The sequence below is a fragment of the Pseudomonas putida W15Oct28 genome (genome assembly GCF_000708715.2).
GTDB classification, from domain to species: domain Bacteria; phylum Pseudomonadota; class Gammaproteobacteria; order Pseudomonadales; family Pseudomonadaceae; genus Aquipseudomonas; species Aquipseudomonas putida_R.
Genome location: NZ_JENB01000036.1, coordinates 1 through 50,723 on the forward strand (window position 1 = coordinate 1; position 50,723 = coordinate 50,723).

General features: G+C 63.1%; 43 protein-coding genes and 4 tRNA genes. 31 read left to right on the forward strand and 16 right to left on the reverse strand.

Going from position 1 to position 50,723, the window contains the following annotated elements:
- On the forward strand, window positions 1-993 hold a 993-nt coding region (locus AK81_RS21120), incomplete at its 5' end, for a YkvI family membrane protein (protein WP_043202166.1).
- A gap of 154 nt (window positions 994-1,147) precedes the next feature.
- On the opposite strand, the gene mcpA is transcribed toward AK81_RS21120, so the two are convergent.
- Window positions 1,148-3,034, reverse strand: coding sequence for a methyl-accepting chemotaxis protein McpA (mcpA, locus tag AK81_RS21125; protein ID WP_043202169.1), 1,887 nt, complete (start codon window positions 3,032-3,034; stop codon window positions 1,148-1,150).
- Window positions 3,035-3,175: 141 nt separating this feature from the next.
- Window positions 3,176-4,054, reverse strand: coding sequence for a LysR family transcriptional regulator (locus AK81_RS21130; RefSeq protein ID WP_043202172.1), 879 nt, complete (start codon window positions 4,052-4,054; stop codon window positions 3,176-3,178).
- A gap of 102 nt (window positions 4,055-4,156) precedes the next feature.
- Between AK81_RS21130 and AK81_RS21135 the strand changes: the two genes are divergently transcribed.
- Window positions 4,157-4,585, forward strand: a complete 429-nt coding sequence (locus tag AK81_RS21135) for a PACE efflux transporter (RefSeq protein WP_043202174.1) — start codon at window positions 4,157-4,159, stop codon at window positions 4,583-4,585.
- A 123-nt stretch (window positions 4,586-4,708) separates the two neighbouring features.
- On the opposite strand, the gene AK81_RS21140 is transcribed toward AK81_RS21135, so the two are convergent.
- The 4 genes from AK81_RS21140 to AK81_RS21155 form a co-directional block, all read right to left on the reverse strand.
- Window positions 4,709-5,770 (reverse strand): hypothetical protein, encoded by a 1,062-nt coding sequence (locus AK81_RS21140; protein WP_043202176.1) that lies wholly within the window; start codon window positions 5,768-5,770, stop codon window positions 4,709-4,711.
- Between the two features lie 244 nt (window positions 5,771-6,014).
- The gene (locus AK81_RS21145) at window positions 6,015-6,683 is read right to left on the reverse strand and encodes a GntR family transcriptional regulator (RefSeq protein ID WP_043202179.1); all 669 of its coding nucleotides are present in this window, start codon (window positions 6,681-6,683) and stop codon (window positions 6,015-6,017) included.
- Window positions 6,684-6,699: 16 nt separating this feature from the next.
- The gene (locus tag AK81_RS21150) at window positions 6,700-7,404 is read right to left on the reverse strand and encodes a FadR/GntR family transcriptional regulator (protein WP_043202181.1); all 705 of its coding nucleotides are present in this window, start codon (window positions 7,402-7,404) and stop codon (window positions 6,700-6,702) included.
- Window positions 7,405-7,448: 44 nt separating this feature from the next.
- Window positions 7,449-8,762, reverse strand: coding sequence for a C4-dicarboxylate transporter DctA (locus tag AK81_RS21155; protein WP_043202184.1), 1,314 nt, complete (start codon window positions 8,760-8,762; stop codon window positions 7,449-7,451).
- Window positions 8,763-9,219: 457 nt separating this feature from the next.
- On the opposite strand from AK81_RS21155, the gene AK81_RS21160 reads away from it, so the two are divergent.
- Window positions 9,220-10,785, forward strand: coding sequence for a methyl-accepting chemotaxis protein (locus AK81_RS21160; RefSeq protein WP_043202187.1), 1,566 nt, complete (start codon window positions 9,220-9,222; stop codon window positions 10,783-10,785).
- Between the two features lie 12 nt (window positions 10,786-10,797).
- On the opposite strand, the gene AK81_RS21165 is transcribed toward AK81_RS21160, so the two are convergent.
- Window positions 10,798-15,513, reverse strand: a complete 4,716-nt coding sequence (locus AK81_RS21165) for a dermonecrotic toxin domain-containing protein (RefSeq protein WP_043202190.1) — start codon at window positions 15,511-15,513, stop codon at window positions 10,798-10,800.
- Between the two features lie 69 nt (window positions 15,514-15,582).
- On the reverse strand, window positions 15,583-17,337 hold the full coding sequence (locus AK81_RS21170; RefSeq protein ID WP_043202193.1) for a sigma-54-dependent Fis family transcriptional regulator: 1,755 nt from the start codon (window positions 17,335-17,337) through the stop codon (window positions 15,583-15,585).
- A gap of 223 nt (window positions 17,338-17,560) precedes the next feature.
- On the opposite strand from AK81_RS21170, the gene AK81_RS21175 reads away from it, so the two are divergent.
- From AK81_RS21175 to AK81_RS21200, 6 genes are read left to right on the forward strand one after another with little or no spacing between them, the layout of a single operon-like run.
- Window positions 17,561-18,655, forward strand: coding sequence for an ABC transporter ATP-binding protein (locus AK81_RS21175; RefSeq protein WP_043202196.1), 1,095 nt, complete (start codon window positions 17,561-17,563; stop codon window positions 18,653-18,655).
- Window positions 18,655-19,752, forward strand: coding sequence for an ABC transporter ATP-binding protein (locus AK81_RS21180; protein ID WP_043202197.1), 1,098 nt, complete (start codon window positions 18,655-18,657; stop codon window positions 19,750-19,752). The genes AK81_RS21175 and AK81_RS21180 overlap by 1 nt, the downstream gene beginning before the upstream one ends.
- Window positions 19,749-20,615, forward strand: a complete 867-nt coding sequence (locus tag AK81_RS21185) for a carbohydrate ABC transporter permease (protein ID WP_043202198.1) — start codon at window positions 19,749-19,751, stop codon at window positions 20,613-20,615. The genes AK81_RS21180 and AK81_RS21185 overlap by 4 nt, the downstream gene beginning before the upstream one ends.
- A 3-nt stretch (window positions 20,616-20,618) precedes the next feature.
- Window positions 20,619-21,419, forward strand: coding sequence for a carbohydrate ABC transporter permease (locus tag AK81_RS21190; protein WP_043202199.1), 801 nt, complete (start codon window positions 20,619-20,621; stop codon window positions 21,417-21,419).
- 12 nt (window positions 21,420-21,431) lie between these two features.
- Window positions 21,432-21,704, forward strand: coding sequence for a DUF2160 domain-containing protein (locus AK81_RS21195; RefSeq protein WP_043202200.1), 273 nt, complete (start codon window positions 21,432-21,434; stop codon window positions 21,702-21,704).
- A 39-nt stretch (window positions 21,705-21,743) separates the two neighbouring features.
- Window positions 21,744-23,483 carry an ABC transporter substrate-binding protein gene (locus tag AK81_RS21200; protein WP_043202201.1) on the forward strand — a complete coding sequence of 580 codons (1,740 nt, stop codon included), beginning with the start codon at window positions 21,744-21,746 and terminating at the stop codon, window positions 23,481-23,483.
- Window positions 23,484-23,669: 186 nt separating this feature from the next.
- On the opposite strand, the gene folD is transcribed toward AK81_RS21200, so the two are convergent.
- The gene (folD, locus tag AK81_RS21205) at window positions 23,670-24,524 is read right to left on the reverse strand and encodes a bifunctional methylenetetrahydrofolate dehydrogenase/methenyltetrahydrofolate cyclohydrolase FolD (RefSeq protein ID WP_016500563.1); all 855 of its coding nucleotides are present in this window, start codon (window positions 24,522-24,524) and stop codon (window positions 23,670-23,672) included.
- A gap of 270 nt (window positions 24,525-24,794) precedes the next feature.
- On the opposite strand from folD, the gene AK81_RS21210 reads away from it, so the two are divergent.
- The 11 genes from AK81_RS21210 (at window position 24,795) to AK81_RS21260 (ending at window position 34,727) form a co-directional block, all read left to right on the forward strand.
- Window positions 24,795-24,871 (forward strand) — tRNA-Arg (locus AK81_RS21210).
- A gap of 42 nt (window positions 24,872-24,913) precedes the next feature.
- Window positions 24,914-24,989, forward strand: a tRNA-His gene (locus AK81_RS21215).
- A gap of 52 nt (window positions 24,990-25,041) precedes the next feature.
- Window positions 25,042-25,126, forward strand: a tRNA-Leu gene (locus AK81_RS21220).
- Window positions 25,127-25,170: 44 nt separating this feature from the next.
- A tRNA-His gene (locus AK81_RS21225) sits at window positions 25,171-25,246 on the forward strand.
- Between the two features lie 457 nt (window positions 25,247-25,703).
- Window positions 25,704-26,003, forward strand: coding sequence for a DUF6388 family protein (locus AK81_RS21230; protein ID WP_043202204.1), 300 nt, complete (start codon window positions 25,704-25,706; stop codon window positions 26,001-26,003).
- A 247-nt stretch (window positions 26,004-26,250) separates the two neighbouring features.
- Window positions 26,251-27,564 (forward strand): trigger factor, encoded by a 1,314-nt coding sequence (gene tig / locus AK81_RS21235; RefSeq protein ID WP_043202205.1) that lies wholly within the window; start codon window positions 26,251-26,253, stop codon window positions 27,562-27,564.
- Between the two features lie 91 nt (window positions 27,565-27,655).
- A complete protein-coding gene (gene clpP / locus AK81_RS21240) occupies window positions 27,656-28,297 on the forward strand; it encodes an ATP-dependent Clp endopeptidase proteolytic subunit ClpP (protein WP_012271562.1) in 642 nt (213 codons plus the stop codon).
- 108 nt (window positions 28,298-28,405) lie between these two features.
- Window positions 28,406-29,689, forward strand: coding sequence for an ATP-dependent Clp protease ATP-binding subunit ClpX (gene clpX, locus AK81_RS21245; protein ID WP_016485885.1), 1,284 nt, complete (start codon window positions 28,406-28,408; stop codon window positions 29,687-29,689).
- A 163-nt stretch (window positions 29,690-29,852) separates the two neighbouring features.
- A complete protein-coding gene (gene lon / locus AK81_RS21250; RefSeq protein ID WP_043202208.1) occupies window positions 29,853-32,249 on the forward strand; it encodes an endopeptidase La in 2,397 nt (798 codons plus the stop codon).
- Window positions 32,250-32,401: 152 nt separating this feature from the next.
- Window positions 32,402-32,674, forward strand: a complete 273-nt coding sequence (locus AK81_RS21255; protein ID WP_016485887.1) for an HU family DNA-binding protein — start codon at window positions 32,402-32,404, stop codon at window positions 32,672-32,674.
- A gap of 181 nt (window positions 32,675-32,855) precedes the next feature.
- Complete coding sequence (locus AK81_RS21260) at window positions 32,856-34,727, forward strand: SurA N-terminal domain-containing protein (protein WP_043202211.1); 1,872 nt, start codon at window positions 32,856-32,858, stop codon at window positions 34,725-34,727.
- A 57-nt stretch (window positions 34,728-34,784) separates the two neighbouring features.
- On the opposite strand, the gene AK81_RS21265 is transcribed toward AK81_RS21260, so the two are convergent.
- The gene (locus tag AK81_RS21265) at window positions 34,785-35,825 is read right to left on the reverse strand and encodes a patatin-like phospholipase family protein (RefSeq protein WP_043202215.1); all 1,041 of its coding nucleotides are present in this window, start codon (window positions 35,823-35,825) and stop codon (window positions 34,785-34,787) included.
- 178 nt (window positions 35,826-36,003) lie between these two features.
- On the opposite strand from AK81_RS21265, the gene AK81_RS21270 reads away from it, so the two are divergent.
- The 3 genes from AK81_RS21270 (at window position 36,004) to AK81_RS21280 (ending at window position 37,950) form a co-directional block, all read left to right on the forward strand.
- Window positions 36,004-36,282 (forward strand): lipoprotein, encoded by a 279-nt coding sequence (locus AK81_RS21270; RefSeq protein WP_003250254.1) that lies wholly within the window; start codon window positions 36,004-36,006, stop codon window positions 36,280-36,282.
- A 14-nt stretch (window positions 36,283-36,296) separates the two neighbouring features.
- Window positions 36,297-37,064, forward strand: a complete 768-nt coding sequence (locus AK81_RS21275) for a CHAD domain-containing protein (RefSeq protein WP_043202218.1) — start codon at window positions 36,297-36,299, stop codon at window positions 37,062-37,064.
- A gap of 88 nt (window positions 37,065-37,152) precedes the next feature.
- A complete protein-coding gene (locus AK81_RS21280) occupies window positions 37,153-37,950 on the forward strand; it encodes an acyl-CoA thioesterase (RefSeq protein ID WP_043202220.1) in 798 nt (265 codons plus the stop codon).
- A 136-nt stretch (window positions 37,951-38,086) separates the two neighbouring features.
- Here the strand turns inward: AK81_RS21280 and AK81_RS21285 are convergent, their stop codons facing one another.
- The 3 genes from AK81_RS21285 to AK81_RS21295 all read right to left on the reverse strand — a co-directional run bounded on the left by AK81_RS21285 (window position 38,087) and on the right by AK81_RS21295 (window position 40,915).
- The gene (locus AK81_RS21285) at window positions 38,087-38,455 is read right to left on the reverse strand and encodes an Mpo1-like protein (RefSeq protein ID WP_043202222.1); all 369 of its coding nucleotides are present in this window, start codon (window positions 38,453-38,455) and stop codon (window positions 38,087-38,089) included.
- A gap of 75 nt (window positions 38,456-38,530) precedes the next feature.
- Window positions 38,531-40,009, reverse strand: a complete 1,479-nt coding sequence (locus AK81_RS21290) for a methyl-accepting chemotaxis protein (protein WP_043202223.1) — start codon at window positions 40,007-40,009, stop codon at window positions 38,531-38,533.
- Between the two features lie 108 nt (window positions 40,010-40,117).
- Window positions 40,118-40,915 (reverse strand): TatD family hydrolase, encoded by a 798-nt coding sequence (locus tag AK81_RS21295; protein WP_043202226.1) that lies wholly within the window; start codon window positions 40,913-40,915, stop codon window positions 40,118-40,120.
- Window positions 40,916-41,072: 157 nt separating this feature from the next.
- Here AK81_RS21295 and AK81_RS21300 point away from each other — a divergent pair, with 157 nt between their 5' ends.
- The 4 genes from AK81_RS21300 (at window position 41,073) to greB (ending at window position 44,072) form a co-directional block, all read left to right on the forward strand.
- Window positions 41,073-42,479 (forward strand): transglycosylase SLT domain-containing protein, encoded by a 1,407-nt coding sequence (locus AK81_RS21300; RefSeq protein WP_043202229.1) that lies wholly within the window; start codon window positions 41,073-41,075, stop codon window positions 42,477-42,479.
- A gap of 113 nt (window positions 42,480-42,592) precedes the next feature.
- Window positions 42,593-43,030, forward strand: a complete 438-nt coding sequence (locus tag AK81_RS21305; protein WP_016500549.1) for a DoxX family protein — start codon at window positions 42,593-42,595, stop codon at window positions 43,028-43,030.
- 248 nt (window positions 43,031-43,278) lie between these two features.
- Window positions 43,279-43,587: a hypothetical protein gene (locus AK81_RS21310; protein ID WP_043202231.1), complete on the forward strand. Its 309-nt coding sequence runs from the start codon at window positions 43,279-43,281 to the stop codon at window positions 43,585-43,587.
- An 11-nt stretch (window positions 43,588-43,598) separates the two neighbouring features.
- Window positions 43,599-44,072 carry a transcription elongation factor GreB gene (greB, locus tag AK81_RS21315; protein WP_043202234.1) on the forward strand — a complete coding sequence of 158 codons (474 nt, stop codon included), beginning with the start codon at window positions 43,599-43,601 and terminating at the stop codon, window positions 44,070-44,072.
- Window positions 44,073-44,197: 125 nt separating this feature from the next.
- Here greB and AK81_RS21320 read toward each other — a convergent pair whose 3' ends face one another.
- Window positions 44,198-46,705 carry an ABC transporter permease gene (locus AK81_RS21320; RefSeq protein WP_043202236.1) on the reverse strand — a complete coding sequence of 836 codons (2,508 nt, stop codon included), beginning with the start codon at window positions 46,703-46,705 and terminating at the stop codon, window positions 44,198-44,200.
- A complete protein-coding gene (locus AK81_RS21325) occupies window positions 46,705-47,388 on the reverse strand; it encodes an ABC transporter ATP-binding protein (protein ID WP_043202239.1) in 684 nt (227 codons plus the stop codon). The genes AK81_RS21320 and AK81_RS21325 overlap by 1 nt, the downstream gene beginning before the upstream one ends.
- Before the next feature lie 10 nt (window positions 47,389-47,398).
- Here AK81_RS21325 and AK81_RS21330 point away from each other — a divergent pair, with 10 nt between their 5' ends.
- The 3 genes from AK81_RS21330 (at window position 47,399) to AK81_RS21340 (ending at window position 49,444) form a co-directional block, all read left to right on the forward strand.
- Window positions 47,399-48,004, forward strand: coding sequence for an arylesterase (locus AK81_RS21330; RefSeq protein WP_016500544.1), 606 nt, complete (start codon window positions 47,399-47,401; stop codon window positions 48,002-48,004).
- 58 nt (window positions 48,005-48,062) lie between these two features.
- Window positions 48,063-48,353, forward strand: a complete 291-nt coding sequence (locus tag AK81_RS21335) for a hypothetical protein (protein ID WP_016485900.1) — start codon at window positions 48,063-48,065, stop codon at window positions 48,351-48,353.
- Between the two features lie 113 nt (window positions 48,354-48,466).
- Window positions 48,467-49,444: a L,D-transpeptidase family protein gene (locus AK81_RS21340; RefSeq protein WP_016500543.1), complete on the forward strand. Its 978-nt coding sequence runs from the start codon at window positions 48,467-48,469 to the stop codon at window positions 49,442-49,444.
- Between the two features lie 132 nt (window positions 49,445-49,576).
- Here the strand turns inward: AK81_RS21340 and oprI are convergent, their stop codons facing one another.
- Window positions 49,577-49,828 carry an outer membrane lipoprotei OprI gene (gene oprI / locus AK81_RS21345; protein WP_003259780.1) on the reverse strand — a complete coding sequence of 84 codons (252 nt, stop codon included), beginning with the start codon at window positions 49,826-49,828 and terminating at the stop codon, window positions 49,577-49,579.
- Between the two features lie 508 nt (window positions 49,829-50,336).
- Here oprI and AK81_RS21350 point away from each other — a divergent pair.
- Window positions 50,337-50,618, forward strand: coding sequence for a GNAT family N-acetyltransferase (locus tag AK81_RS21350; protein WP_003250290.1), 282 nt, complete (start codon window positions 50,337-50,339; stop codon window positions 50,616-50,618).
- The last annotated feature ends 105 nt before the right edge of the window (window positions 50,619-50,723 follow it).

The following is a 50,723-nucleotide window of genomic DNA, read 5'->3' on the forward strand; positions in this document are numbered from 1 at the left end:
GAACTGTTGTTGTTCTTTGTCGATTTTGGCGTGTGGGGACTGGTCGGGGCGATGGTCAGCGCCGCCCTGTTCACCTTCCTTGGCATGGCCCTGGCGGCGTTGGGCAACCGCCAGCAGGCCACCTCGCACAAGGATGTGATCCAGGCCATCTGCGGCCGCCACCTGGGCCTGTTCGTCGACTGGTTGATCACCTTTTTCATGTTCGCCGTCACCGTGGTCATGCTGGCCGGCGGGGGCGCGCTGCTGGAGCAGCAGTTCGGCATTCCGGCACTGACCGGTAGCGTGCTGGTAACGCTGGTGGTGGTAGGCATCGTGTGCCTGGACGTGCGCAAGGTGATCCTGGCTATTGGCGCCATCACCCCGCTGTTGATCCTGGTGGCGTCGGCAATCGCGTTGTATGCCGTGTTCACCCGCGAGCAGAGCTTCGCTGCGCTCGATCACCTGGCCAGCCAGCAGCAGGCCGGCACCCGCCACTGGTTGCTGGGCGCGTTCCTGTATGTGTCTTACAACATCGTGGCCGGCGCGCCGATCCTGGCCATTCTGGGCGGTTCGGCCAAGGGCGAGAAAACGGCAATGTGGGGTGGCCTGCTCGGTGGCGCGGCGCTGGGCGGCCTGATGCTGGTGATGAGTGCCGGGCTGTTGTCGCGCCTGGACAGCGTGGCCGACTTGCCCATGCCGATGCTGTCGATTGCCAACGAGGTGTCGCCGTTGCTGGGGCTGGTGATGTGCCTGATCATCTTCGGCATGATCGTCAACACCGCGGTGGGTACGTTGTTCTCGTTCCTTTCGCGGCTGCTGCCGGCGGGCACGGCGAAGTTCCGCTGGGGCTCGGTGGTTACCGGGGTGGTGGCGTTTGGTTGCAGCCTGGTTGGGTTCATCAGCCTGGTGGGCGAGGTGTACCCGTTCTTTGGCTACCTGGGGTTCGTGCTGATGGCGGCCGTATTGCTGGCCTGGGTGCGCCGGGGCAGGGCCGCGAAAGCGGCAGTGGCATAAGGGGCCGCTGCGCAGCCCAATCGCCGGCAAGCCAGCTCCCACAGGTACTGCACAGGCCTTGCGGTCGGCGCGGTCAAGGTGGGAGCTGGCTTGCCGGCGATTGGGCCGGTACAGGCGACAACAAGCATTGGCCGTTGCCGCCTGAATCCAGCGGTTAGATCCTGAAGCTGCCCACCAGCTGCTTCAAGCGCCCGGCCTGCTGGGCCAACTGGTCGCAATGGCGCAGGGTGTCGTTGAGGTTCTCCACCCCCTGCTGGTTCAGGGCGTTGATCTGGGTGATGTCCAGGTTCAGGCTCTCGACCACGGCAGTCTGTTCTTCGGTAGCGGTAGCCACCGACTGGTTCATGCCATCGATTTCGCCAATGCGCTGGGTCACGCTGGCCAGGCGCACGCCGGCCTGGTTGGCCACCTGCACGGTCTGCTCGCTGGAAACCTGGCTGGTGTTCATGGTGTGCACCGCTTCGCGCGAGCCTACTTGCAGGCTGGTGATCATGCGGTGGATCTCTTCCGCCGATTCCTGGGTGCGGTGCGCCAGGTTGCGCACTTCGTCGGCCACCACGGCAAAGCCACGGCCGGCTTCACCGGCCCGGGCCGCCTCGATGGCGGCGTTCAGGGCCAGCAGGTTGGTCTGCTGCGAGATGCCCTTGATCACATCGAGGATCTTGCCGATCTCATCAGTGCTGGCATTGAGCGTTTCGATCTGCGCGCAGGATTCGCTGATGCGCTGCGACAGGGCGGTCATGGCGCTGATCGCTTCCTCCACCACTTCACGGCCACCGTGGGCCTGCTCGCTGGCGCCGCTGGCGTGCTGCGAGGCATCGGCGGCGTTGCGGGCGATTTCCTGGGTGGCGGCACCCAGTTCGTTGATTGCCGCGGCGACGCTGTTGGTGCGCATGCTCTGTTCTTCAGAACCGCTGATCGAGGCGTTGGACGCGCTGACCACTTTCTCCGACAGGTCATGCACCAGGCGGGTGGCCGAAGACACTTCGCTGATCGAGGCATGGATGCGCTCGACAAAGCGGTTGAACGAGGTGGCCAGCTCGCCGAACTCGTCCTTGTTCTGCACGGTCAGGCGGCGGGTAAGGTCGCCTTCACCCTCGGCGATGTCGCGCATGGCGCGGCCCATGGTGGTCAGCGGGCTCATCAGCACCGGGATCAGCAGGCCGAGCAGGCCGGCGATGGCAGCCACGGCAATCAGCATGGCGATGATCGCCGAGGTGCGGAACTGGCTCAGCGCGGCGTAAGCCTTGTCTTTATCGATCGACAGGCCGATGTACCACTGCGCCGAAGGCAGGCCGGCCACCGGGGCGAAGGAGATGATGCGGTCCTGGCCGTTGAGGGTGACATCCTGCATGCCGGCGGCAACCCGCAGGTTGCTGCCCGGGTAGATGTCCTTGAGGTTCTTCATCACCTGGTCTTTGTCGGGGCTGACAATTACCTGGCCATTGGCGTCGGCCAGGAAGGCGTGGCCGATGCCGCCGAAATCGACCGAGTTGATGATTTCGACCAGGGTGTCGAGGGTCACGTCACCACCGACCACACCCATCAGCTCGCCATTGTTCTTGCTCTTCACCGGGGTGGCGATGGTCACCATCAGGCCACCGACTGCGCCCTGGTACGGGGCTGTCAGCACGGTTTGCCCGGCGCTGGCGGCGGCGCCATACCACGGGCGCTGGCGGGGGTCGTAGCCGGCAGGCATCTGGGTGTCCGGGCGCTGTGTGAACACACCGTTGGCCTGGCCCAGGTAGGTGAACAGGAAATTGCGCGTGTAGGAAGGCTGCTCGATCAGCCCGGCCAGGGTCTCGCCGGCACCTTGCTGGCCGATATCCTGGGCCAGGTTTTCCAGCACCAGGATGCGCCCGCTCATCCAGTTTTGCACGCTGCTGGCGGTGAGTGCGCCGGACTGCTGCACCGAGGCTTCGATGTTCTGGCGGATAGTATTGCGTTGCAGGTAGTCGTTGTAGAGCGTGAACAGGGCAAATGCCAGGACCACGACGCCGCAGGCGCTGAGCAGGATCTTGTGGCGAAATTTCAGGTTCATGTTTCGAGACCTTGAGCCAATGAGGGGAGGGCGCAGGGCGCTCATGACGCACTGCGGGGCCTATCGACCGGGATATCGGCCCAAGGGGTAAAAGATTGAAGTGCTTACGGAAATTTCTTGAGGTCGTTTCGACGGGCGGTATCAGTGGCTACCCAGTTGCTCGATCAAAAGCCGCGCGGCTTGCTGCAGCGGCTGCTGCTTGCGCCACAGGATATGTACCGGCAGCTGCAACTCGTTGCGGGTATTGCGAAAATCCAGGCGCACCAAACGCCCGCTGGCCAGTAGCGGCGTGACCCGCGACAGAGGCAGGTCGCCCCAGCCCAGGCCGGCTTCGACCATCTGCAACGCCAGGTCGAAGCTGTCGGTGGACCAATGCGTTGCACCGATCAGCGGGCGCGGGTCGACCAGCGGCAGGTCGCGGCTGCGTACCAGAATCTGGCGCACCCGGGTCAGGTCTTCGAGGTAGTGAATGCGCCCATCGCGCAAGGCTGGGTGGGTGGGCGACAGGGTCGCCACCAGTGACTCCATGCCGATGTGCTGGAAGCCGCGCCGCGCATCGACCTGCAGGCCGGCAAAGGCCACACAGAGGTCGGCCCGCCCACTGTCCAGCAGATGCAGGGCTTCTTCCTGCGGGGCGCTGAGCAGGGCGATGTCCAGCAACGGGTGGCGCTCGCCGAGGCTGGCGATGGCGGCCAGCAACGGGCGGTGGTCGATGTCTGGCACAACGGCCACGCTCAGGCTGCTTTCCAGCCCTTGGGACAGCTCCAGGGCATGCACCTGCAGCAGCCCCAGTTGTTCGGCAATCAGCCTGGCGTGTGGCTCCAGGGCCAAGGCCTTTGCGGTAGGCCGAACCTCGCGTGAGCCGCGTTCGAACAGGCTGTAGCCCAGCTCGGCCTCAAGGTTGCCGATGGCCATGCTCACGGCCGAAGGCACCCGCTGCAGGGCGCGTGCGGCGGCGGAAAACGAGCCGCGGTCGAGCACGGCAAGAAACAGCTGGATGTTATCGCTGGAAAAGTTCATGGCAGCCTCCTGTCAGTAGATCTGACAGCTGCTGACTTTTGCTGTCAAGCACGATGAAGCATGATCGCGCCCCATCGCTTTTGTCATTGGAGGAAACCCCGGGTGCAGGGACTGAAACGCAAACTGGTCTACGTGACTTTCTATGAACTGATAGGGCTGTGCATGTCGACCCTCGGGCTGGCCTACCTGTCGGACACCCAGGCGTCGCATACCGGGCCGCTGGCGGTCATGATCACCACCATCGCCATGCTCTGGAACCTGGTCTACAACACCCTGTTCGAACGCTGGGAGAGCCGACAGGCCACGCGCGGGCGCAGCGTGGGGCGCCGAGTGGCGCATGCCATCGGTTTCCAGCTGACCCTGGTGGTGTACCTGATCCCGTTGATTGCCTGGTGGCTGGACATGACGCTGGTTGAAGCGCTGCTGGTGGACATGGCGTTCATCATTCTGGTGCCGTGCTACACCTTTGCCTACAACTGGGCGTTTGACCGGGTGTTTGGGCTGCCTAGCTCGGCCATGGCTACCGCTTGATGTAGCTTGTACCGGCCTCTTCGCAGCACAAGGCTGCTTCTACAGGCATCGCACAACCTTCAGGCGGGTGCGGCCCCTGTAGGAGCAGCCTTGTGCTGCGAAGAGGCCGGCACAGAAAAACGGCTAAGGCGGCAGGCGGATGATCAAAGGTTCTTGCTGCTGCTTCACCTGCTGCTCCACCGGTTGCTCGACCGGCCGTGGCATGCTGGCCAGCAAGCTGTCCTCAACTTGCCCCGACAGGTAATACACCCCCGCCATTGCCCCGCTCTGGCGGTTCTCCATCAACTCTTGCCATTCCTGGTTCAGCGCCACGTTGAGGATCACCCGCAACTGCTCGACCATCTGCGGCTGTTCACGGTCATGGGTCATCATGCCGTAGCCGGCCGCGGCGATCGAAATCATAGCCCCTGCCACTTTGCCGACTGCCGATGCCACGGCGCTGGCGATGCCGCGTGGGGCAAGGGTAGCGCCGAGCTTGTCGCTCGCCTGGGTGGCCACCGAATTCAGCCCGACATCGGTCCTTCCGGGGCCTTTGCTGGCCAGTTGGTGAAGGTGCTGGCGCATGGCTTGCCAGGCCGGCTGCTGGTCCAGCGGCTTCGCCCGTAGCAGTTGATACAGGCTGGCATTGCGGGCATCCGGTGGCCCCAGGGCGATGGCGGGAATACGGTTGAGGCGCTGGCTGATTTGCTCAGGCGGCGCGTTGTAGCGGCTGATGATGGCGGGTAGCTGTTGGCCGAACAGTTGCAGGTACAGCTCGCAGGCACGGTCGCGGATGCCCTCGGGGTTGATCTGTTCGGCCACCGGCTCGATCACCCGCTCGTGGTACTGCTCCTGCAGGTACAGGGCCAAGCGCTTTTCCGCCGGCTCCCGGCCTTTGCCACTGTCCAGTTTGTACCAGGCCACCTTGAGGGTCAGCCACTGCTGTGTCCAGTAGCCGGTGAACCAGGGGATGAAGTCACTTTCGGTGCGCTGTTGTACCTGCTCGCGCCACACCCGCATGGAGCGCCGGGCATAGTCGTTGGCAGAACCGGCTGCGCCGACCGAAGCGTCGATCAGTTCCTGGTCGATGCGTTGCCAGGCGGCCGGCGTAAGTACCGCTGGCGGTGGCGGGGCAGGTGGGCGCTTGCCCGCACAACCGGCGAGCGCCAGCAGAAGGCACAGCAACAGAAGGATTCGAGAGCTCACGCAACCGCCTCCCTGATAGAGGCTGGGGTGGTTCTCGCAGTATAGGGTTGGGGGCGAGGTGCTGCCGTGCAGCCCATCGCCCGGTCAGCACAGATGCAATTTTGTGGGAGCGGCCTTGTGTCGCGAAAGGGTCGCAAAGCGGCCCCAGGATTTCAGCTTCGCAGCAAAAATATCCGGGGCCGCTTTGCGGCCCTTTCGCGACACAAGGCCGCTCCCACAAAGGGACCGCGTCGGTTTGCCCGGGTTATTTCAGGTCGAGCTTTTCTTCCAGGCGGTCCAGGTGCTTGTGCATCAGCCCAAGCGCCGCCTCGGCATCGCCTTGCTCCACGGCATCGATGATCGCCGCATGTTCTTGCCAGGCGCAGTGGTCGCAGCACGGCGATTCGTAGCGGGCGATGATCAGCGAGGTCATGGGCACCAGGCCATTGAGAAACCGCGCCAGTGGCGCATTGGCTGCCACCTGCGCCAGTTTCAGGTGAAACTCGCCACCCAGGCGGATCGCCGCGCATCGTTCGCCGCTTTCATGGTGCTGGCGCTCGCGTTCCACCAGCTGCCGCAGCTGGCGCACCTGCGCCGGACGGGCGCGCTGGGCGGCCAGGGTGATCAGCGTGGTTTCGGCCAGGCGCCGGGCACTGAGCACCTGGCGCGCCTGGTCCGGGTCGGGCGCGGCCAGGTGCGCGGTGTGGCTGGGGCGCTGCACCACCACCTGCTGGTCGGACAGGCGCCCAAGCACACGGCGGATCACCGTGCGGCTGACACCAAAGGCATGGCCCAGCGCCTGCTCGGGCAACAGGGCACCCGGTGGCAGGCGCTGTTCGAGAATGGCGTCGAACAGCCGAGGGTAGATCTGCTCGGCCGACAGGCGGGTTTCGCCAGCAGCCAGCAGGGCTGGCAGGTGGGGGGCGGCGTTCATGGTCGCTCTCCTGGGGTCATGGGCGCGGGTGGTCGTCCGGGATGTTCAGCGGGATGCCCATGCGCTGGCCTTCGGCCAGAATGTGCTGGCGCATCTGGGCGCTGGCCTGGGCACTGTTGCGTTCGCGAATGGCGCGTACCACGGCTTCGTTTTCCTTGAGCCGTGCTGCCAGGTGTTCGGGCGAATTGCGCAGCATGTCGGCACTTTGCTTCAAGGCATTGCCGGTCTGCTGCACCACGCTCTGGAAGATCGGGTTGGTGGTGAGGGTGAACAACGCCTCATGGAAGGCGATGTAGGCTTTTACCCCGGCTTCGCTGTCATCGGCCTCCAGCGCTTCACGCATGTCCATCAGGGTGAGGCGCAACTGGCCGACGTCCTGGCTGTTGGCCGACTGCGCCACCAGCCCGACGATGAAAGGTTCGAGGGTGTAGCGCAGCTCCAGCACATCGGCCAGGCTGGCCGCGGCGCTGGTGTCCATGCCCGGTTCCTGGGTGACGGCGTCGGCATCCAGTACCAGTACGCCCTTGCCCGGCATTGAGCGCACCAGGCCCAGGGTTTCCAGTACGGTCACCGCTTCGCGCAGGCTTGGGCGGCTGATGCCCAGCTGTTCGGCCAGCTCGCGCTGGCCCGGCAGCATGTCGCCGGTGCGCCATTGGCCCCGGGCCAGGGCCTGGCGCAGTTTTTCCACCACTGAGGTGACGACGGTCGATGAGCTGATCACGGTTCGCTCCTGCAAGGGCCGGCGTCATCGCCGGCCACTTTCGGTCAAAATTCCTGTTGATGGTGTGTGTTGGGCTGTTTGCGCGGCGTAGGGGTAAAGCTGAGCTTGCCGTCGAGCACGTTCTGCGCGCGCTCCAGGTCAATGTCCTTTTCCCAGCGGGCGATGGCCACGGTGGCCACGCAGTTGCCAATCAGGTTGGTCAACGCCCGGCCGATGCCCATGAACCAGTCCACCGCCAGCACCAGCACCAGGCCCACCACCGGAATCGCCGGCACGGCAGTCAGGGTGGCGGCGAGGATCACCAGCGCCGAGCCTGGGATGCCGTGAGCCCCCTTGGAAGTCACCAGCGACACCAGCAGGATGGTCAGCAGGTCGGTCATTTCCAGCGGCGTGCCGGTGGCGTTGGCGATGAACACGATGGCCAGGGTCAGGTAGATGGAGAAGCCGTCGAGGTTGAACGAGTAGCCGGTGGGGATGACCAGGCCGACCGTGGAGCTGCCGATGCCCAGGTGTTCCAGCTTGCGCATGATCTGTGGCAGCACGGCGTCGGAAGACGCGGTGCCAAGGACGATGGTCAGCTCTTCACGCAGGTACTTGATCAGCGGCAACAGCTTCAGGCCCGACAGGCGCATCACCGTCCCCAGCACGATCAGCACGAAGCCGGCGCAGGTCAGGTAGAACAGTGCCACCAAACCGCCCAGGTGCTGCAGCGATTCCAGGCCGTACTTGCTGGTGGTGAAGGCGATGGCGCCGAACACGCCGATGGGCGCCAGGCGCACGATCATGCCCATGATGCGGAAGATCACGTGGCTCAGTTCGTTGATCAGCCGCGAGATACCGGCGGCCGAATCACCAACCAGGTTCAGTGCGCTACCGAACAGCACCGAGAACAGCAGTACCTGAAGAATGTTGTTGTCGGCAAAGGCACCCACCACTGAGGTGGGGATCAGGTCCATGAAGAACGCCGTGGCGCCATGGATATGCTGGCCGCGCTCGGCCAGGCCGTTGGCATCGGCGCTGGACAACTGGTCCAGATGGATGTTGGCACCGCTGCCGATGCCACTGCTGAAGGCGAACACCAGGCCGATCACCAGCGCCAGGGTGGTCAGCACTTCAAAGTAGATCACCGACTTCAGGCCGATGCGCCCGACCTTTTTCAGGTCGCCCGCGCCCGAGATACCGCTGACCACCACGCAGAACACGATCAGGCCGATGAGCATCTTGATCAGCTTGATGAAGCCGTCGCCTAGGGGTTTGAGTTGCAGGGAAACTTCGGGAAAACTGAGACCGCAGGCGATGCCGAGGGCAAGGCCAAGCACGACTTGCAGGAATATCGAACGCGAGCACCATTTGAGCATGGAGGGAGTCTCTGATCGGTGTCCTTGCTTCGGTAGCCGCACGGGGCGAAAGAGCGCAGGACTTAATTATTGTGGTCTTACCGGTTTGTTCAGCGCGAAGCCATAAAAGCGCGAAAAAACCTAGATTGCAAGGGTTTTTGGCCTTACCGGTCTGACCAGTTGTGGGGCATTTTGGCTTCCCAGGCTCTAATTCGGTGCGTGCCACGAATGGGGCTCGTACGAATTTGTGCAGGACTTGGCCGTTGCCTGAAACACATCTGCAATCAGCTTGCCAAGCGCTGTAGCGAGCTTTGAATCATGAATAACTCCATGATCCGTAAGGTTTATTTGCTTTATACGGCGGGACTCGTAGAATCCGCGCCTGACCAGGCAGTCACCTAGCGAGCGTTTGCGGGCTTATTCATCCCGAAAACGCTCCGCAGCGGACGCCTGGCACCCCCATGAATGGAGTCTCATCGTGCGTCTCAACCTGCCGGTAACCCCGGTCGAGCAACGTTTTCCCTCTGGCCAGCGGCTGATTTCCGCTACCGATACCACTAGCCTGATCACCTATTGCAACCCGGAATTCGCCGCCATCAGCGGCTATAGCCAGGCTGAATTGATCGGCAGCCCGCACAACCTGGTGCGCCACCCGGACATGCCGCCGGCGGTGTACGCGCTGATGTGGCGCTACCTGAAGGCTGGCAAGAGCTGGATGGGCATCGTCAAGAACCGCTGCCGTAACGGCGACTATTACTGGGTCAATGCCTACGTCACGCCTATCCTCGAAGGCGGGCGGGTGGTCGGCTATGAGTCGGTACGGGTGTGCCCTACGCGTGAGCAGGTGGCACGCGCCGAAGCTTTGTATGCGCGGATGCGTACCGGCCAGGCGGCACTGTCGGCGTCGCGCCGGCTGACCATGCTGGCGCAGGCCTTGGCCCTGCCCCTGGCCGGTGGGCTGCTGGCGCTGGGCGCCAACCAGCTGTGGCCTGGCCTGGTGGGGCAGGGGCTGACCGTGGGTTTGTTCATGGCCTATGGCCTATGGGTACGCAACGCCCTCGGGCGCCAGATGCAGCAGGTGGTCGAGGGTGCCGAAGGTACCTTCGCCGACCCGGTCGCGGCGTTGACCTACAGCGACCTGCCTGGCGCTGCCGGGCAACTGCAACTGATGCTGATCAGCGAAGAGGCACGGCTGAAAACCGCGTTGACGCGCTTGAGCGACCTGGCCGGGCAAATGGCCGTGGCGGCCCACGATGCCGGGCAGCTGTCACGCAGCACCGAGGCAGCGTTGTTGGAGCAGCGCGCAGAAACCGACCTGAGTGCTACGGCGATGAACCAGATGGCGGCCTCCATCGGTGAAGTGGCCAACCACGTGCAGTTGACTGCCGCCGAAGCCCACACGGCTCACCAGCTGGCCGAACAGGGTAGCCAGGTGGCCGATGCCAGTGGCGCGGCCATTCGCACCTTGGCCAGTACGGTGACTCAGATCAACCAGGCGGTCAGCCACCTGGCCGGTCAGACCGGTGCCATCGCCGAGGCGGCCGGGATGATCCGCGGTATTGCCGAGCAGACCAACCTGCTGGCCCTCAACGCAGCCATTGAAGCCGCGCGTGCGGGCGAGCAGGGCCGTGGTTTTGCCGTGGTCGCCGATGAGGTGCGCGCACTGGCTGACAAGACTCGCCAGTCGACCCTGCACATCCAGGCCATCATCGACACCCTGCGCAGTGGCGCCGAGGAAGCCGTGGCAATTGCCAGCCAGGGCATCACGGGCGCCGAGCAGGGCGTTGCCCAGGTACAGGAAGCCCGCCAGGCACTGCATGGCATTCGTGATGCGGTGCAGCGTATCAGTGACATGAGCCAGCAGATGGCCACCGCCTCGCAGCAGCAGTCGGCGGTGGCTGAAGACGTTTCGCGGCAGATCAATGGCGTGGCCGGCATTGCCCAGCACAGCGCCCACAGTGCCAACGCCGCCGCCTCGCGCGGCGCCGAGCTGGAACAGGTGTGCGCCGGGTTGCGCGCCCTGGTGGAGCGCTTCAACCGCTGAAGGGATGCAAATTTATCGGGCGGCGCCGAGCGTGCTGGCCATGGCCTCGGTCAGGCTGCGCAGCAACGCCTGTTCCGCCGCCCTGCGGGTGCTGAGCAGCAGGGCGCTGGCCCGTTGGTAAATGGCGCTTTCATCGGCGTGGCGCCCGGACACCAGGTCGACCCGCTGCACCGCGCCGTTGCGCCGCCAATGCAGGCCCTCGATGTGGCCCAGTTCCCGCTCCAGCGCATCGATGTAGGCTGCCGGTACGCTGGGCCCGGTGTAGTCCCCTGGGTTCTCCGTGGCTTCGGTCAGTTCGCTGTGGTACTCGCTCGCGGCGTCCCAGTCCCTGGCCAGCGCGTCGAATTCATCAGCACGAAGCCGGCGCAACCAACGCTGCCAGAACGGCTGGTCGCAGGCCCATTGGCTGAACAGGGCGGGGTTTACCTCGGCCCTCACGGCAGCACCCAGGCGGTTCACGGTCGCGGGGCTCAGGCGGGCGAGATAGTCGAACAGGATCTGCTGCGGTTGGGGTGGCAGCCCTAGCGCGTCGCGCAGTTGCATGCGCGCATGCAGGGCCATTTCGATTTCGTCTATGTGGTAGTTCGGTTCGATCAGTGCTGCATCGCCGAGGTCGTCGTCGGCATCCAGAGGCGGTGCGGCTTCTCGTGCTGCAGCGTCTGGTGCTTCTGCCAATGCCCGGCGCCTGGCCACGCGGGCGTTGTACAGGGCGCCCACACGCTCGTCGAGGCGCTGCTGGCGCAGCAGCCCGGCGGCACTGTGCAGCGCAACGTGTTCGCTCCGCGCATCGGGCGCTGCGTTATTGACCGCGTCCCACAGCATGACATCGGTTTCGATCTGCTGGAACAGCAGGCTGGCCTGGTCGACACAGCCCTCGGTGGCGTGGTGGATCGCCTCCATGACCTGCTCGTGCAGTTGCGCACGGCCCCATCCGCCGCTGTCCGCCTCGCCCGGGGTGGCGCTCAGCGTGCGCAGGACATGCTGCATGCGGGCCCGCATCTGGGTTGGCTGGCTCAGGTAGTCCGCTGTTCGGGTCAGCCGTTCGAACAGCAGGTACAGCGGCTGCCAGGACGGCTCGTTGGCGGTCAGTGCCTGGTGCTCCAGCAGTTCGTCAGGCCAGTCGATGTGCCAAGGCTCTTCGGCATCGCCGACGCTGATCGCGGGCAGTCCGGCATCGGCCAGCCGCAGTTGGGCCTGCTCGCTGAACGGATTATTGTCGAAGTCGAAAAGGGCTCGCGGTTCGCCTGCGCGCACTGCCTCGGCGAAGGCGCTGCCGTGCAGGTCGGGTACCTCGGTGAGCTGGTTTTCGCTGAGGTCCAGGCTCAGCAGTTGCAAGGGGCGCTGGTTCAGCAGTTCGGTGAGGCCCGCGGGCCAATGGCCGATGCCGGTTTGTTGCAGGTCCAGTGCCTGCAACTGGTGCCATCCGCTGACATCGGGTGCAAGGTCCAGCGGGTTTTCACTGATGAACAGGGTGTGCAGGTGGTTCAGCCGGGCGAGGGCGGCCCGGCTTTGCTCGGTCAGGGTGGTGTCGTTCCCGGCCATGCTCAGGTCGACCAGTGATGGCCAGCGCTCCAATGCCAGGAAGTGCTCTGCGGCCAGGTTCAGCCCATTGCTGTCGATAGCCAGGGACGCCAGTGACGGCAGGTTCGCCAGCCGGTCCAGCGCAGCGACTGGCAGTGCCGCAAGCGCATTGCCCAGATTCAGACGCACGAGGTTGCTGCGCCCTTCCAGCAGATCGAGGGTAGCGTTATCGGTCAGGTCCAGGCCGTTGCCCGACATATCCAGGCTTAGCAGTTCCTCCATCTGCCCGATCGAGGGCGGGATGTATTCAAGCATGTTGCCCTCCAGGTCCAGGGCCCGCAGGTTGGAGAACCTGCCGAGGAAGCTGTCCAGGCTGGCGTGCGATGATTCAGACAAGCCGGTAAGGCTCAACTGGCGTACATGAGCCATTGATGCAGGCAGGGTGGGCAACGCACCGAGGTTGCGGCCATCGAGGTCGAGAATCACGTATTCGATGCTGCTGGCGGGGTTGGTCGACTCCCTGCGCCAGGCCATGCGCAGGCGCCTGGCTGCCTCGATGCGCACTGCGCGTTGTGCGACGAGCGTGCCGCCGCTGCTGACATGAGGGCTGTGAATCCACAACTGCAGGCTGCTTTCCAGCTGCATGTATTCGCCTCTGAGGCGCTCAAGCAATGCGCCAAACGGTTGTACCCCGGCTTCCTGGAGCAGGCGTTGGCGCAGGATCAGGCGTGCTTGCGGCTCGGTGGAAGGGAACAAGCGGTTGAACAGTTCATCGTCGGTAAACCACCCTTGGCCGCGCCCGCTCAAGGGGTAGCCGATCTGGCCACCGGGCAGCCTTCGTGGCAAGCGGTACCAGGGGCGCACCGGTTGCATGCCCAAGTACCGCGCCGTGGTGGCGCGGTCGCTGACGAGCTTGTCGAACAGCGCATGGTTGAGCCTGTCGGGCTCATGGATCTGCAAGCCGAGGGAGGTTCGTTCGCTGTCAGGCAAGGCATTGAGGATCGCCTGGAAGATGTCGTCCCGGTTGGCCAGCGTTTCTCCCTGCTCACTGCGGGGCTCATACCCGTTTTCGGTACGTATGACGGTTTTTGCAGGCAGTGTTTCGTTGCCGCAGGCATGCAGCAGACGGCCGGGAGCTGAACCGTCCCTCAGTTCAATGCGTACCTCGCCCGTCCAGCCGGTCAGCTGTTCGAGTGCGCCGAATACCAAGGCGTCGCGATCTGCGACCGGGCCAACGGGCTGGTGCAAACGGGCAAGGGCACGGTTGATACGGGCCTCCCTCAGGTACAGGCGGGCGGTTTCGGCCAGGTGCATGGGCAGGCGCTGGGTACGTTGCATCTGTAGCAGGTCTGCGGGGCGTGCCTGGTCGAGTATCTCGGCTTGCGCCCTGGCACTGAGTGAAGGGAAATCCCGTGCCAGCAGGTCGCCGTTGGTTGCGCGCATCGGAGGCGCAGGCACCAGGCCACCTAGCATTTCCAGGCTGTCGAGGAGCAACGCAGGGGCGGGCTCGCGGTCGACCATTACCCGGCGCAGAATGGCTGCGTCGTACCCGCTGCATTGCAATGCGCGCTGCAGCGCAGCCTGCTCCATGCCCGTGGCGCGATGGGCCAGCCGCTCCAATAGCTGTGCGCGATCCCAGTGCAACGGTTGTTCATGGGCGAAAATCCATGGCCCAGGTTCCTGGCCCTGCAAAGCCGGCTTGAAGCGCTGCCTGGTGCCTGCGGCCAGGCGTTGACCGTGGAAGGGCGTGAGGTCGCCGTGCCACAACCGCGTGCCCACCTCGCTGTCGACCAAATGCCAACCCTGCAATGGCCCGGCGGGTGCGTTCAAGCCCTCTACGGCGCCCAGGGCTGCGAACTGCACCAGGCTTTCGATCACGCCGAACAGGTGGGCGATAGCCTCGTCGCTGTCTTGCTGGTTGGCAGCATGAACGCCTTCGAGGAACTCATCGACGATCTGGGCGCCACCCACCACCAGCATCAACTCGGCTAGGCCCGGTACAAAGAAACTGGCCATGTTCAGCACCGTCAGCCCGGTGCCCAGCCAACGTTCGAGGCGCTGCAGTTGCGCGCGTGCGTCGAGTTGATCGACCGGTACGGCGACACTGGCGGCATCGACGAACTTGCGCTCCACCAGGGTTCGCGCGCGCGACGCGAAGCAGTTGCCTGGCCATGGCGCCAAGGTCAACGGCAGCCTGACGTTCTTGTCGCGGGTTTCCTGCCAGATGTCGCGAGGCCCGGGAAAGGCACGCTTGAGCCAGCTGAACCGGTCACCTTTGTCCAGCACCGGTGTTGTCGCTAGCAGTTCGGCATAGGGGTAGTGTGGGTACAGGGTGTCTCGCAGGCGTTGCAGGAACCCGGCCTGCTCGGCCAGCGGTACGTGGCGGATGAAGAAAGTGCGGAAATCGTGATCGGCCAGCCGGTCGGTGAGGTCGGCTTTCAAAGCGCCCAGCGAGGCATGCTGGCGCAGTGCACCCTGCGGATCGCCCGGTAAATACAGCAGGCAGGGCTCGTCGGCTTCAGGGGCCTGCAACTGGATGACCATAGGGCCATTTAACGGGGTGCCGAACAGGCTGACGAACTGGCACAGTACGTTTCGGCTGCCCTTTTCAGTGGTGATTTGCGCACCGTTGTCCAGAGCGGCCTGTGCCAGCGCCGCGCCGTGGCTGTCAATGTGGCCACGCAGTCGGGCCATGGCCAGCTCGGCGCACAATGCGCTGTGGTCCTGGGTTTCGAGCAGGCTGCGAAATGCATCGTTATCGACGATGTCGCCCAGGTGGTAACGGTAGCGCTGGCCCAGGTCCAGGTTGCGAATGCCCTGTAACAGCGTCGCGGCATCCAGCTTCAGGGGGCTGAAGTCTGCGGCGAGCACCCTCACGGGGGTATCGGCTTCAGCATTCTGCAAGGCGGCTTCGAGCATCGACAGGCGCCTGGGGGGCGCTGCGCCGGTGAACACAACGTGTGCCTCAAGCAGTGTTGCCACTGGGGTGTCCGGGAACCAGCGTGCCAATGCTTGCGTCAGCAGGGGCTGGCAGAAGGCATCCACTGGCTGCAACGCTGCCAAGGCCTGTTTCAGGCGTTGTGTCTGGCGCTCGCTTTCGCGAATCAGCAGGGCCAGTTCGGCGCGCTGGGCCGGGCTGGCCTGGCGTAACCACTGCGGGATCTGACGCTGGACAAGGGCGAGATGGGAGTGGTGTGCATGTGTCATCGACGGCTCCTGCTGGAAGGGAGCCACGAGCCTAGCGATGAGCGGTGCAGGCGGGCGGGTAGATAGACACTACCTGTCGAAAGCACGCAGCCGCTTGTAAAGCGTGGTCCGGCTTATGCCCAGCCCACGCGCCACTGCCGAAAGGTTGCCATTGGCCTGCTGCACGAGTGCCTGCAGGTCTGCTTCCTCTGGCACAACCCATACCGGCACCTGCGACTCGGCAAGAAAACCCGCTGGCAGGTGCTCCACGCCAACCGGATCATCGCCCGCCAAGGCCAGCGCCACCTGCAGCACACTCACCAGCTCACGCAGGTTGCCTGGCCAAGGGTGCTGGTCTAGCAGGTCGATGATGGCGGCGGGCAGTCGCGCAGGTTGCCTGGCGTCACGGTAACGGGCATGCACCTGTTCGATCAGCCGGCGCCGGTCAGCGCGCTCGCGCAGCGGCGGCAATACCACGGCCAGGCCGGCGATGCGGTAATACAGGTCTTGGCGAAAGCGCCCGGCGCGCACTTCTTCGGCCAGGTCGCGGTTGCTCGCCGACACCACGCGGATATCCACTGCCACCGGCTCGCCACTGCCTAGCGGCTGAATGCTGCGTGACTGCAACACACGCAGCAGGCGTGCCTGGGTGGGCAGTGGCATGTCGCCGATTTCATCGAGAAACAAGATGCCGTGGTCGGCCTTGCGGATCAGCCCCGGGTTGCCCTTGTGGTGCGCGCCGGTGAAGGCGCCTTTGTCGTAGCCGAACAGCTCCGACTCCACCAGGTCGGCCGGGATCGCCGCACAGTTGACGGCAACCAGCGGCCGGTCGGCGCGGCTGCTGGCGCGGTGCAGGCTATCGACGAACACTTCCTTGCCGACGCCGGTTTCACCTTGCACCAACACCGGGATGTCTTTTTCCAGTAACAGGCCGGCCTGTTGCAACGCTTTGTCCAGGCGCGGCTCGCCACTGTCGGCCTCGGGGCGGCGAGCGGTTTCGCGTGGGGGGTGCCACTGGCAATGAAAGCGGTTGCGCCCGGTGGCTTGCAGGGCAAATGCCTGTTCTCGGGGATGACTGAGCAGCTGTTGCAGGGGCAACTGGAACAGCTGCTCGATGTTCTGCCGCAGCGGATTACCGCCGAGCAGGCTGTCGGCCCGGTGATTGGCGGCCAGCACCTGCCCGCGCTCATCGAACACCAGCAGGCCGGCCCAAGGGCTGTCGAGGTTGTCGGAGGCGCTGTTGAAGATCAGTTGCGCATGCCGGTCGGCATGCTCGGCCAGGATCAGGCGGTTTTCCAGGCTCTGGCCCATCATGCGCACCAGGCCAAGCGTCTGGCTGGCCGGCAGGTAGCCATCGCTGGCAACGTCGAGCACTCCGACCAGTTGCCGCGCGGCGTCGAACAGGGGGGCGGCGGCGCTGGACATGTAGCGGTTCTGGCGCAGGAAGTGTTCGTCCTGGCCCACGTGGATCGCCTGGGCGCAAATCAGTGTGGTGCCCAGGGCATTGGTGCCGACGCCATGCTCGAGCCAATGGGCACCGGCGCTGAAACCATGCTGCTGGTTCGGCTCGATGAAACGCCGCGAGCCCCAGCTATCGAGTATGCAGCCGCTGGCATCGGCCAGCATCACCAGGTAGCTGGCGTTGCCCAGCAGGTGTGTGTATTGCGGCAGTACTTCCTCGCGGGTCAGGCGCAGCAGGGCCTGGCGCTTTTCCAGCAGGGCGCTGAGCTCGGTGCGGGTCAGGCAGTCGAAGTCCGGCGCGTGCTGCGGCTGCAAGCCGTGATCGCGGCAGCGGGCCCAGGAAGCCTGGATCAGTTGGGCGTGGGTCGAAGCGGATGCGGCCATGGGCCTGTCCTGTGGGGTTGTTGTTATGGGCCGACCGCTGTTCAGTGTTGTCCACGGGTGTTCATTGTCAAACCGGCAAGTGTTCAGTTGTTCAGCGATTGTGTTCAGGTGTGAAGCCGCGATTTGCCAGCGCTGCCACCCAGGCCCCGGACCAGAGCACCGGGAAACGATTGGCACGGAACTGGCTGTACCTGGCAGACAACAATCACAAGAAGGCCACGCCATGTCCCTGGTGCTGGAGCAGGTCAGCCGCAGCGTCGATAACCAGTCCTGGATCGTCGATGCCTCGCTGCGTTTCGAGCCCGGTTCGTTCAACGTGCTGCTGGGCCGCACCCTCGCCGGCAAGACCAGCCTGATGCGCCTGATGGCGGGGCTCGACCGCCCGGATCGGGGCCGGGTGCTGATGGATGGCCAGGACGTCACCGGTGTGCCGGTGCGCCAGCGCAATGTGTCGATGGTGTATCAGCAGTTCATCAATTACCCGACCTTGAGCGTGTTCGAAAACATCGCCTCGCCGCTGCGCCAGGCGCGCATGGCTGAGGACCAGATCCGCCGGCGGGTTCAGGAAACCGCCGAGATGCTGCGCATCGAATCCTACCTGCAACGCCTGCCGCTGGAACTGTCCGGCGGCCAGCAGCAACGCACGGCGATGGCCAGGGCATTGGTCAAGGATGCCTCGTTGATCCTCTTCGATGAGCCGTTGGTGAACCTCGACTACAAGTTGCGCGAAGGTCTGCGCCAGGAGCTGCGCGAACTGTTCGCGGCGCGTCATTGCATTGCCGTGTACGCCACCACCGAGGCCAACGAGGCGCTGGCGCTGGGCGGCACCACCACCCTGGTACACGAAGGCCGGATCGTGCAGAGCGGGCCCACCGCCGAGGTGTATCAGCGCCCGGGCAGTGTGCTGGCTGCCGAGCTGTTTTCCGAGCCGCCGATAAACCTGGTGGCCGGCCGTATCAGTGGCAATGAGGTGAGCCTGGCCCAGGCCGTGCATTTTGCCCGCAATGCCGACTTGCAGCCGCTGGCCGAGGGCGACTACCGCTTTGGCGTGCGCCCCAGCCATATCACCCTGGTGCCGGCCCATGATGATGACCTGGAGCTGGCAGTGCTGGTGGAACTGGCAGAGATCAGCGGTTCAGAAACCTTCCTGCATGTGCGCAACGAATACTGGCGCATGGTCCTGCACCTGCCCGGGGTGCACGAATACCAGGTGGACACGCCGATTCGGGTGTTTATCCCCACGCACAAGCTGTTCGTCTTCGACAGCGCCGGGGCGTTGGTGCAGGCCCCGGGGCTGCGCCAGGCAAGGAGAGGGTGATGGCCGAAATCCGCCTGCGCCAACTGGCGCACAGTTACAGCCGCCAGCCCGTCAGCGAAGCCGACTATGCCCTGCACGCACTGGATCATGTGTGGGAACAGGGCGGTGCCTATGCCCTGCTCGGGCCCTCGGGCTGCGGCAAGTCGACCTTGCTCAATATCATTTCCGGGCTGCTGACGCCGTCCCATGGCGAAGTGCTGTTCGACGGCAAGCCGGTCAACCAGCTGTCACCCCAGGCGCGCAACATCGCCCAGGTGTTCCAGTTCCCGGTGGTGTACGACACCATGACGGTGTACGACAACCTGGCCTTCCCCTTGCGCAACCAGGGGCTGGATGAAGCCCGGGTGCGGGCCCGGGTGGAAGAAATTGCCGAGGTGCTCGACCTGGCTAACGTGCTGCGCAAGAAGGCGCGCAACCTCAGTGCCGACGAAAAACAGAAAGTCTCCATGGGCCGCGGCCTGGTGCGCGATGACGTGTCGGCGATTCTGTTCGACGAGCCGCTCACGGTGATCGACCCGCACCTGAAGTGGAAGCTGCGGCGCAAGCTGAAACAGATCCACGAGCAGTTCAACATCACCATGATCTACGTCACCCACGACCAGCTGGAGGCGTCCACCTTCGCCGACAAGATTGCGGTGATGCACGGCGGGCGCATCGTCCAGTTCGGCACCCCGCGCGAGCTGTTCGAGCGGCCACGGCATACGTTTGTCGGCTACTTCATCGGCAGCCCGGGGATGAACCTGATCGACGTGCGTACCGAAGTGGACGGGGTGGTCTTCGGCGATGTCCACCTGGCGCTGCCCGATGGTTTGCGCGAGCGCCTGGCGGCGACGGCGGGTGGGCGATTGCAGGTGGGCATTCGCCCGGAATTCGTGCAGCTGTGGGACAGCCCGTTCGAGGGTGCCCACCCGGCACGGGTGCTGGATGTCGAAGACCTGGGCACCTACCGCATCGTCACCCTCGAACTGGGCGGTGTCGCGCTCAAGGCGCGGCTAGGCGAAGACCGCCCGTTACCCGTGGACCAGGCCTGGGTCAGCCTGCCGGCGCAGTGGCTGATGCTGTACGTCGACGATGTGCTGCTGGAGGCCGGGCCATGAACAACAAGGTGCAGAACAACAAGGCCTGGTGGCTGGTGCTGCCGGTGTTTTTGCTGGTGGCGTTCAGCGCCGTGGTACCGATGATGACGGTGGTCAACTACTCGGTGCAGGACATCTTCGACCAGTCCAACCGCTACTTCGTCGGTGCCGACTGGTACCGCCAGGTGCTGCGTGACCCGGCGCTGCACGATGCGCTGCTACGCCAATTCATCTACTCCACCTGCGTGCTGCTGATCGAGATCCCGCTGGGTATCGGCATTGCCCTGACCATGCCGACCAAAGGCCGAATGGCCTCGGTGTGCCTGATCATCATGGCGATCCCGTTGCTGATCCCGTGGAACGTGGTCGGTACCATCTGGCAAATTTTCGGCCGTGCCGACATCGGCCTGCTCGGCGCCACCCTGGCCAAGCTCGGGGTCAGCTACAACTATGCCGGCGACCCATTCGACGCCTGGCTCACCGTGCTGGTGATGGATGTGTGGCACTGGACCTCGTTGGTGGCATTGCTGTGCTATTCGGGCCTGCGTGCGATCCCCGACGTGTACTACCAGGCCGCGCGCATCGACCGTGCCTCGGGCTGGGCGGTGTTTCGCCATATCCAGCTGCCCAAGCTGAAAAACGTGCTGCTGATCGCGGTGATGCTGCGCTTCATGGACAGTTTCATGATCTACACCGAGCCATTCGTGCTGACCGGTGGCGGGCCGGGCAACGCCACCACGTTCCTCAGCCAGACCCTCACGCGCATGGCCGTGGGGCAGTTCGACCTGGGCCCGGCGGCGGCGTTCTCGCTGGTGTACTTCCTGATCATCCTGCTGGTGTCGTGGCTGTTCTACACAGCCATGACCCATGCCGACAAGGACTAGGCCATGAGCACGCGCAAATCGCTGGCCCTGCTGCTGTACTTCTTGTTCCTGCTGGTGCCGATCTACTGGCTGCTGAACATGTCGTTCAAGAGCAACACCGAGATCCTGGGTGGCCTGACCCTGTGGCCGCAGGCGTTCACCCTCGACAACTACCGGGTGATCTTCACCGATGCCAGCTGGTACAGCGGCTACATCAACTCGCTGTACTACGTGTGCCTGAATACGCTGATTTCCTTGCTGGTGGCGTTGCCGGCGGCGTATGCCTTCTCGCGCTACCGCTTTCTCGGTGACCGCCACCTGTTCTTCTGGCTGCTGACCAACCGCATGGCGCCACCGGCGGTGTTCCTGCTGCCGTTTTTCCAGCTGTACTCGTCCATTGGCCTGTTCGATACCCATATCGCCGTGGCCCTGGCCCACTGCCTGTTCAACGTGCCGCTGGCGGTGTGGATCCTGGAGGGGTTCATGTCGGGGGTGCCCAAGGAAATCGACGAAACGGCCTACATCGACGGCTACAGCTTCCCGCGCTTCTTCGTGAAGATCTTCATTCCGCTGATTGGCTCCGGCATCGGCGTCACGGCGTTTTTCTGCTTCATGTTCTCCTGGGTCGAACTGCTGCTGGCGCGCACCCTGACCTCGGTGAATGCCAAGCCGATTGCTGCGGTAATGACCCGCACCGTGTCGGCATCAGGCATCGACTGGGGCGTGCTGGCGGCGGCGGGGGTACTGACCATCTTGCCGGGCATGCTGGTGATCTGGTTCGTGCGTAACCATGTGGCCAAGGGCTTTGCCCTGGGCCGGGTGTGAGGAGGGCAACGCATGGAGTGGATGGCCTGGACCTTGCCGACGGCGCTGTTCTTTGTCGCCGTGGGCGTGCTGCTGCTGGGCATGACCCTGCTTGAACTGCGCCGCCCCTGCGTGGAGCGGCGGGGCTTCTTGCCGCTGGTCACCAGCCGTGGTGACCGCTTGTTCATCGGCCTGCTGGCCAGCGCCTACCTGCACCTGCTGGTGGTCGGCGTCAGCGACTGGCCCTTGTGGGTGGCCTCGCTGCTGTCGTTGGCGTGGCTGGTGGTGGTGCTGCGCTGGGGCTGAGCGAGCGGCCCTGTGGGATAACTGAAACGGGAGATCACAATGTTCGATAACAAGCACAACAGGCGACATTTGACCCTTGCCGCGTTGCTGGTACTGGCCAGCGTGCACGGCACTGCCTGGGCTGACCAGTACGAAGATGCGGCAAAAAAATGGATCGGCAGCGAGTTCAAGCCTTCAACCCTTGCCCCTGAACAGCAACTGGCCGAATTGCAGTGGTTCATCAAGGCTGCCGAGCCGTTCCGTGGCATGAAGATCAATGTGGTGTCGGAAACCATCACCACCCATGAATATGAATCCAAGGTGCTGGCCAAGGCCTTCAGCGAGATCACCGGCATCCAGCTGACCCACGACCTGCTGCAGGAAGGCGACGTGGTGGAAAAACTGCAGACGCAGATGCAGTCGGACAAGAACATCTACGACGGCTGGGTCAATGACTCCGACCTGATCGGCACGCATTTTCGCTATGGCAAGGTGGAGTCGATTACCGACCTGATGGCCAACGAGGGCAAGGACTACACCTCGCCGACCCTCGACCTGAAGGATTTCATCGGTATCTCCTTCACCACTGCGCCGGATGGCAAGGTCTATCAGCTGCCCGACCAGCAGTTCGCCAACCTCTACTGGTTCCGCGCCGACTGGTTCGAGCGGCCAGAGCTGAAGGCCAAGTTCAAGGAAAAGTACGGTTATGAGCTGGGTGTGCCGGTGAACTGGTCGGCCTACGAGGACATTGCCAAGTTCTTCACCGAAGACGTCAAGGAAATCGACGGCAAGCGCGTCTACGGGCACATGGACTACGGCAAGAAAGACCCATCGCTGGGCTGGCGCTTCACTGATGCCTGGTTCTCCATGGCCGGTGGTGGTGACAAGGGCCTGCCCAATGGCCTGCCGGTGGATGAATGGGGCATTCGCGTCGAGGACTGCCATCCGGTGGGTTCCAGCGTGACCCGCGGCGGCGACACCAACGGCCCGGCCGCCGTCTATGCCACGCAAAAGTACGTGGACTGGATGCGTGCCTATGCGCCCAAGGAAGCCCAGGGCATGACCTTCTCCGAAGCAGGCCCGGTACCAGCGCAGGGCAACATTGCCCAGCAGATATTCTGGTATACCGCATTTACTGCCGACATGACCAAGCCCGGCTTGCCGGTGGTAAATGCCGACGGCACGCCGAAGTGGCGCATGGCGCCCTCGCCGAAGGGGCCTTATTGGGAGGAGGGGATGAAACTGGGCTACCAGGACACCGGCTCCTGGACTTTCTTCAAGTCCACCCCCGAGAAGCAACGCCTGGCGGCGTGGCTGTATGCCCAGTTCGTCACCTCCAAGACCGTGTCGCTGAAAAAGACCATCGTCGGCCTGACGCCGATTCGTGAGTCGGACATCAACTCCCAGGCCATGACCGACCTGGCGCCCAAGCTGGGCGGGCTGGTGGAGTTCTACCGCAGCCCGGCGCGGGTGCAGTGGACGCCGACCGGCACCAACGTGCCGGATTACCCGCGGCTGGCACAGCTGTGGTGGAGCCATATCGCCGAAGTGGCCAGTGGCGAGAAGACCCCGCAGGAAGCCCTGGACGGCCTGGCCCGCGACCAGGACCGCATGATGGAACGCTTGCAGCGCTCCAATGCCCAGGCGACCTGTGCACCCAAGATGAACCCGGAGAAAGACGCCCAGTACTGGTTCGACCAGCCGGGGGCGCCGAAACCCAAGCTGGCCAACGAAAAGCCCAAGGGCGAGACAGTCAGCTACACCGAACTGCTGAAGTCGTGGGAGGCGGCCAGGAAGTGATCGGCTGAACACCGCGTTGGCTTCTTCGCGGGCTCGCCCGCTCCCACAGGTACTGCACCGCTCTCAAGGGTTGCGGGGTTCCTGTGGGAGCGGGCAAGCCCGCGAAGAGGCCAGCAAAGCCACTGCATGAATCGCAGGCAAAAAAAACGGCACCTGCCAGAGGTGCCGTTTTCGCATCACGCGCTATTACTTATGCAGCTCTTCCGCCGCATACAGCGTGTTTTCCAGCAGGCAGGCCCGGGTCATCGGCCCGACGCCACCCGGCACCGGGGTGATCCAGCCCGCGCGCGGCAGGGCGGTCTCGTAGACGACGTCGCCGACCAGCTTGCCGTCTTCCTGCCGGTTGATGCCCACGTCGATGACGATGGCGCCTTCCTTGACCCACTCACCCTTGACCAGGCCCGGCTTGCCGGCAGCCACGACCACCAGGTCGGCACGCCCGACATGGCCGGCCAGGTCCTTGGTGAAGCGGTGGCAGACGGTCACGGTGCAGCCGGCCAGCAGCAGCTCCATGGCCATCGGGCGACCCACGATGTTGGAGGCGCCGACGATCACCGCATCCATGCCGTACAGGTCCTGACCGGTGCTTTCCAGCAGGGTCATGATGCCTTTCGGTGTGCAGGGGCGCAGCAGCGGGATGCGCTGGGCCAGGCGGCCTACGTTGTAAGGGTGGAAGCCGTCCACGTCCTTGTCCGGGCGGATGCGCTCGAGCAGCAGCGAGGCGTCCAGGTGCTCCGGCAGCGGCAGTTGCAGCAGGATGCCGTCTACGGCCGGGTCGTCATTGAGGCGATCGATCAGCTCGGTCAGGGCCTGCTGCGAGGTTTCGCTGGGCAGGTCGAATGCCTGCGAAATGAAACCGACCTCTTCGCAGTCCTTGCGCTTGTGCGAGACATAGACTTGCGAGGCGGGGTCGGTGCCGACCAGGATCACTGCCAGGCCAGGCGTACGCAGGCCTTGCTGGCGACGCTCCACGACACGTTGAGCGATCTGCTTGCGCAGGCTGGCGGCGATCGCCTTGCCATCGATTAGGTGTGCAGTCATAGACGCGTGATTAACCATCGAGAAGGAAACAATAAAGAGCGCGTATTCTCGCACGACACGCGCCAAGGGCAAAGGCGGGTGGTCGGGCAAATCCCCTAACCCCTTAAATAATTTAAATTTTTTTGAAAAAGGTGTTGACGACTTTTGGGGTCGCCTATAAGATTCGCCGCACTTGTCGGGCACAGCCTAGCACTGGTTGGCTAAGTCGGGCAGAATGAGTGGTTTAGCAGTTACCTGTTAATGACTCGTTCGGTTAGGCTTCAAGCTTAAGCGCCCGTAGCTCAGCTGGATAGAGCATCCGCCTTCTAAGCGGATGGTCGCAGGTTCGAGTCCTGCCGGGTGCGCCATTAGGCAGCATGGGCAAGCAAGTAAGGCTGTAATGCAATATGGTGGGCGTAGCTCAGTTGGTAGAGCGCCGGATTGTGATTCCGGTTGTCGTGGGTTCGATTCCCATCGTCCACCCCATATTCTTCGAAGGCGCCTCGATAGCATCTGGCGCCTTTGTTTTAAGCGTTACGCGGACGTGGTGAAATTGGTAGACACACTGGATTTAGGTTCCAGCGGCGCAAGCTGTAAGAGTTCGAGTCTCTTCGTCCGCACCATGCTTCTGTAAAGTTGTACCGCAATACTGCAACACCGCAATATGGTGGGCGTAGCTCAGTTGGTAGAGCGCCGGATTGTGATTCCGGTTGTCGTGGGTTCGATTCCCATCGTCCACCCCATATTCTAGAAAAGGCGCCTTGATCGTGAGATCGGGCGCCTTTTTGTTTTGGCGCTGTGTGCATGTCGGGAGTATTTCAGCGCCTGTGAAATCGAGCGCCGCCCGCGCGGCGCATCGCGAGCTGCGCTCGCTCCTACGTTTGTTTCGGGCCAGTCATGCCTGTGCCAGAGGTGCGCGACCGCCTGGTTTATACGACGCGATATCGTGTCATGCGCTAGGGCGTTCGCGCGCTAATCTCGCAGGAATAATTGGCCCGAAACAAACGTAGGAGCGAGCGCAGCTCGCGATGCGCCGCGCGGGCGGCGCTCGGTCTGCCAGGCACTGAAAATGTCGTGGCGAATGCCCTCACGGCCAATTCACATTCGGCCCCTTGCAATCCTCTGGTGGCGTCCCAATAAAAGCTGTTAGATTTCAGCCGGTTGAAACACCGGCTGATTGGCCGGCAGAGGAACAGCCCAATGATTGCAAAAGAATCCCGTCAGGCCCTGGCGCTACAGCGCTTTGCCGAGGCTAACCCGCAGTTGCTCGAAGAGATCCGCGAGCTGGATGCGCGCGAGCAGGCCCAGCAGATCGAGTGGGCATTCGAGAATGCCGCCGAGGAGCAGGGCATCCAGCCCTGGGAGCTGGCGCTGCAATTGATTGCCGAAACCCCGGAGCAGCTGCAGGCCATGCGCCTGGAGACGCACCGCGAGGTGGCCGAGGCGCTGGGGATGGAGTGGGAAGAGTACTGCCAGTTCAATGAAATCGATCCTGATTAAAGGAAGCGAATCCTCCACTGGCAGTTGTTTGACAAGGTATTTCGGCTGCAGGTCGCCCAGAGCGTCGTGCGGCCCTCATTGAAGCAGGCTCGGCGGTATGCCGTGCGGGCCTTGAAAGTTAATCGACCGGCGTGGTTTCCCGTCGTCCCGAGTGGGGTGACTTCTGCTGCGCGACTCACTAGAATGCTTGCCCTTGATTCTGGAGTCGGGCTAACGCCGGCTAACGTCTGTGCAACGAGGAATATCCATGCAAGTTTCTGTTGAAAACACTTCCGCTCTCGAGCGCCGCATGACCATCGCCGTTCCGGCCGAGCGCGTCGAGAACGAAGTCAACAAGCGTCTGCAGCAGACTGCCAAGCGCGCCAAGATTGCGGGCTTCCGTCCTGGTAAAGTGCCGATGAACGTGATTCGTCAGCGTTTCGAAGCTGACGCTCGTCAAGAGGCTTTCGGTGACCTGGTCCAGTCTTCCTTCTACGAAGCCATCGTCGAGCAGAAGCTGAACCCGGCTGGCGCCCCTGCTGTAGAGCCTAAGTCCTTCGAAAAAGGCAAGGACCTGGAATTCGTCGCCATCTTCGAAGTGTTCCCAGAGTTCACCGTTGCCGGCCTCGAGTCGATCAACGTCGAGCGCCTGAGCGCCGAAGTGGCTGACGCCGACCTGGACAAAATGCTGGATGTGCTGCGCAAGCAGAACACCCGTTTCGAGGCTGTCGAGCGCGCCGCGCAGAACGACGACCAGGTCAACATCGACTTCGTCGGCAAGGTCGACGGTGAAGTGTTCGCCGGCGGTTCGGCCAAGGGCACCCCGCTGGTGCTGGGCTCCGGCCGCATGATCCCAGGCTTCGAAGAAGGCCTGGTTGGCGCCAAGGCTGGCGAAGAGCGCGTTGTCAACGTGACCTTCCCAGAGGACTACCAGAACCTGGACCTGGCTGGCAAAGCTGCCGAGTTCACCATCACCGTCAACAGCGTTGCCGCCCCTGTGCTGCCAGAGCTGAACGAAGAGTTCTTCGCCCAGTTCGGTATCAAAGAGTCGACCCTGGAAGGCTTCCGCACCGAAGTTCGCAAGAACATGGAGCGTGAACTGCGTCAGGCGATCAAGACCAAGGTAAAAAACCAGGTCATGGACGGTCTGCTGGCCGCCAACCCGATCGAAGTGCCAAAAGCCCTGCTGGAAAACGAAGTCAACCGTCTGCGCGTGCAGGCTGTTCAGCAGTTCGGTGGCAACATCAAGCCTGAGCAACTGCCTGCCGAGCTGTTCACCGAGCAAGCCAAGCGCCGCGTAGTGCTGGGCCTGATCGTGGCCGAAGTGGTCAAGCAGTTCGAACTGAAGCCGGACGACGCCAAGGTTCGCGAGATGATCGAAGAAATGGCTTCGGCTTACCAGGAGCCTGAGCAGGTCATCGCTTGGTACTACAAGAACGACCAGCAAATGAACGAAGTGCGTTCGGTTGTGCTGGAAGAACAAGTTGTAGATACTGTTCTGCAGAAAGCGACTGTGACCGACAAGTCGGTCTCGTACGAAGAAGCCGTAAAACCAGCTGAGGCACCAGCCGAAGCCGAGTAATACGTTTTCTCTCGTAGGAAACCCCACAAGCCAGCCTTCGCGCTGGCTTGTGCGTATTCAAGCCATGACTATTTGGGAGTGAGCGCAGGACATGTCCCGCAATTCTTATATTCAGCAGAGCTCTGACATCCAGGCCGCAGGCGGCCTGGTCCCGATGGTTATCGAGCAGTCCGCCCGTGGCGAACGCGCCTATGACATCTACTCGCGCCTGTTGAAGGAGCGAGTGATCTTCCTGGTAGGTCCTGTAGAAGACTACATGGCCAACCTGGTAGTGGCGCAGATGCTGTTCCTTGAGGCGGAAAACCCGGACAAGGATATCCATCTTTACATCAACTCCCCAGGCGGCTCGGTGACTGCTGGCATGTCGATCTACGACACCATGCAGTTCATCAAACCGGACGTCTCGACCATCTGCATTGGCCAGGCCTGCAGCATGGGTGCCTTCCTGTTGACCGCCGGTGCCAAGGGCAAGCGTCACTGTCTGCCTAACTCGCGGGTGATGATTCACCAGCCGTTGGGCGGTTTCCAGGGCCAGGCGACCGACATCCAGATCCACGCCCAGGAAATCCTCAGCATCAAGGCGCGTCTCAACGAGCTGCTGGCCTACCACACCGGCCAGGACCTCGAGACCATCCAGCGTGATACTGAGCGTGACAACTTCATGAGCGCCTCGCGCGCGGCCGAGTACGGCCTGATCGACTCGGTCTACGACAAGCGGCAACTGGCCTCCTGAACCGGGGTGTCAGAGCAGGTAGGCGCGGAAACCGCCTACCTGCGGACTTGAAAAAGCCCGCAATTGCCTTCATCTTGTGTTGCAAGCCTACCGGATTGGATCGATCGAATGACTGACACCCGTAACGGCGAGGACAGCGGCAAATTGCTCTATTGCTCCTTCTGCGGCAAAAGCCAGCACGAAGTGCGCAAATTGATTGCCGGGCCCTCGGTATTTATCTGCGACGAGTGCGTCGACCTGTGCAACGACATCATCCGTGAGGAGGTGCAGGAAGCCCAGGCCGAGAGCAGCGCGCACAAATTGCCTTCGCCGAAAGAAATCAGCGGCATCCTGGACCAGTACGTCATTGGTCAGGAGCGCGCGAAAAAGGTGCTGGCCGTAGCGGTATACAACCACTACAAGCGCCTGAACCAGCGTGACAAGAAGGGCGACGAAGTCGAACTGGGCAAGAGCAACATCCTGCTCATCGGGCCGACCGGCTCGGGCAAGACCCTGCTCGCCGAAACCCTGGCACGCCTGTTGAACGTACCGTTCACCATTGCTGACGCCACCACCCTGACCGAAGCCGGTTATGTGGGTGAGGACGTCGAAAACATTATTCAGAAGCTGTTGCAGAAGTGCGACTACGACGTGGAAAAGGCCCAGATGGGCATTGTCTACATCGACGAAATCGACAAGATTTCGCGCAAGTCGGACAACCCGTCCATTACCCGTGACGTCTCGGGTGAGGGCGTGCAGCAGGCGCTGCTGAAACTGATCGAGGGCACTGTGGCCTCGGTACCGCCGCAAGGTGGGCGTAAACACCCGCAACAGGAATTCCTGCAGGTCGATACCCGAAATATCCTGTTCATTTGCGGTGGCGCGTTCTCGGGCCTGGAAAAAGTCATCCAGGGCCGTTCCACCAAGGGTGGCATCGGTTTTGGCGCAGAAGTGCGCAGCAAGGAAGAAGGCAAGAAGGTTGGCGAGTCCCTGCGTGAGGTCGAGCCGGACGATCTGGTCAAGTTTGGCCTGATTCCGGAATTCGTCGGCCGTCTGCCGGTGCTGGCTACCCTCGACGAGCTGGACGAGGCTGCGTTGATGCAGATCCTCACCGAGCCGAAGAATGCCCTGACCAAGCAGTATGCCAAGCTGTTCGAGATGGAAAGCGTCGACCTCGAGTTCCGCAGCGATGCGCTCAAGGCCGTTGCACGCAAGGCCCTGGAGCGCAAGACCGGCGCCCGTGGCCTGCGTTCGATCCTCGAAGGCGTGCTGCTCGACACCATGTACGAGATCCCTTCGAAGAAGGATGTCAGCAAGGTGGTGATCGACGAGAGCGTCATCGAAGGCACCTCGCAGCCGCTGATGATCTACGAGAACAGCGAGCCGCAAGCCAAGGCCGCGCCAGACGCCTGATTCAGGCAATGGCCGGTGACGGTTGCAAGCAAGAAGGGGGCCTACGGGCCCCTTTCTGCTTTTCCTGCGCTAGCGCTTGTAATTTCCCAAGCGTGCCCCCACATTAGGTCCAAGCATCATTTCCACCGGTTTCCGGCCATAAGGCCGCTGTAGAGGCGAAATCATGAAGACCACCCTCGACTTGCCTCTTTTGCCATTGCGCGATGTCGTTGTTTACCCGCACATGGTTATCCCGCTGTTCGTGGGGCGCGAAAAATCCATCGAAGCCCTCGAGGCAGCGATGACGGGCGAAAAGCAGATCCTGCTGCTGGCCCAGAAGAACCCGGCCGACGACGATCCGGGCGAGGACGCCCTCTACCGTGTCGGCACCGTTGCCACTGTGCTGCAGCTGCTGAAACTGCCTGATGGCACCGTCAAGGTGCTGGTCGAGGGTGAGCAGCGTGGTGCGGTCGAGCGCTTCACCGAAGTAGAAGGGCACATCCGTGCCGAAGTCTCCCTGATCGACGAAACCGACGCCGCCGAGCGCGAGTCGGAAGTGTTCGTGCGCACGTTGCTGTCGCAATTCGAGCAGTACGTGCAGTTGGGCAAGAAAGTCCCTGCCGAAGTGCTGTCTTCGCTGAACAGCATCGAAGAGCCAGGGCGTCTGGTCGATACCATGGCCGCCCACATGGCCCTGAAGATCGAGCAGAAGCAGGAAATTCTCGAAATTGTCGACCTGACCACCCGTGTCGAGCACGTGCTGGCGCTGCTGGATGCTGAAATCGACCTGCTGCAGGTTGAAAAGCGCATTCGCGGCCGGGTCAAGAAACAGATGGAGCGCAGCCAGCGCGAGTACTACCTGAATGAGCAGATGAAGGCCATTCAGAAAGAGCTCGGTGATGGCGACGAAGGCCACAACGAAGTCGAAGAGCTGAAAAAGCGCATCGAAGCCGCTGGCCTGCCCAAGGATGCCCTGACCAAGGCCCAGGCCGAGCTGAACAAGCTCAAGCAGATGTCGCCGATGTCGGCCGAGGCCACCGTGGTGCGTTCGTACCTCGACTGGCTCGTGCAGGTACCGTGGAAGGCCCAGAGCAAGGTGCGACTGGACCTGACCAAGGCCGAGGAAATTCTCGATGCCGACCACTATGGCCTGGAAGAGGTCAAGGAACGCATCCTCGAGTACCTTGCCGTGCAGAAGCGCGTCAAGAAGATCCGCGGCCCGGTACTCTGCCTGGTCGGCCCACCTGGCGTGGGCAAGACCTCGCTGGCCGAGTCGATCGCGGCTGCCACCAACCGCAAGTTCGTGCGCATGGCCTTGGGTGGCGTGCGTGACGAGGCCGAGATCCGTGGCCACCGCCGTACCTATATCGGCTCCATGCCTGGCCGTCTGATCCAGAAGATGACCAAGGTGGGTGTACGCAACCCGCTGTTCCTGCTCGACGAAATCGACAAGATGGGCAGCGACATGCGTGGCGACCCGGCCTCGGCACTGCTGGAAGTGCTCGACCCGGAGCAGAACCACAACTTCAACGACCACTACCTGGAAGTCGACTACGACCTCTCGGACGTGATGTTCCTGTGCACCTCGAACTCGATGAATATCCCGCCGGCGCTGCTCGACCGGATGGAAGTCATCCGCCTGCCGGGCTACACCGAGGACGAGAAGATCAACATCGCGGTCAAGTACCTGGTGCCCAAGCAGGTCAAGGCCAACGGCTTGAAGAAGGAAGAGCTTGAGGTCGACGTTTCGGCGATCCGCGACATCATCCGCTACTACACCCGCGAAGCCGGTGTGCGTGGCCTGGAGCGGCAAATTGCCAAGGTCTGCCGCAAGGTGGTCAAGGAACATACCGGGCAGAAGCAGGTCAAGGTCAAGGTGGCCAGCGAGCAGCTGGAGCACTTGCTGGGCGTGCGCAAGTTCCGTTACGGCCTGGCCGAGCAGCAGGACCAGATCGGTCAGGTCACCGGCCTGGCCTGGACCCAGGTGGGTGGCGAACTGCTGACCATCGAAGCCGTGGTTATCCCTGGCAAGGGCCAGTTGATCAAGACCGGCTCGCTGGGCGATGTGATGGTCGAGTCGATCACCGCCGCTCAGACCGTGGTACGCAGCCGCGCCCGCAGCCTGGGGATTGCCGCCGACTTCCACGAGAAGCGCGACGTGCACATTCACATGCCGGAAGGCGCTACGCCGAAGGACGGCCCAAGCGCGGGTGTGGGCATGTGCACCGCGCTGGTGTCTGCGCTGACGCAGATTCCGGTACGTGCCGACGTGGCCATGACCGGCGAAATCACCCTGCGTGGCCAGGTGCTCGCCATTGGCGGGTTGAAGGAAAAACTGCTGGCGGCACACCGTGGGGGCATCAAGACGGTGATCATTCCAGAGGAGAATGTTCGCGATCTGAAGGAGATTCCGGAAAATATCAAACAGGATCTTCAGATCAAACCGGTCAAATGGATTGACGAAGTCCTGCAAATTGCGCTGCAATACGCCCCGGAGCCCTTGCCAGATGTGGCTCCTGAGATTGTCGCGAAAGATGAAAAGCGCGACGGCGATGCTAAGGAAAGAATCAGCACGCATTAGTAGTTTTTGGCTGGGGGGCTTTCCTTGACAGTTTTTTCGGGCCCTTGCTATAAAGCGGCACGCTATTGTCATCAGGCCACCCAGCGCACGTTTCATAAGCTTTTCATTACATACTTAGAAACAAACTCAATAGAGAAATAAGGGGACTTAGAGTGAACAAGTCGGAACTGATTGACGCTATCGCTGCATCGGCTGACATTTCCAAAGCTACCGCAGGTAAGGCTCTGGACGCTGTGATCGACTCCGTAACCGGTGCCCTGAAAGCAGGCGACGACGTCGTTCTGGTTGGCTTCGGTACCTTCTCGGTCAAGGACCGCGCCGAGCGCACTGGCCGTAACCCGCAAACCGGTAAGGCGATCAAGATCGAAGCTGCCAAGGTTCCAGGTTTCAAGGCTGGCAAAGGCCTGAAAGACGCCGTCAACTAAGTCGTCTTTCAGCCGGACCTGGCCTTGCCGGGTCCGAGCACGCTGAAGGCGGGGCGCAAACGTTCCCGCCTGACACGTTTGCTAAGAAAAGGCGCATCCTCGGATGCGCCTTTCTTTTATCAGGATTCTACCCACGCTCCGCGGTTGTCGACGCAGTGGTACAGCCGTTTCTGGGGGACGCATGCTGCAAAATATCAGGGACAATTCACAAGGTTGGATTGCCAAGACCATCATCGGCCTTATCGTCGTCTTGATGGCGTTGACCGGTTTCGAAGCTATTTTCCAGGCCGCCACCCATAGCCAGGACGCCGCCAAGGTGAACGGCCAGACCATCAGCCAGAACGAGCTGGCCCAGGCGGCCGACATGCAGCGCCGTCAGTTGATGCAACAGTTGGGCAAGGATTTCGACCCAGCGCTGCTGGAAGACAAATTGCTGCGTGAAGAGGCGCTCAAGGGCCTGATCAGCCGCAAGTTGCTGCTGCAAGGTGCCGAGGATGCCAAGTTTGCCTTCTCCGAGGCCGCGCTGGATCAGGTGATCCTGCAAACGCCGGAGTTCCAGGTGGACGGCAAGTTCAGTGCTGACCGTTTCGACCAGGTCATCCGCCAGATGGGCTACGGCCGCATGCAGTTCCGCGAGATGCTCGCCGAGGAAATGCTCATCGGCCAGCTGCGCACCGGTCTGGCCGGCAGCAGCTTTGTCACCGACCAGCAGGTCGATGCCTTCGCTCGCCTGGAGAAGCAGACCCGCGACTTCGCCTCCCTGACCTTCAAGGCCGACCCGGCCGCGGTCAAGGTCAGCGACGAAGAGGTCAAGGCGCATTACGAGCAGCACGCCAAGGAGTTCATGTCGCCTGACCAGGTGGTGATCGACTACATCGAGCTGAAGAAGTCGGTGTTCTTCGACCAGGTCAAAGTGACCGACGAAGAGCTCAAGGCCCAGTACGAGAAGGAAATCGCCAACCTCGCCGAGCAGCGCCATGCCGCGCACATCCTCATCGAGGTCAGCGACAAGGTCACCGACGCCCAGGCCAAGGCCCGTGCCGAAGAGATCGAGCAGCGCCTGGCCAAGGGTGAAGAGTTTGCCGCGCTGGCCAAGGAGTTCTCCCAGGACCCGGGCTCCGCCACCAGCGGTGGTGACCTCGGCTTTGCCGGCCCGGGTGTGTACGACCCGGCGTTCGAGGATGCACTGTACAAGCTGCAGGACGGTCAGGTCTCGGCGCCAGTGCGCACCGAGTTTGGCTACCACCTGATCAAGCTGCTGGGTGTGCAGGCGCCTGAAGTGCCGAGCTTCGCCAGCTTGAAGGACAAGCTGACCCGCGACCTGAAAACCCCGCTGGTCGAACAGCGCTACGTCGATGCCAGCAAGCAGCTGCAGGATGCTGCCTACGAGGCTTCCGACCTGGCCCAGCCGGCCCAGGACCTGAACCTCAAGGTGCAGACCTCCGCAGCCTTCGGTCGCGAGGGTGGTGAAGGCATTACCGCCAACCGTTCGGTGGTGCAGGCTGCGTTCTCCGAAGAAGTGCTGGAGGAAGCTGCCAACAGCACCGCCATCGAGCTCGACCCGGAGACCACCGTGGTATTGCGCGTCAAGGAGCACCGCAAGCCGGAGCAACTGCCGCTTGAAGCGGTGGCCAAGAACATCCGCGAACACCTGGCCAAAGAGAAGGCAACCGCCGAGCTCAAGACCAAGGCGGACAAGCTGATTGCCGGCCTGCGTGACGGTTCCATCGCCGCAGACAGCGTGCACGAAGGGCAAGGCTGGAAGGCCTACGAAGCAGTCACCCGTGGCGAGGACGGTATTGATCCGGCCGAACTGCAGGCGCTGTTCCGTCTGGGCAAGCCGCAAGCCAAGGACAAGCCGGTGTATGGCAGCGTAGTGCTGCGTGACGGTAGCCTGGTGGTGCTGCAGCTCAAGGGCGTCAACGAAGGCGCTACTGCCACCGACGAAGAGAAGCAGCAGATCCGCCGCTACCTCGCGTCGCGTGCTGGTCAGCAGGACTTCGCGGCGTTCCGCAAGCAGCTGGAAGCCAATGCGGATATCACCCGTTACTAAGGTGATCGCTGCATGAAGAAACAGGCCGCCTCGTGCGGCCTGTTTCGTTTCTGTCGCCTACCGCTTCACCCCTTCATAGTTATCCAGCGTATCCCGCGCAATCTCCCGTCCCAGGGCAATCAGCTCGGGCGCCTTGTAGAACTCGAAGAACCGGCACACCCGCTTGGGCACGTTGATCAGCACATCCGGTGGATACCCGGCGATCTTGTACTGCGCCAGCGAAGTCTGCATGACCTCGAAGCTCTGGTTGATCAAATCCAGCAGCGAAGCAGGCCCCACGTTGTCGATGATGAACGAGCCGGTCGCCGATTTTGGCGCGCCCTCGCGTTCCGGTGCCGCCGCCGGTTGCTGGCCTTCCGGGTCGGCGGCATCTGCCAGCCACGGGTTGGGCGGCGCCAGGCCTTCGGCGACTATTTCCTGCTCGATGCGCATCAGCTCTTCCGCCTGCTTGCGCCGGAACGGCAAGTGAGAGCCCAACGAGCTCAGCAGGGAGTCAAAACGCATCTTGAAGGCCGCTGGGCGCTCGATCACCGGTAACTGGTATTGCTTCTGGTTGGTGGCGTTGAGGTTGACCGCGATGATCAGGTCGCAGTGGCTGGACACCACAGGCACAATCGGCAACGGGTTGAGGATGCCCCCGTCGACCAGCATACGGTTGCCCTGCATCACGGGGGTGAACAGGCTGGGTATGGCCGCCGAGGCGCGCATCGCCTGATGCAGGCAGCCTTCCTGGAACCAGATTTCCTGTTGGTTGGTAAGGTCGGTCGCCACCGCTGTGTAGGGGATGCGCAATTGCTCGATGTTGATCTCGCCGACGATCTTGCGGATTTGCCCGAATACCTTGTCGCCACGAATGGCGCCGAGGCGAAAGCTGACGTCGACCAGGCGCAGTACATCCAGGTAGTCGAGGCTCTCGATCCAGTTGCGATACTCGCTCAGCTTGCCGGCAGAATAGATGCCGCCAACCACTGCCCCCATGGAGCAGCCGGCAATGCAGGCAATGTCGTAGCCGCGCCGTTCGATTTCCTCGATCACACCGATGTGTGCATACCCCCGGGCTCCGCCCGAGCCCAGTACCAGTGCCACGCGTTTGCTCATGAATATTCCCCGTCCAGTGCAACCATGGTCCTACAATGCACCCATCGCTGCCTGTGCTTCAATGTAGATCGCGCTGAGCTACTGTAATAAAACTGGCCAGGCACAGCCGGCCGGGCAGGGCACTTTTCAGCTGCCGGGGCGTCGAACAGCCACTGTTTTTTCCATTGAGGTATTACTGATGAAAGCCTGGATCTGCCTTCCACTGATTGCCTTGGCCCTTGCTGGCTGCGCGGGCAAGACGGCCTACCGTGACAGCTGCGCGACCCAGCTGGATGCCGCCTGGAAGGAACTGGACCTGGCCAAGGCCGAAGGCTTTGCCGGTGCTGTGAGTTACTCCAAGGCGTTGTCGCTGCTGACCGGGGCCAAGACCCAGCAGCAGTTCGAAGGTTACGAAAGCTGTACGCGCAAAGCCGAAAAGGCGCGCTTCTACATTCGTGAGTCGCGCGCCGGGCGCTGACCAAGGAGCGTCGTATGTCTGCCATGCTAGACCATGTAGTAGCTCAGATACTGGCCGTGCAGGTGCGCCTGATGGCCTGCCGCGAACGCCTGGCTGCCGATACCGACAGCGAGGCCTTGCACGACCTGCGCATCAGCCTGCGGCGCCTGCGCAGCCTGCTGCGGCCCCTGCGCGGGCTGCCTGGCGTGGAGCAACTGGAGGATGCCGCCAGCGCGTTGGGTACCCTGACCACGCCACTACGTGACCGGGAGGTGCTGGCAGCCGAGCTGATCGGGCGCGGCTATACCGCAGCCGGGCAGCGCCGCCTGGAAGGGCGTGGCAGGACCTTTGCCAGTGTCGCTGCCAGCCCGCAGCTGGCCCGGGTGCTGGCGATTGTCGACGCGTTCCCGTTGTTCCTGCGGGCGGCAGGCCGCGAGGGGCTGGTCAAGTCGCTGGGCAAGCGTATCGACAAACGCCTGGTCAAGCAGTGGCGCAAGTTGCACGATGCCCTGCAGGACCCCGCTCACGACCGCCACCGCCTGCGCTTGCTGATCAAGCGCGCGCGCTATGGCGACGAGGCCTACCCGCAACTCGACCACGCCGGGAAGAAACTGCAGCGCCTGTTGAAAAAGGCACAGGGCGACCTGGGCAACTGGCATGACCGCCTGCAGTGGTTGCTGCAGGCACGCGACCATGCTGACCTGGCCCCCTGCAAAGTTGCTTGGGAGCAGGAGCTGCACGAGGCCGAGCGCAAGTCGGATATGACGCTGGATGCCCTGCTGCAGGCGCTGGCGCGTCGCTAGCCCGAAAATTGACCGATATGCGGGCTGATCGCCCGGGGTTTGCTGGCTACGATGGGCAGACCTTTTCGCTGCGGGCAGGAGCCAGCCAATGAACTTCAACCAACTGCTCGATGCCGTGCGGGCCCATCCGGATGCTGTCAGCATCCCGCCTAGCTGGGCCCAGGGCCGCGCTGCCTTTGGCGGGCTGATGGCGGCCATGGTCTACGAGGCCATGCGCCTGAAACTCTCCGACAGCCGCCCTGTGCGCTCGCTGGCCATCAGCTTTGTTGCGCCTGCGGCTGCGGATGTGCCAATCCGTTTCGAGGTGGAGGTGCTGCGTGAAGGCAAGGCGGTCAGCACCTTGCTCGGCCGCGCCGTTCAGGATGGCCAGGTGGTGACCCTGGTGCAGGGCAATTTCGGTGCAGGCCGGCCTTCGGTGGTCGATGTGCCGGCGTTACCGGCGATGGAAATGCCAGCGCTCGACGACGCAGCGCCCGAGTTGCCCTATATCAAGGGCGTGACGCCCGAATTCATGCGCCATGTAGCCTTGCGTTGGGCGGTGGGTGGGTTGCCGTTCAGTGGCAATCAGTCGCGCAAGATGGGTGGCTGGGTGCGCTTGCGGGATGTGGCTGAAGAGCAGGTCAATGAGTCGCACTTGCTGGCGCTGGTCGATGCCTGGCCGCCGAGCCTGATGCCCTTTCTCAAGCAGCCCGCAGCGGGCAGCACATTGACCTGGACCATCGAGTTCATCCAGCCCACGGCGAAGCTGTCGACTCTGGACTGGTGCCGGTATTGCGTGGAGACCGAGCATGCGCGGGAGGGTTATGGGCATGCTGCCGCCGCCTTGTGGACAGCACAGGGCGAGTTGCTGGCCCTGAGCCGACAGACCGTCACCGTGTTTGCCTGATCAATCCCGGGAGCGCTGCGCGCTCCTTTCGCGACACAAGGCCGCTCCCACAGGGATCGCGCATGCTTCAAGGCTTGCGCGATCCCTGTGGGAGCGGCCTTGCGTCGCGATTGGGCTGCAAAGCAGCCCCATGGCATCAATGCCGGTGTTTATGCCGCTCCCGCCAGGCCTTCCACCAGGCTCCGCTCAGCAAAAAGCGCGGAAAGGTGATGAACTGCTCTGTCAGTAAGCGCTGCACGGCATCCTGGCGGTTGGCGAACGGCTCGGGCTGCTCGGCCTCCAGGCGGTGGCCCTGGCGCTGCAAGCCAAGGCCCGCAATCAGGGCAATCACGCCAACGGCAATCTGGCCCAGGTCCAGGCCGAACAGCCCGGACAGAATCAGCAGCGCGCCGAGGATGAACAGCGGCACGGCAATCAGGTGCAGCACCAGGTTGGCCGGGTGGCGGTGGTTATTGTGGTAGCCGCGCCATTGCCAGGCGGGCAGGTTGGGCAGGCGTTTGCTCATGGGCATATCCTCTCGGTCATGCACAAAGCTTAGTGCGGCCCCCGGGCGGGGGCCAATCGAGGCAGGCTATGGCGACTATAGCTTGAGCTGGCCAATGACCCTGTTCAGTTCGCCGGCCAGGGTCGCCAGTTCGCTGCTGGTAGTTGCCGAGCCCACCGTCTGTTGTACGGTCTGTTCGGTGACATCGCGGATGCTCACCACGGCGCGGTTCATTTCCTCGGCCACCTGGCTTTGCTGCTCGGCCGCCACGGCAATCTGGGTATTGCTTTCGCGCATCTGCGCCACAGCACCGGTAATCTCCGCCAGCGCCTCGCCGGCCTCCTGGGCCTGGCGGACGCAATCGTCGGCCTTGTACGAGCTTTCCTGCATGAATTCCACCGCATCGCGGGTGCCCGATTGCAGGGCAGAGACCATGGTGGTGATTTCGTCGGTAGAGGTTTGCACGCGCTTGGCCAGGTTGCGCACCTCATCGGCCACCACGGCAAAGCCGCGGCCCAGGTCGCCGGCGCGCGCCGCTTCGATGGCGGCGTTGAGCGCCAGCAGGTTGGTCTGTTCGGCGATGCTGTGGATCACACCGACCACGCTGTTGATCTTCTGGCTGTCTTCGGCCAGTTGGCGAATCATTTCGGCGGTTTGCTGCACACCGCTGGATAGCCCGGAAATCGAATCCTGCACCCGGCTGACCACCTCTTTGCCGCTGCCGGCCAAGGTGTCGGCGGTTTGTGACAGGTCACGGGTGGCACCGGCATGCTGGGCAATGTGGTGCACTGTCGCCGACATTTCGTTGATGGCGGTGGCGGCCTGGTCAGTCTCGCTCTGCTGGCCGAGCATGCCGTGGCGTACGTTGTTCATGCTGGCGGCCAGGCGGGCGGCGCCCGAGTCCAACTGTGCAGCGGTGTGGGCGACGGTGCTGACTACGCGGTGGTAGGTGGCCTGCATGGCATTGAAGGCCCCGGCCATCTGGCCGACCTCGTCGCCGCAGGCCAGCGGCACACGGGCCGCCAGGTCGCCGGTCTTTTCCACGTGCAGCATCACATCCTTCAGGGTATTGAGCTGGCTGAGCAGGAAGCGGATCAGCAGTTGCGAGGCGCCGAGCATGGCCAGCATCAGGATCAGCACGCATACCGCGTAGTTGCTGAAGCGCTCGAAGAATACCTGGCGCAGGCTTGGCGACTGAGCGAGCACTGCCACCTGTTGGTCGCCGTGGCGCACTACCTGGGCGCCGCGCAGCGGGTTTTCACCGAGGATCCAGGCGCTTGGCAGCTCGACCCAGCCCTGGGCGTTGCGCAGGCTATCAAGCGCCTCACCGGCGAAAGCCGGCGTTTGCCCGGCCGACCAGCTGATGACGTTGGCCGGGTGCGGCAATGCTTGCCCGGCAGGCCAGGCAGCCAGTAGCTGGGCTTGCGCTGCCGCCTGCGCCTGCGCAGCTTGCGCGCGGGCGCGTTGCTCCAGGTGCACGGCGTAGAGCACCAGCAGCAAGGTCGTGACAAAGGCCACCGCATTGACGGCCCAAAATTTGTACTTCAGGGAAACATTGCTAAGCCAGGCACCCATGGGCAGGTCTTCTCTGAGTTGAGCGGAAACAATATTGGCAAGGTGCCATCATTGTGCCTGCACTTGCTCAGCAAGATGTTGACCCATATCAACAGCCAGCGTGCTGGCTCAGGGGAGCTGGAAGAATGCCCGCGCCGTCGCGGTGGTATGCGCCGCCGTGTGCTCGACCGATTCCCCCCGGTGCAGCGCCACTTCGCGCAACACCTCCGGCAGAAACGCCGGCTCATTACGCCCGTTCTTCGGCTTGGGCCGCAGGCTGCGTGGCAGCAGGTAGGGGGCATCGCTCTCCAGCATCAGCCGCCCTTCGGCAATGTTGCCCACCAGCGGATGCAGGTGGGTGCCGCGGCGCTCGTCGCAGATCCAGCCGGTGATGCCGATGTGCAGGTCCATGTCCAGGTAGGCGAACAGCGCCTCGCGCTCGCCGGTAAAGCAGTGCACCACCGCGCCGGTGAGGTGGTCGCGGTAATTCTTCAGGATTGCCAGCAAGCGCTCGCTGGCATCGCGCTCATGCAGGAACACCGGCAGGCGCAGCTCTGCGGCCAGGGCCAGCTGGGCCTCCAGGGCTTTTTCCTGCAGTGGGCGAGGGGAGAAGTCGCGGTTGAAATCCAGGCCGCATTCGCCCACGGCGCGCACGCGCGGTTCGTTCAACAGCTGGCGCAACTGGCGCTCGCTGCCAGCATCCCAGGCCTTGGCATCGTGGGGGTGCACGCCCGCTGTGGCGAAAAGGTGCGCACCGCTGGCGTCCAGCTGCTGGCACAGCTCCAGCGCCTGCTCACTGACGGCCAGGCTGGTGCCTGTCAGCACCATTTGTATGACCCCGGCCTCAAGGGCGCGCTCGACGATCGCCGCTTGTTGGTCGTGGAAACTGCTGTTGGTCAGGTTGACGCCGATATCGATCAGTTGCATGGTGCTATCTCGTGCCGCGGGGCGGCCAGCATAGCAAAATCCGCGTTTTTCTGAAAAAACCAAGAACTTCATGCTGTTACCGTGGTCTTTTACCGTCATTTCTCACTTGGCGGTGCAACCCATGGATGCCGCCCAACCACCACGGATACGACTTCGCATGCTGCGATGCTGGCTCACCTTCCTGTTGACGCTCGGGCTGATCCTTACCGGCCCGGCCCAGGCGCGCGCGCCGGGGCCGCAGCAGAACATACCGCCCGCCAAGGTGCGTGATCTGCAGCAGGTTCGCACCAGCAAAGTGCTGCGGGTGCTGGTCAACCAGAGCCGCAACAGCTCCGGCGAGGTCAAGGGCGAGCCGGTCGGCATCGAGTATTACCGCCTGCGGGCCCTGGAGCATTACCTCAATGCCCGCGCCGCCGATGACCAGCGGATCCAGCTAAAGCTCATCCCGCGGGCCAAGGAGCAGTTGCTGGGCGCTCTGGCCCGCGGCGAGGGCGACCTGGCTGCGCCGGGCGAGCTGCTTGACCCCAGCACGGTGCGCGGCGTCAGCAGCAGTGCGCCGATACTCGACCAGGTGCCGTTGATGCTGGTCGGGCGCAAAGGCGAGCGGAGCTTCAGCAAGGTCGAGCAGCTGTCCGGGCGTACCGTGGCTTTGACCAGCGCCAGTGCCGCCGGCCCGCTGATCCAGCAGGTCAATCAGCAACTGGCGCTGCGCAAGCGGCCGCCGATCAAGGTGGAGTGGGTCGATTCGACGCTGGCGGTAGAGGATGTACTGGAGATGGTGCAGGCTGGCATCTACCACCTGACCGTGGTCGAGCAGCCCATTGCCCGGCGCTGGGCGCGGGTCATGCCGCGCCTGCGCCTGGACAGCCGGGTGCACCTGGGGGCGCCCCAAGCCATGCGCTGGTATGTGGGGCGTGATGCGCCGCAATTGTTGGCCACGGTCGATCACTTCCTGCAAGGTTACCGCGCGCCAGACAACCAGGATGCAGCCTTCGAGCGCATCTACCGGCGCCAGTACCGGGTGCACAACCCGTTGTCCAGCAAGGACCGCCAGCGCCTGGCCTCGGTGCGGGCGGTGCTGCAGAAGCATGGCCAGGCGCAGCAGATCGACTGGCTCAACCTGGCCGCCCTGGGCTTCAAGGAGTCGACGCTCAACCCGGCTGCACGCGGCACGGGCGGTGCCCATGGCCTGATGCAGATTACCCCTTCGGCCGCCCAGCGCGTGGGGGTAAGCAACACCGCCACGGTAGATGGCAATGTACAGGCCAGCGCACGCTACCTGGCGCTGATCCGGCGCAAGTTCTTTGCCAGCGCCAAGATCAACGAGCGGGAGCGCATGGCCTTCACGCTGGCGGCCTACAACCTCGGCCCAGAGCGAGTCCAGGCCATGCGTGCCGAAGCCCGGCGGCGTGGCCTCAACGGTGACCAGTGGTTCTTCCAGACCGAACGCATCGCCATGGAGCAGGTGGGCATGGGGCCGGTCAACTTCGTCAACAGTGTCAACAAGTACTTTTTGGCGTTCAACCGCGAGCGGGCTGCGCTGGAGCGTGTGGCAAAGCGCTGACAAATCGATTTTATCGATTGTTGTGTTGGGATTTTTGCGATTTTCATATCTATCGAATTGATTATGATGGCGACCATCCCAACACAACTTCTTCGCTTCAAGGACGCTTCGACATGAACAACACTACCCTCAACGCCCTGTTCTCCACCCGCGCCGGCGCCGGTCTCAGCGTTATCCGCATCCTGGTCGGCATCATCTTCATGGCGCACGGCGCACAAAAGCTGTTCGGGCTGTTCGGCGGTTATGGGCTGGAAGGGACTGGCCAGTGGATGGAAAGCATCGGCCTGGCCCCGGGCTACCTGATGGCCCTTTTGTCCGGTAGCGCCGAATTCTTCGGCGGCCTGGCACTGGTGGTCGGCTTGCTGGCCCGCCCGGCGGCGCTGGCGCTGAGCGTAACGCTGGTGGTGGCGATTCTCTCCGTGCACATCGGCAACGGCCTGTTCATGTCAAACAACGGCTATGAGTTCGCCCTGGCGCTGCTGGCCGGCACGGTTGCCGTCATGATCGAAGGCGCTGGCCGCTTCTCGCTGGACCGCCTGATCGCCCGGTAATCAGCTGCAAGCAGTGAGCTGCAAGCCGCAAGCAAGAGCGGGCCAGTACTCGGCCTGCTTTTGCTTGCGGCTTGTCGCTTGCAACTTGTAGCTCATCGCTCTAGCATACCGCCTGCGCCGATTTAAACAGCTACTTGCGGGGCGCAGGAAAGCCCCACCTCCGGGCTATCCGAAATACCGCTAAAGCGCTGGTTCGGTGACGCCTCCCACCGCTGCCCAGCGGGATTCGCGAGGCGGAGAGAAGCTCCATGAGTTGCCCACGTACCAGTGTCTGTTTGAGCCCTTTGCCTGCCAGCCAGGCGTCCCGCACACCGCGCATTCTGCTCGGTGGCCAGCATCAGCCCACCCTTTTGCGTCACCTCGAAGGCCTGTCCCGGCGCAAGGGCCAGGCGCGTGCCTTCCTGATCCAGTTCGTCGATATCGGCTGCCACCTGGCGCAATACGGCAATGACCGTTTCGACCTGGCCGTTATCCAGGCCCCGGCGCTGGACGAGGCCGCCGAAGTTATTGGCCACCTCACCCGCATCGCGCGCCAAGGCCTGATTACCCGCCGCTGAGGAGTGCGCTGTTGAGTACCAACATCATCACCACGCAAGGCCATGAGGCGCTGAAGAAAGAGCTGGACCACCTATGGCGCGTCTATCGCCCGGAGATCACCCAAAAGGTTGCCTGGGCGGCGTCACTGGGCGACCGCAGCGAAAATGCCGACTACCAGTACAACAAGAAGCTGTTGCGCGAAATCGACCGCCGGGTGCGTTACCTGCGCAAGCGGCTTGAAGATGTGAAGGTGGTGGCTTATTCGCCGCAGCAGGAAGGCAGGGTGTTTTTCGGTGCCTGGGTCGAGATCGAGAATGACGATGGCGAGACCATGAAGTTTCGCATTGTCGGCTATGACGAGATCTATGGGCGCAACGATTACATCTCGATCGATTCGCCCATGGCCCGTGCCTTGCTCAAGAAGGAGGAGGGCGATGAGGTGGTGGTGCACACGCCTACCGGTGAAGCGACCTGGTATGTGAAGAGCATTACCTACGGGCAATAAATTGATGTTGTCTTTGCCCGCCCCTTCGCGGGCATGCCCGCTCCCACAGGGATAGCACAGCATTCGCGGGCTGCACCGGATTTGTGGGAGCGGGCGCGCCCGCGAAGAGGCCCCACAGGCATCCCTCAACTGTCGCGCAACACCGCCAACGGGCTGGCATTCAGCGCCCGCCGCGTCCCCAGTACCCCCGCACCGCCCACCAGCAGCGCCCCCATCAGCGGCAACGCCAGCAGCCACGGGTGCGGGCTCCACTGCAAGTCGAAGGCATAGCGGTACAACACCAGGGTAATCAGCTCGCAGCCCACTGCTGCCAACAAGCCGCTGGCCGCCCCCAGCAAGCCGAACTCGATACGCCGTGCCTTGACCAGTAATGGCCGCGCCGCCCCCAGCGCACGCAGCAACGCACCTTGGCGAATGCGTTCGTCCAGCGTTGCCTGCAGGCCGGCGAACAGCACCGCGAGCCCCGCGGCCAGCACGAACAGCAGCACATACTCCACCGCCAGGGTCACCTGGGCGAGGATGCTGCGCAGCTGGTCGAGCAAGGCATCCACCTGCAGGATGGTCACCGCCGGGAATGCCCGTGACAGCGCCACCACATCCAGGTCGTGACCCGGCGCCAGGTAGAAGCTGGTCAGGTAGGTGGTCGGCAGCCCCTGCAGTGTGCCGGGCTGGAAGATCATGTAGAAGTTTGGCTGGAAGCTGTCCCAGTGCACGCTGCGCAGGCTGCTGACCCGAGCCTGACGCTGCTGGCCGCCGATGTCGAAGGTCAGCAGGTCGCCCATTTTCAGTTTCAGGCTGCTGGCCAGCTCCGCCTCCACCGACACACCGGGGATTTCGTCGCTGGCGGGCAAGGCTTGCCACCAGTTGCCTGCGGTCAGTGCATTGCCTTCGGGCAGCTCGGCGGCCCAGGTCAGGCTGAGGTCGCGCTGTACGGCACGCTCGCCGGCCGAGTCCTTGCTGACGATTTGCTGTACCGGTTGCTCGTTGATCTGCACCAGGCGCCCGGGCGTTACCGGATACAGCGGCGCTGAAGTGGCGTTGACCTGGTGCAGGCGTTGAGCGAACGGCTCACGGTCATCCGGCAGGATGTTCAGGGCGAAATGGTTGGGCGCATCCTTGGGGAGCTGAGCTTGCCAGGTGTCGAGCAGCTCTGCGCGTAGCAGGGCCACCAACGCCATGGCTAGCAGAATCAGGCCGAAGGCCAAGGCTTGGCCTGCGGCGGCCGTGGGGTGGCGCAGCAGCTGGCCCAGCCCCAGGCGCCAGGCCAGTGGCGCCCCGGCCAGCAGCTGGCGAAGGCTGCGCAAGCCGAGCAACAGCAGGCCGCCGAGCAGTAGTGCGGCGACCAGGCCGCCACCGAGCAGGGCGAAGGTAAGCAACAGATCGAGGCTCAGGCGCCACATGATCAGGCCAAGGGCAAACAGAGCAGCGCCGTACACCAACCAGCTGCTGGGCGGTATCGGCAACAGATCGCGGCGCAGTACCCGCAGTGGCGGGACCTGGCCCAGGGCGGCAATGGGTGGCAGGGCGAAACCGGCCAGTGCAACCAACCCGGTGCCGATGCCGGCCAGGGCCGGGATGATGCCGCCGGCCGGCACCACGCTTGGCAGCAGGCCGTGCAGCAGGCGGAACAGGCCCAACTGTGCCAGCCAGCCGAGCAGAGCGCCGGCAAGGGCGGCAACCAAACCGAGCATGGCCAGCTGCAGGCAATACAGACCCAGTGCCTGGCGGCGTGAGAGACCCAGGCAGCGCAGCAGTGCACTGGCATCCAGGCGGCGTGCGGCATACCGGCTGGCCGACAATGCCACGGCGACCCCGGCCAGCAGCACCGCCACCAGGCTGGCCATGTTCAGGTAGCGTTCGGCCTTGCCCAAGGCGCCACCGATCTGCTGGTTGCCATCGCGGGTGTCGCGCAGGCGCTGGTTGGCGGCCAGGTCTTTTTCCACGCCCTGGCGGTATTGGGCCAGGGCCTCGGCATCGCCACGCCACAGATCGCGGTAGGTGACCCGGCTGCCCGGCTGGATCACGCCGGTAGCCTCCAGGTCGGCCAGGTTCATCATCACCCGCGGGGTAAGGCTGTAGAAGTTGTTGGCGCGGTCCGGTTCGTAGGTCAGCACACGGCTCATGCGCAGGGTTTTCATGCCTACGTCGATGCTGTCGCCAATCGCCAGCCCCAGCGCTGCCAGCAGGCGGGGCTCGACCCACGCCTCGCCAGGTGCCGGGCCGCCGCCAGGTGTTTCCTCGGCATAGGGCGCCGGAGCACTGCGTACTTGCCCGCGCAATGGGTAGGCGCCGTCGGCGGCCTTGACGCTGGACAGCTGGATGCCGTTGTCGCCGCCCACCACGCTGGTGAACTCAACCACCTGCGCGTGTCGCAAGCCAAGTGCCGTACCGGCATCGATCTGCTGCTCGCGGGCGGCGGCGCTGCCCTGCAGCACCAGGTCGGCACCCAGGAATTCGCTGGCGCGCAGTTGCATGGCGCCGTTCAGGCGGGCGCCGAAGTAACCGATGGCGGTGCTGGCGGCCACCGCCACCAGCAGGGCAAAGAACAGCACGCGCACTTCGCTGGCGCGAATGTCGCGCAGCAATTGGCGCAGGGCCAGGCCGCACAGGCGGGACAACGGCATGTGTTTCATCAGGCCTCCACCGGGGTCACCAGGCGCCCCGCGTCCAGGCGGATCTGGCGACGGCAGCGCTGGGCCAGGCGTTCGTCATGGGTGACCAGCACCAGGGTGGTGCCGCGCTCCTTGTTCAATTCAAACAGCAAGTCGCTGATGCGCTCGCCGGTGTGGCTGTCGAGGTTGCCGGTGGGCTCGTCGGCAAACAACACCGCTGGCTGTGCGGCGAAGGCGCGGGCGATGGCCACCCGCTGCTGTTCGCCGCCTGACAGCTGGCGTGGGGTGTGGCTCAGGCGCTTGCCGAGGCCGACCCGTTCCAGCAGGGTGCGCGCCTGTTCGCGGGCATCGCGCCGGCCGTCCAGCTCCAGTGGCAGCATGACGTTTTCCAGCGCATTGAGGCTGTCGAGCAGCTGGAATGACTGGAACACGAAACCCACATGTTCGGCGCGTACCCGGGCGCGCTGGTCTTCATCCAGTGGCCCCAGATCGTTGCCGGCGAGGATGACCTTGCCGGCACTGGGCTGGTCGAGGCCGGCGAGCAGGCCGAGCAGGGTCGACTTGCCCGAGCCCGAGGCGCCGACGATGGCCAGGCTGTCGCCTTTGGCCAGCTCGAGGGAGAGTGCGTGGAGGATGGTCAGGTCACCTTCCGCGCTGGGGACCACTTTGCTAAGGTTCTGCGCAACGAGTATGTTGGGGCCCATGGAGAATCCGATGCGAGTGTGGTGGTTGAGTGCCGGTCTGGCCCTGTATTGCCTGGCCCAGAGCGCGGCGGCGGGAACACTGCTGGTTGTTGGCGATAGTATCAGCGCCGGTTTTGGCCTGGATACCCGCCAGGGTTGGGTCACTCTGTTGCAGACCCGCCTCAAGGACGAAGGTTTCGACGACAAAGTGGTCAACGCGTCGATCAGTGGCGACACCAGCGCAGGTGGCCAGGCGCGGCTGCCGGCGCTGCTTGCAGCCCATAAACCGAGCCTGGTGGTGCTGGAGCTGGGCGGCAACGATGGCCTGCGTGGGCAACCGCCCGCGCAATTGCAACAAAATCTTGCCTCGATGATCGAGGGCGCGCGCCAGGCCGGTGCCAAGGTGGTGCTGCTGGGCATGCGCCTGCCGCCCAATTACGGCGTGCGCTATACCACCGCTTTTGCCAAGGTGTATGAACAGCTGGCTGCGGACAAGCAGGTGCCGTTGGTGCCGTTTTTCCTCGAAGGGGTAGGGGGCGTGCCTGAGTTGATGCAGGCCGATGGCATCCATCCGGCCCAGGGCGCCCAGCAGCGCCTGCTGGAAAATGCCTGGCCGGCGATAAAACCCTTGCTGTGACGCTTTAAACGGGGCGGGCTTTCGGCTAATGTTGCGCCCCCCGTTTCGAGTGCCCCCGATGCCGCGCCCTGCCTGGTCCCTGTATGCCTATCAACTGATCGAGCCCGACGAGCAGCTCGACCTGTTCGCCTGCCAGGAAATCCGCGTCCACCTGGTGGCCCGCCAGCTTGAGCTGGGCGTGCCGGTCGACCGTACCTTGTGCGGCGGCCTGCTGCCGGCGCAGCCGCGCTGGTCGGGGGTGCCGCGCGCAATCTACCGCGACAGCCGCCTGTGTGACCTGTGCCGTGCCATCCTCGATGCCCAGCGGCGCGGCATGCGCCCGGTCTGGCCAGAGCTGCAAGCCAGCTGAGCGGCAAGCACCTTTCATCATCTGAAACGCTTGCAACGCGCCAATGCCTCCCGCTCGCATCGGCGCGGGTGTACAATCGATCCTCTTGACCCACCTTTCGAAGGATTTACCGGATGTTGCCGCGCTTTCCTGCCGTCACCCGTAGCCTGTCCCTGGCCGCCCTGCTGGTAGCGGGCCCCGCTGCTGCGCTGGAGCTGCCACTGCCACCGCCCGGTGAAGACATCGTCGGCCAGGTGCATGTGATCAAGGCAAAGTACGAGGACACGTTCGCCGACATCGGCACCGCCAACGACCTCGGCTACCTGGAAATGATTGCCGCCAACCCGGGCGTCGACCCCTGGCTGCCGGGCGCCGGCACCGAGATTATCCTGCCGACCCGCTACGTGCTGCCGCCAGGCCCGCGCGAAGGCATCGTCATCAACCTGGCCGAGTACCGCCTGTACTACTTCCCGAAAGGGCAGAACGTGGTGCATACCTTCCCGCTGGGTATTGGCCGTGAGGGTTGGGGGTCGCCGATCGCCAACACCAAGATCACCGCCAAGACGCCGAACCCGACGTGGACGCCACCCGCTTCGATCCGCAAAGAACACGCGGCGGACGGCGACATCCTGCCGACCGTAGTGCCGGCTGGCCCAGACAACCCATTGGGGCCGTTCAAGTTCACCCTGGGCGTGCCGGGCTACCTGATCCACGGTTCGAACAAGAAGTTCGGCATTGGCATGCGTACTAGCCACGGCTGCTTCCGCATGCTCAACAACAACGTGCTGGAACTGTCGAAGATGGTGCCGGTAGGTACTCCGGTGCGCATCATCAACGAGCCTTACAAGTTCGGTATCAGTGGCGGCAAGGTCTATCTGGAGGCGCACACGCCGCTGGACGATCAGGGTAACCCGTCGGTGGTCGACAAACACACCGCCGTTATCAACGCCTTGCTCAAGCGTGAAGACCTGGCCAATAACCTGCGTATGAACTGGGACATGGTGCGTGACGTGGTGGCCGCAGAAGATGGCATGCCGGTAGAAATTGCCGTGCCGGTCGAGAACCAGGGTAGTGCACCCATGGTGTCGAGCATTCCGCCCGAACTGCAGTAAGGTAATTGCGACACATCACGGCCCGCCTTAGTGCGGGCCTTTTCGTTACTGCCTGGCGCGTTTACCTTGCTGGCAGGCAATAAAAAAGCCGACCCACAAGTGGGTCGGCTTCTTAACAATCCGTGAGGATTATTACTTGCGGCTGGCTTTGTCCAGCATACGCAGAGCGCGCTCGTTGGCTTCGTCAGCGGTCTGCTGAGCCTTCTGAGCGGCTGCCAGTGCGTCGTCAGCCTTACGGTAGGCTTCGTCAGCACGAGCTTGAGCGCGAGCTGCTGCGTCTTCAGTCGCAGTCAGACGAGCTTCGGTTTCTTTGGATACGCTGCTGCAACCGGTAGCCAGAACTGCGGCCAGAGCCAGAGCAGAGAATTTCAGAACGTTGTTCATCGTGTTCCCCTTCAAGGACTTTCTATTAAATAGCCATCTCTCAGGAAAGAGAAACTGGCCGGCGTACATAGTACCCATTACTTGTAGTAAGTAAACTGACTGAGCGCAAGAACTGCAAAAAAAATGTGGCTTGGCGTCACACCGACAAGATTTGCGACGTGCGTGTGAAAAAAACGTGCAAGGTTCGCAAGCGATTGTAGTACCGAAACTTTTTTGTTGAACTAACGGTGACTTTAACTGTCCTTCGACGTCTTAAGCCCTACAACATCCGGCGGCTGTTGAAGGTAGCAGGGAAGAGTCGCTTTCTCAGCATTTTCGCCATTTTTAGCCGCTGCCACCTTGAGCAATCCCATTTGCGGCGCCTACTATCTTGTGAGTGCCAGGGGATCCGAACGATTACAATCGTCCAGAGGTCGAAGGGGCAACAGGTGGCGTAGAGGATTTTGCGCCGGATAAACCACCATCGGTTAAGGTATGGGTCTGCCGAGAAGACCTGCGAGGAGTAGTGATGAGCGAAGCGCTGACCATCCACCATGACCAGGCCGGTCATCAGTTCGAGACCAACGTGGACGGTCATCGTGCCTATCTGACGTACATGGATCTGGGCAAGCAGACGCTGGACATCTATCGCACCTTCGTGCCCAACGCCTTGCGGGGCCGCGGGATTGCTGCCGCATTGACCGAGCGGGCGCTGGAGTACGCTGAACAGATGGGCTACACGGTGATACCGTCCTGCTCATATGTGGAACGCTACATGGAGCGCCAGCAGCGGCATTCCAGCAAAGCCTGACGCCTTACATAAAAAGCGGGGCCGCTTCGCGCCCCATCGCGACGCAAGGCCGCTCCTACAGGAGATCGCATATCACTGTAGGAGCGGCCTTGCGTCGCGATGGGG

Excerpts from the sequence above, each read along its gene's own strand:
- mcpA (WP_043202169.1), bottom strand. The coding sequence starts at position 3,034 with ATGAACCTGAAATTTCGCCACAAGATCCTGCTCAGCGCCTGCGGCGTC.
- AK81_RS21130 (WP_043202172.1), bottom strand. The coding sequence starts at position 4,054 with ATGAACTTTTCCAGCGATAACATCCAGCTGTTTCTTGCCGTGCTCGAC.
- AK81_RS21145 (WP_043202179.1), bottom strand. The coding sequence starts at position 6,683 with ATGAACGCCGCCCCCCACCTGCCAGCCCTGCTGGCTGCTGGCGAAACC.
- AK81_RS21155 (WP_043202184.1), bottom strand. The coding sequence starts at position 8,762 with ATGCTCAAATGGTGCTCGCGTTCGATATTCCTGCAAGTCGTGCTTGGC.
- AK81_RS21165 (WP_043202190.1), bottom strand. The coding sequence starts at position 15,513 with ATGACACATGCACACCACTCCCATCTCGCCCTTGTCCAGCGTCAGATC.
- AK81_RS21170 (WP_043202193.1), bottom strand. The coding sequence starts at position 17,337 with ATGGCCGCATCCGCTTCGACCCACGCCCAACTGATCCAGGCTTCCTGG.
- AK81_RS21175 (WP_043202196.1), top strand. The coding sequence starts at position 17,561 with ATGTCCCTGGTGCTGGAGCAGGTCAGCCGCAGCGTCGATAACCAGTCC.
- AK81_RS21180 (WP_043202197.1), top strand. The coding sequence starts at position 18,655 with ATGGCCGAAATCCGCCTGCGCCAACTGGCGCACAGTTACAGCCGCCAG.
- AK81_RS21185 (WP_043202198.1), top strand. The coding sequence starts at position 19,749 with ATGAACAACAAGGTGCAGAACAACAAGGCCTGGTGGCTGGTGCTGCCG.
- AK81_RS21190 (WP_043202199.1), top strand. The coding sequence starts at position 20,619 with ATGAGCACGCGCAAATCGCTGGCCCTGCTGCTGTACTTCTTGTTCCTG.
- AK81_RS21195 (WP_043202200.1), top strand. The coding sequence starts at position 21,432 with ATGGAGTGGATGGCCTGGACCTTGCCGACGGCGCTGTTCTTTGTCGCC.
- AK81_RS21200 (WP_043202201.1), top strand. The coding sequence starts at position 21,744 with ATGTTCGATAACAAGCACAACAGGCGACATTTGACCCTTGCCGCGTTG.
- folD (WP_016500563.1), bottom strand. The coding sequence starts at position 24,524 with ATGACTGCACACCTAATCGATGGCAAGGCGATCGCCGCCAGCCTGCGC.
- AK81_RS21230 (WP_043202204.1), top strand. The coding sequence starts at position 25,704 with ATGATTGCAAAAGAATCCCGTCAGGCCCTGGCGCTACAGCGCTTTGCC.
- tig (WP_043202205.1), top strand. The coding sequence starts at position 26,251 with ATGCAAGTTTCTGTTGAAAACACTTCCGCTCTCGAGCGCCGCATGACC.
- clpP (WP_012271562.1), top strand. The coding sequence starts at position 27,656 with ATGTCCCGCAATTCTTATATTCAGCAGAGCTCTGACATCCAGGCCGCA.
- clpX (WP_016485885.1), top strand. The coding sequence starts at position 28,406 with ATGACTGACACCCGTAACGGCGAGGACAGCGGCAAATTGCTCTATTGC.
- lon (WP_043202208.1), top strand. The coding sequence starts at position 29,853 with ATGAAGACCACCCTCGACTTGCCTCTTTTGCCATTGCGCGATGTCGTT.
- AK81_RS21260 (WP_043202211.1), top strand. The coding sequence starts at position 32,856 with ATGCTGCAAAATATCAGGGACAATTCACAAGGTTGGATTGCCAAGACC.
- AK81_RS21265 (WP_043202215.1), bottom strand. The coding sequence starts at position 35,825 with ATGAGCAAACGCGTGGCACTGGTACTGGGCTCGGGCGGAGCCCGGGGG.
- AK81_RS21270 (WP_003250254.1), top strand. The coding sequence starts at position 36,004 with ATGAAAGCCTGGATCTGCCTTCCACTGATTGCCTTGGCCCTTGCTGGC.
- AK81_RS21275 (WP_043202218.1), top strand. The coding sequence starts at position 36,297 with ATGTCTGCCATGCTAGACCATGTAGTAGCTCAGATACTGGCCGTGCAG.
- AK81_RS21280 (WP_043202220.1), top strand. The coding sequence starts at position 37,153 with ATGAACTTCAACCAACTGCTCGATGCCGTGCGGGCCCATCCGGATGCT.
- AK81_RS21285 (WP_043202222.1), bottom strand. The coding sequence starts at position 38,455 with ATGAGCAAACGCCTGCCCAACCTGCCCGCCTGGCAATGGCGCGGCTAC.
- AK81_RS21290 (WP_043202223.1), bottom strand. The coding sequence starts at position 40,009 with ATGGGTGCCTGGCTTAGCAATGTTTCCCTGAAGTACAAATTTTGGGCC.
- AK81_RS21295 (WP_043202226.1), bottom strand. The coding sequence starts at position 40,915 with ATGCAACTGATCGATATCGGCGTCAACCTGACCAACAGCAGTTTCCAC.
- AK81_RS21300 (WP_043202229.1), top strand. The coding sequence starts at position 41,073 with ATGCTGCGATGCTGGCTCACCTTCCTGTTGACGCTCGGGCTGATCCTT.
- AK81_RS21305 (WP_016500549.1), top strand. The coding sequence starts at position 42,593 with ATGAACAACACTACCCTCAACGCCCTGTTCTCCACCCGCGCCGGCGCC.
- AK81_RS21310 (WP_043202231.1), top strand. The coding sequence starts at position 43,279 with ATGAGTTGCCCACGTACCAGTGTCTGTTTGAGCCCTTTGCCTGCCAGC.
- AK81_RS21320 (WP_043202236.1), bottom strand. The coding sequence starts at position 46,705 with ATGAAACACATGCCGTTGTCCCGCCTGTGCGGCCTGGCCCTGCGCCAA.
- AK81_RS21325 (WP_043202239.1), bottom strand. The coding sequence starts at position 47,388 with ATGGGCCCCAACATACTCGTTGCGCAGAACCTTAGCAAAGTGGTCCCC.
- AK81_RS21330 (WP_016500544.1), top strand. The coding sequence starts at position 47,399 with ATGCGAGTGTGGTGGTTGAGTGCCGGTCTGGCCCTGTATTGCCTGGCC.
- AK81_RS21335 (WP_016485900.1), top strand. The coding sequence starts at position 48,063 with ATGCCGCGCCCTGCCTGGTCCCTGTATGCCTATCAACTGATCGAGCCC.
- AK81_RS21340 (WP_016500543.1), top strand. The coding sequence starts at position 48,467 with ATGTTGCCGCGCTTTCCTGCCGTCACCCGTAGCCTGTCCCTGGCCGCC.
- oprI (WP_003259780.1), bottom strand. The coding sequence starts at position 49,828 with ATGAACAACGTTCTGAAATTCTCTGCTCTGGCTCTGGCCGCAGTTCTG.
- AK81_RS21350 (WP_003250290.1), top strand. The coding sequence starts at position 50,337 with ATGAGCGAAGCGCTGACCATCCACCATGACCAGGCCGGTCATCAGTTC.